Genomic DNA, 56,345 nt, shown 5'->3' with positions numbered 1-56,345 from the left:
CTGTTCCCCCACCGCACCGCCCTGGAGAACGTCATCGAAGGGCCGGTGATCGTCAAGAAGACCCCACGCAACCAGGCCCTGGAACTGGGTCGCAAGCTGCTCGCCAAGGTCGGCCTGGCCGGCAAGGAAGACGCCTATCCACGGCGCCTGTCCGGCGGCCAGCAGCAGCGCGTGGCCATCGCCCGCGCCCTGGCGATGGAACCCGAGGTGATCCTGTTCGACGAACCGACCTCGGCGCTCGACCCCGAGCTGGTCGGCGAAGTGCTGGCGACCATCCGCGGCCTGGCCGAGGAGAAGCGCACCATGATCATCGTCACCCACGAAATGAGCTTTGCACGTGATGTGGCGAACCGGGTGATCTTCTTCGACAAGGGCGTGATCGTCGAACAGGGCGAGGCCAAGGCGCTGTTCGCCGCGCCGAAGGAGGAACGCACCCGGCAGTTCCTGCGCAAGTTCCTGGGGACGACTGCTTCGCAGGATTGAACCCCGCCGGTACAGGCTTCGCGGGCAGACACGCTCCGGCATGGGGCGGATCTACCCGCGAGCAGGCCACACACCCCTAACGACTCCCTCCTTCTATTCATATTCCAAAGAGTTAGTTCATAAACTTTTTATAAGCACATAAGGTATATAAACCGGACCACCGGACCCGCACACATCCGTCGCGATCAGCTGTAGCGACGCATTCACTACGTGAGGTTCAGGAATGGTCAGGAACACAATCACCCCAGTGCGCAACGCCAGGGCATTGAGTGCAGCCAAGGAGCGGCACTGATGTCCAGCCAAGCCAATACCCTCTTGCACAGCGATACCGACAGTTCGCCCCTGCTGCTGCCGGCCAAGGTGCTGCGCAACGACGCCGAGGCCCTGCAAGCCGCCCGTGAGCTGGCCGAAGTGGCACGTCAGCAGGCTTCTCGCCGCGACCAGCAACGCAAGCTGCCGTGGGCCGAGATCGAGCAGTTCACCCGCTCGGGGCTGGGCAGCATCAGCGTGCCCAAGGCCCATGGCGGCCCGGACGTGTCATTCGCGACCATCGCCGAAGTCTTTCGCCTGATCAGTGCCGCCGACCCGGCGCTGGGGCAGATCCCTCAGAATCAGTTCGGCCTGCTGCAACTGCTGCGCCTGACCGCCAGCGAGGCGCAGCAGGCGCTGATCTTCCGCTCGGTGCTGGACGGCTGGCGCATCGGCAACGCCGGCCCCGAGCGCGGCACCAAGGATACCTTGACCCTAAAGGCTCGCATCACCCGCGACGGCGACACCTACCGCATCAGTGGCGAGAAGTTCTACTCCACCGGCGCCCTGTTCGCCCACTGGGTAGCGGTCAAGGCCCTGGACGACGAAGGTCGCCAGCGCCTGGCCTTCGTCCGCCGTGGCAGCCCGGGGCTGCGCATCGTCGACGACTGGTCCGGTTTCGGCCAGCGCACCACTGCCAGCGGCACGGTACTGCTCGACCAGGTGCCGGTAGACGCAGACCTGGTGATCGACAACTGGCGCCAGGCCGACCAGCCGAATATCCAGGGTGCGGCCTCGCAACTGATCCAGGCTGCCATCGACGCAGGTATCGCCGAAGCGGCCATCGACGACGCCATCGCCTTCGTGCGCGACAAGTCGCGCCCTTGGATCGATGCCAAGGTCGAGCGAGCCAGCGATGATCCCTACGTGATCGCCGACGTCGGTCGCCTCAAGCTCGAACTGCATGCCGCCGAGGCGCTGCTGCGCAAGGCTGCGCAGGTGCTGGACGAGGTCAATGCCGCGCCGCTCGATGCCGAGGCGGCAGCACGCGCCTCGATTGCCGTGGCCGAAGCCAAGGCGCTGACCACCGAGATTGCGCTGCAGGCCGGCGAGAAGCTGCTCGAGCTGGCCGGCAGCCGCGCCACCCTCGCCGAATTCAACCTCGACCGCCACTGGCGCAACGCCCGCGTGCACACCCTGCACGACCCGGTGCGCTGGAAGTACCACGCGGTCGGCGCCTACTACCTCAACGGCACGCTGCCTGCGCGGCATTCCTGGATCTGAATTTTTTGTCGGGGGCTGCCATGCAGCCCCGGAGAACACCATGACAATATCCGTGATCACCAGCGACGCCCAGGCCCTGGCCGTCGCCGAAGACCTCGCCCGGCAACTGCAGCGCGACAGCGCCCTGCGCGACCGTGAACGGCGCCTGCCGCATGCCGAACTGGAGCTGTTCACCCGCTCCGGGCTGTGGGCCATCAGCGTACCCAAGGCCTTCGGTGGCGCCGAAGTCTCGAACGTCACCCTGGCCAAGGTCATCGCCCGCATCGCCCAGGCCGACGCCTCGCTGGGGCAAATTCCGCAAAACCACTTCTACGCCCTCGAAGTGCTGCGGGTGAACGGCAGTCCCGAACAACAGCAGCGGCTCTACGCCGAGGTGCTGGCCGGCAAGCGCTTCGGCAATGCCCTGGCCGAACTGGGCACCAAGACCTCCAGCGACCGCACCACCCGCCTGACCCGCGACGGCGGCGGCTATCGCATCAACGGCCGCAAGTTCTACGCCACCGGGGCGATCTACGCCCAGCGCATCCCCACCTCGGTGGTCGATGACGAGGGCGTGCAGCAACTGGCATTCGTGCCCGCCGACAGCCCCGGTGTGCAGGTGATCGACGACTGGAGCGGCTTCGGCCAGCGCACCACCGGCAGCGGCTCGGTGCTGTTCGACAATGTCCGCATCGAGGCCAGCGACCTGGTGCCCTTCCAGACAGCCTTCGAGCGCCCGACCACGGTCGGCCCGCTGGCGCAGATTCTTCACGCCGCCATCGACACCGGCATCGCCCGCGCCGCCCTTGAGGACGCCCTGCACTTCGTGCGCAGCCACAGCCGCCCCTGGATCGACGCAGGTGTCGAGCAGGCCTCGGCCGACCCACTGACACTCAACAGCTTCGGCCGCCTGAGCATTCGCCTGCACGCCGCCGAGGCACTGCTCGAACGCGCAGGCGAGACACTCGACCGTGCCCAGCGCGACAGCAACGCCTGCAGCGTGGCCGCCGCCTCCATTGCCGTTGCCGAAGCCCGGGCGATCAGCACCGACATCTCCCTGGCCGCCGGCAGCACCCTGTTCGAGCTGGCCGGCAGCCGCGCCACCCTGGCCGAACACAACCTCGACCGGCACTGGCGCAATGCCCGGGTACACACCCTGCACGACCCGGTGCGCTGGAAATACCACGCCATCGGCAACTACTACCTGAACGGCGAAAATCCACCGCTGCGGGGGACCATCTGATGGCCAGGCAGATCCTGCTCAACGCTTTCAACATGAACTGCATCGGCCATATCAACCATGGCCTGTGGACACATCCGCGCGACACCTCGACCCGCTACAAGGATATCGAGTACTGGACCGAACTCGCGCGCCTGCTGGAGCGCGGGCTGTTCGACGGCCTGTTCATCGCCGACATCGTCGGCACCTACGACATCTACGGCGATTCGGTCGATGTCACGCTCAAGGAGTCGATCCAATTGCCGGTCAACGACCCGCTGCTGCTGGTCTCGGCCATGGCCGCGGTGACCCGCCACCTGGGCTTCGGCCTGACCGCCAACCTCACCTACGAGCCGCCCTATCTGTTCGCCCGCAGGCTCTCGACCCTCGACCACCTGAGCAAGGGCCGCGTGGGCTGGAACATCGTCACCGGCTACCTCGACAGCGCGGCCCGGGCCATGGGCCTGGAGCAGCAGCCCGAGCACGACCGGCGCTACGACCAGGCCGACGAATACCTGCAGGTGCTGTACAAGCTGCTCGAGGGCAGCTGGGCCGACGATGCCGTGGTCGAGGATCGCAAGCAGCGCGTCTATGCCCGACCCGACAGGGTGCGCAAGGTCGAGCACCGTGGCGAGTTCTACAAAGTCGAGGGCTATCACCTGTGCGAGCCCTCGCCGCAGCGTACCCCGGTACTGTTCCAGGCCGGCAGCTCAGCACGTGGACTGGCGTTCGCCGGTAACCACGCCGAGTGCGTGTTCATCGGTGGCCAAACCCACGCCGGCACCCGCGCCCAGGTCGACAAGGTACGCGCCGCCGCCCTCGCTGCCGGCCGCGATCCGCAGGGCATCAAGGTGTTCATGGGCATCACGGTGATCGTCGCGCCCACCGAGGAGCAGGCCCGCGCCAAGCACGCCGAGTACCTGCGCCACGCCAGTGCCGAGGCCGGGGTCGCGCATTTCGCTGCCTCCACCGGCATCGACTTCGCCGCCTTCGACCTCGACGAGCCGATCAACGCCGGCCAGGGCAATGCGATCCAGTCCGCCACCAAGCTCCTGCAGGACAGCGCCTGGACCCGCCGCCGCCTGCTGGAACAACACGCCCTGGGCGGGCGCTACGTGACCCTGGTCGGCTCGCCGGCACAGGTGGCCGAGCAACTGATCGGCTGGATCGACGAAACCGGCCTGGACGGCTTCAACCTGGCCCGCACCGTCACCCCCGAAAGCTACGAAGATTTCATCGACCTGGTGGTGCCCGAGCTGCAGAGCCGTGGTCGCTACAAGACCGCCTACGCCGACGGCAGCCTGCGCCAGAAGCTGTTCGCCAGCTCCAGCGCCCACCTGCCCGTCGACCATCCCGGCAGCACCCATCGCACGTCCATCAACGCCCCGACCGGAGCCGCGCACCATGCTTGAGAAACTCTACCGACCCGTTGCCGCCGCCCTGCTGTCGCTGGGCCTTGCCGGCGCCGCGCTGGCCGCTGAACCCCTGAAGATCGGCACCACCGCCGCCTTCGCCATTCCCCTGGAGGCCGCGGTGGAGGAGGCGCACAAGCAAGGCCTGGAGGTGAAGCTGATCGAGTTCAGCGACTGGATCGCGCCCAACGTCAGCCTCAACAGCGGCGACATCGACGTGAACTACTTCCAGCACATCCCCTTCCTGGAAAACGCCAAGGCCGCAGCGGGCTTCAACCTGGTGCCCTACGCACCGGGGATCATCAACAACGTCGGCCTGTATTCGAAAAAATACAAAAGCTTCGCCGAACTGCCCGAAGGCGCCAGCGTGGCCATCGCCAACGACCCGATCAACAGCGGGCGTGGCCTGCAGCTGCTGGCCAAGGCCGGGTTGATCACCCTCAAGCCTGGCGTGGGTTACAAGGCCACCGAAGATGACATCGTCGACAACCCGAAGAAACTCAGGATTCTTCAGGTCGAGGCCGTGCAACTGGTGCGTGCCTACGACGATGCCGACCTGGTGCAGGGCTACCCGGCCTACATCCGCCTGGCCAACAGCTTCGATGCCACCTCGGCGTTGCTGTTCGACGGCCTGGAGAACAAGGAGTACGTGATCCAGTTCGTGATCCGCCCGCAAAGCAAGGGCGACCCGCGCCTGGCGAAGTTCGTCGATATCTACCAGCACTCGCCGGCCGTGCGCGAGGCCCTGAACAAGGCCCACGGCAGCCTGTACCAGGCCGGCTGGGAGGGCTGAGATGAGCAGCGCCAGCGCCCTCAGGGCGCCCATCCCCCAGACTTCGCCAGCCCCGGCGCGCGAGCAGGTGCTGCGCCCGGAAGTGAACGAGGCCCATGTGCGTTTCATCGGCCTGGGCAAGACCTACCCCGGGCAGACGCAGCCGGCCCTGCAGGGCATCGACCTGAACATCCGCCGCGGCGAGATCTTCGGCATCATCGGCCGCAGCGGCGCAGGCAAGTCGTCGCTGCTGCGCACCATCAACCGCCTGGAGCAGCCCAGCGAAGGTCGCGTGCTGATCGACCAGGTCGATATCGCGCCGTTCGACGAGGACCGCCTGGTGTCGCTGCGCCGGCGCGTCGGCATGATCTTCCAGCACTTCAACCTGATGTCGGCCAAGACCGTCTGGCAAAATGTCGAGCTACCGCTGAAGGTGGCCGGCGTGGCCAAGGCCGAGCGCCAGCGCAAGGTGCGTGAGCTGCTGGAACTGGTGGGGCTGGAACAGAAGCACCATGTCTATCCGGCGCAGCTGTCCGGCGGCCAGAAGCAGCGTGTCGGCATTGCCCGCGCGCTGGTGCATGACCCGCAGATCCTGCTGTGCGACGAGGCCACTTCGGCACTGGACCCGGAAACCACCGCCTCGATTCTCGACCTGCTGCGCGACATCAACCGGCGCCTGGGCCTGACCGTGGTGCTGATCACCCACGAGATGGCTGTGATCCGTGATGTCTGCCACCGCGTGGTGGTGCTCGAAGGTGGCCAGGTGGTCGAACAGGGTGAGGTCTGGCAGGTGTTCGGCGCGCCGCGCCACGAAGTCACCCGCACCTTGCTTGCGCCGCTGCAGGCCAGGCTGCCCGCCACCTTGCAGGCCGCGCTGCGGGCCAGCCCGGTCAACCAGGGCAGCGCCGTGGTGCTGCGCCTGCAACTGGCGGGCGAGCCCGAACTCTCGACGCTGTTCGCCGAGCTCGGCGGGCGTGTGCGCTTGCTTCAGGGCGGCATCGAAACCATCGGCGAGCACGCGCTGGGCCAGTTGATCCTGGCCGTACGGGGCTCGCCACACGCGACCCATCAACTTCTGGAACGCGCCCGCCACTGGGCCACCGATGCGCAGGTACTGGGCTATGTGGACTGAACGCCTGTTGCAAGGCCTGATCGACACCTTGCTGATGGTCGGCGTGTCGTCGCTGATCGCGCTGCTGGTGGGGATTCCCATGGCGGTGCTGCTGGTCACCAGTGGCAAGGGCGGGATCTATCAGGCGCCGCTGCTGAACCGCGCGCTCGGCGCCTTCGTCAACCTGTTCCGCTCGATCCCGTTCCTGATCCTGATGGTGGCGCTGATCCCCTTCACCCGCCTGGTCGTCGGCACCACCTATGGCGTCTGGGCGGCGGTGGTGCCATTGACCATCGCCGCCACGCCGTTCTTCGCCCGGATCGCCGAAGTCAGCCTGCGTGAAGTCGACCAGGGCCTGATCGAAGCGGCGCAGGCCATGGGCTGCCGACGCTGGCACATCATCTGGCATGTGCTGCTGCCAGAAGCGCTGCCAGGCATCGTCGGCGGTTTCACCATCACCCTGGTGACCATGATCAACTCCTCGGCCATGGCCGGGGCGATCGGTGCAGGCGGGCTGGGCGACATTGCCTACCGCTATGGCTACCAGCGCTTCGACAGCCAGATCATGCTGACGGTGATCGTCATGCTGGTGGCCCTGGTGGCGGTGATCCAGCTGGGTGGGGATCGCTTGGCCAAGGGCTTGAACAAGCGTTGACCTGAAACCGAAGCGGGCTTGTCGGGGCGCGAGCCGCCGCGCCTACGGCCAGCGCAGATCCTCGGCGGCCACCGGCCGCCCGAACCAGTAGCCCTGCCCCAGGTCGCACTGCTGTTCCAGCAGGAACCGCGCCTGCTCGGCCTGCTCGATGCCTTCGGCGTGCACCTGCATGCCCATGCTGCGCGCCAGGGCAATGATCACCCGCACGATGGCGATGTCATCCTCGTCACTGGGCAATCCGGCGACGAAACCCTGGTCGATCTTGAGCTTCTGCACCGGCAGGCGCTTGAGCCGCAGCAACGACGAATACCCCGTGCCGAAGTCATCGATGGCCAGGCGCAGTCCCAGTTCGCGCAGGCGGTGCAACTGTTCCAGCGCCACCTCGGGGTCTTCCATCACCGCACTTTCGGTCACCTCCAGCTCCAGCAGCGCCGGGTCCAGGCCGGTGTCGTGCAGCACCTCGGCCACCTGGCGGTACAACGCGCGCTGGCCGAACAGGCGGCTCGACAGGTTCACCGCAACGAAGGTCAGCCCGCGCCCCTGGGCCTGCCACTGCACCATCTGCCGGCAGGCCTGGCGCAATACCCAGGCGTCGATATCGGCAATCAGCCCGGTGCGCTCGGCAATCGGAATGAACTCGCCCGGCGGCACCAGACCGCGTTCAGGGTGCTGCCAGCGCACCAATGCCTCGACCCCGACCAGTGCCCCGGTGAACAGGTCGTGCACCGGCTGGTAGAACACCCGCAGTTCTGCCTGGGCCAGGGCGCGACGCAACTCGCCGGCAGTCTCGACCCGGTGCTGGGCGTGGGCCGTCAGCTCTTCGGTGTACAGCGCGTAGCAGGCGCGGCCATTGCCCTTGGCCTTGAACAACGCCGAGTCGGCGTTGCGCAACAATTGCTCGGCACTCAGGGCGTCACTGGGGAACAGGCTGATACCGATGCTGGCGCTGATGAACAGGCGCTGGCCTTCGACGACGAAGGGCTCGCGCAGGCGCTCGATGATGCCCTGCGCCGTGGTTGCGGCCTGCGCCACCTGTTCGCAGCCTTCGAGCAACACGGCGAACTCGTCGCCGCCCAGGCGCGCGAGGGTCACGCCGCTGCCCAGCTGTTCACCCAAGCGCTCGCCCACGCGCTTGAGCAACTGGTCGCCGATGGTGTGTCCCAGGCTGTCGTTGATGCCCTGGAAATGGTCGAGGTCGAGCAGCAGCAAGGCGCAACCGCGCTTGTTCGACTGCGCGCCCGCCAGCGCCTGCTCGGCCCGGTCGCTGAACAGCAGGCGGTTGGGCAGGCCGGTCAACGGATCGTGGTGGGCCAGGTAGGCCAGCTCCTGCTCGGAATGCTTGATTGCGCTGATGTCGCTGAATACCGCGACGTAGTGGCTGAGCTCGCCGGCATCGTCACGGATGGCGCAGATCGTCTGCCACTGCGGGTAGATCTCGCCGCTTTTGCGCCGATTCCAGATCTCCCCGCTCCACTCGCCCTTCTCGGCGAGGGTGGCGTAGATCTGCTGGTAGAACGGCGCAGCGTGGCGACCGGACTTGAACTTGCTCGGGCGCTGGCCCAGCACCTCGTCCTGCTGGTAGCCGGTGATGCGCATGAAGGCGCGGTTCACATGCACGATCACACCGCTGCGGTCGGTCACCAGCACCCCTTCGAGGGTGCTGTCGAACACCGCGGCGGCCATGCGCAGGCGCTCGCGGTCCTCGCTGCGCAGGCGTGCGCCGACACCGATGAAATCGAGCAGCCGCGCCCGCGAAAAGAAGATCAGCAAGGCGCTGAGCAGCACCCAGACCACCACGTTGATCTGGCGACCCACGATCAGCGCCAGGTCGTTGTCGGTCATGCCGCGCAACACCAGCTCCGACAGCACCAGCCAGAGGAACGACAACACAACGTAGAGCGCGGCCATGCGCAAGGCGTCGCGAACGGAAACAGACATGTCGGGTGCATCGGTCCATGAAAAAAGAAGCGCGCAGTATAAAGGCTGAAACATGCCGTGACTTTAATTCCGGACTCATCAAAACGTCGTGGTGCCTGCCCTCCTGCGCCCGCCCGGCCTGCCTCCGCAACCGGCACACACGTCGGCAGGTGACGAGCGGGCAGGCCCCAGGCAAACGCCCGGCTGGCTTTATTTCCCTGCCAAGGGATAATGCGCCCGTTGTTTCCCCTGTTTTCCCGAGGGTCTTTTCAAATATGTGGCACAACGGTCTGCTCGATCTGTCGGCCTGGCAACTGGTCGGGGTCACCCTGCTGATGACCCACCTGACCATCGTCAGCGTCACGATCTACCTGCATCGCTATTCGGCGCACCGCTCCCTGGAGCTCAACGCCGGGCTCAAGCACGTCTTCCGTTTCTGGCTGTGGCTGACCACGGCGCAGAACACCCGCGAATGGACGGCGATCCACCGCAAGCACCACGCCAAGTGCGAAACCCCCGACGATCCGCACAGCCCGGTGTACAAAGGCTTGGGCACGGTCCTGCGCAAGGGTGCGGAGCTGTATCGCGAAGAGGCCCGCAACGAGGAAACCCTGCGCATCTACGGCAAGAACTGCCCGGACGACTGGATCGAGCGCAACCTCTACACGCGCTACAAGCTCGGCGGCATCGCCCTGATGGCCGTCCTCGACCTGCTGCTGTTCGGCACCATCGGCATCACCATCTGGGCGATCCAGATGATGTGGATTCCGTTCTGGGCCGCCGGCGTGGTCAACGGCCTGGGGCACGCGGTCGGCTACCGCAACTTCGAATGCCGCGACGCCGCCACCAACCTGGTGCCCTGGGGCATCATCATCGGCGGCGAGGAGCTGCACAACAACCATCACACCTATCCCAACTCGGCCAAACTGTCGGTGCGCCGCTGGGAGTTCGACATGGGCTGGATGTGGATTCGCCTGCTGTGCCTGCTGCGCCTGGCCAAGGTGCAACGCGTCGCGCCGATTGCCCATCGGGTCGAAGGCAAGGCGTCGCTGGACATGGACACCGCGATGGCGATCCTCAACAACCGCTTCCAGATCATGGCCCAGTACCGCAAGCTGGTGATCGGTCCGCTGGTCAAGCAGGAACTGGACAAGGTCGACACCTCGGTGCGCCACCATTTCCGCCGCGCCAAGCGCCTGCTGTCCCGCGAGACCAGCCTGCTGCAGGACCGCCACCACGTGCGTATCGAATCGATGCTGACCCACAGCCAGACGCTCAAGACCATCTACGAGAAGCGCCTGGCGCTGCAGCAGATCTGGGCGCGCACCAGCGCCAACGGCCACGACATGCTCGCCGCCATGAAAGACTGGGTACACGAGGCCGAAGCCAGCGGCATCCAGTCGCTGCGTGACTTCGCCGGGCAGCTCAAGACCTACTCCCTGCGCCCGACCGGCGCCTGAACGCCGTTGATCGGCACGCCCTGAGCCGGGGCGTGCCACCCGGAACTTCACCCCCTCACCCGACTCAAAACCGGTATATCGCCCGCGTGGCGGGCCGGCTCGTGGCCGCACGCACATCCGTCGAGAACCGATCCGTGCTCATGGCCAAAGAACTTCCCCCGATCCAGACCGGTCCACCCCGTCCCGAAGCTGCCCAGACCCTGCTCGCCCTGTTGCACGCCCAAGGGGAAGTCGCCCGCCTGAGCGAGCGCGAGCAGCTCTACAGCTCGCTGCTCGACAGCGTCAACGCCGTGCTCTGGGCCTTCGACTGGGAAACCCGCCAGGTGCTGTACGTCAGCCCCGCCTACGAACGCATCTTCGGCCGCCCCGCCAGCCTGGTGATGGCCGACTACAACGAGTGGCGCGATGCGATTCACCCGGACGATCTCGACTACGCCGAGCGCAGCCTCGCCCAGGTACTGCTGCAAGGCACCGTCGAAGATCGCGAGTACCGCATCATCAATGGTGCCGGTGAAGTGCGCTGGCTCAGCGACAAGTGCTACATCAACCAGCAGCGTGAAGGGGAGCGGGTAATCATCGTCGGTATCGCCGAAGACATCACCGAGAAGAAGCAGCTCGAGGGTGAGCTGCAGCGCCTGGCCACCACCGACGTGCTGACCCAGAGCAGCAATCGCCGGCACTTCTTCGAGTGCGCCCAGCAGGCCTTCGACCGCGCCCGCGAAGCCGACACGCCAATGGCTTTCCTGCTGCTGGATATCGACGACTTCAAGCACATCAACGACAGCTACGGGCATCCGGAAGGTGACCAGGTGCTGCAGCGCATCGCCGACAGCGGCAAGGCGGTGCTGCGCCGCGGCGATCTGTTCGGGCGTATTGGCGGCGAGGAGTTCGCCGCGGTGTTCCCCGGCTGCACGGCACAGGTCGCCGAGCAGATCGCCGAGCGCCTGCAGCGCGAGATCCAGCGCTTGAGCTTTACTTGCGGCCAGCAGACCTACGGTGTGACCGTCAGCCAGGGGCTGACCGAACTGACCGAACACGACGCCGATCTGGACAGCCTGTTCGGCCGCGCCGACGCGGCGATGTACCAGGCCAAGCGCGAGGGCAAGAACCGCATCGTCCGCGGTTAGCCTGCCCGTTGCAACCAATGGGTGTCAGGCGTTCGGTTCGCCGTCGTCGGCGGCCGCAGCCGATGCCTGCGGCCCAGGCGTCGCCACTGGCTCGACATCCTCTGCAGCCTTCACCTCGAGATCCGGCGTTTCCACCACGGCAGGCGGGGGTGGCGGCTTGCGCAGGCGGTTGAGCTCCGGCAGACCGATCTTCAGCAGGCGCGCAGTCTTGTTGCCGGCGATCTTTTCGTTGCCCTGGCTCGGCAGGGCCTGCGACAGCTGGCCGGCCAGGTTCATCGCCAGGATTTCCCGGGAATACACGCCACCACCCAGTTGATAGATCGCCGCGATCAACTCGCGCAGGTTCAACGGCAAGCGCCAGCGGGTGCGCAGGGCCGAGCCGAACGGCGCACCGAACTCATTGAGCGACAACTGCACCTGGTCCTCGTCCAGCTCGCCACCGGCCAGGCGCCACTCCTGCAGGGTACGCAGCACCGCCAGGTCGCCCAGGCAATGCAGCAGGCCGGCGCAATAGCAGAGTTCCTGGTCGAGCTTGAGCTGGCCCGCCAGTTCACGGGCAAAATTGGCGGTGTGCAGCGACAGGTCCCAGAAATGCGCGGCATGCTGCGCCAGCAGCGGATCGCTGAGGCGCGCGCTGCGCTTGAGGGTGAGGCCCTGGATCAGGTTCATGCTCTGGGTGCTGCCCAGCTTGTTCAAGGCCTGCATCAAGGTCTGCGCCGGGGCGTCACTGTGCAGCGCGGCGCTGTTGGCCGCCGCGATCAGCACGGCGACGATCTGCGGGTCGTTGCGCACGTCTTCTTCCAGCACGCGCAGGTCCAGGCCCTGGGCGTTCAGCGCACGCTTGACCGCTGCCTGCACATCGGCGAACAGCGGGCCGCCATCAGCGGTGGCGCGGCGCTGCTCGAGATAGGCCGGCAGGCTCGCGCCGGGCTGAAGCGGCGGTACGGGACACACGATCTGCTCGCCGACTTCCAGCAGCAGTTTCTCCAGACGCTTGCGCAGGTTGTCGAGGTTCAGTGGCTTGCTCAGGTAGGCGGTGGGCTGCAACGGCAGCGCCTCGCGCACACTGGCGCTGTCGCTGCGCTCGCTCATGAGGATGAACGGCAAGCCGGTTTTTTCGCTCTTGGCGCGCACCTTGCGCAGCAGTTCAAGACCGTCGAGGCCGCCCAACTCACGGGCGGCAATGATCAGATCGGGCTTTTTCGACAGCGCCGTCAGGGCCTGTTGGCCATCGGCACACTCCTCGAGGCGGGCATCGCAACGCACGCTGAGCAGCGTCTGGCGAAGCATTCCGCGCACCCAGGGATCGCTTTCGGCGATCAGCACGCGGGGCGGGAGGGGGTCTGCAGCACTCATGGGCAACTCCTGGTAATCCTTGACATGCGGCCTGAGGGCCTTCCAAGGCAAGTCCTGTCACAACGATAGCGCCCCATGCCTGGCTTGGGCATAAAAAAACCCGCCGTGGCGGGTTTTTTTCTGAAGCGCGTCACACTTTATCAGGCAAGTTCAGCGAAGCACTCTTCGATGATGGCCAGGCCTTTGTCCAGCAGGGCGTCTTCGGCGGTCAGCGGAACCAGGATCCGCAGGACGTTGCCGTAGGTGCCGCAGGACAGCAGGATCAGACCCTTGTCACGTGCCTTGGCGACCACTTGGGCGACGGCGGCAGCGTTCGGGGTGTGGGTGCCCTTCTCGAACACTTCCACAGCGATCATCGAGCCCAGGCCACGGACATCACCGATGATCGAGTGCTTCTTCTGGATCTCGCGCAGGCCGGCGGTCAGGCGCTCGCCAACGGCCTTGCTGCGGTCCAGCAGTTTCTCTTCCTCGAACACCTGGATGACGGCCAGGGCCGCGGCGCAGGCGATCGGCGAACCGGCGTAGGTGCCGCCCAGGCCGCCCGGGGCGATGGCGTCCATGTACTCGGCCTTGCCGCACACGCCGGCCAGCGGGAAACCGCCAGCGATGGACTTGGCGAAGGTGGTCAGGTCAGGCGCGACGCCCATCTGCTCCATGGCGAAGAAGGTGCCGGTACGGCCAGCGCCAGTCTGCACTTCGTCGGCGATCAGCAGGATGCCGTGCTGGTCGCACAGGGCGCGCAGACGCTGCATCAGCTCTTTCGGCGCGGGCAGGAAGCCGCCTTCGCCTTGTACGGGCTCGAGGATGATCGCAGCGATGTCGCGCGGCTCGGCGTCGTTCTTGAAGATGCGCTCGACCGACGCAATGGCGTCATCGACGCTCACGCCGTGCAGTTCGCTCGGGAACAGGGCGCGGAACACGCCGCCTGGCATCAGGCCCATGCCTGCGGAGTACGGCACGACCTTGCCGGTCAGACCCAGGGTCATCATGGTACGGCCGTGGTAGCCGCCGGTGAAGGCGATCACGCCGGCACGGCCGGTGGCGGCACGGGCGATCTTCACGGCGTTTTCAACGGCTTCGGAGCCGGTGGAAACCAGCAGGGTCTTCTTGTCGAAGTCGCCCGGGACCAGCTTGTTGATCTTCTCGCACAGCTCTACATAGGGCTCGTAGGCCAGCACCTGGAAGCAGGTGTGGCTGACCTTGGTCAGCTGCTCCTGAACGGCGGCGACCACTTTCGGGTGCAGGTGGCCGGTGTTCAGTACTGCGATGCCGCCGGCGAAGTCGATCAGTTCGCGGCCTTCAACGTCGATCACCGTGGAGTTCTTCGCCGACTCGACGAAGATCGGGTGGATCTGGCCGACGCCACGTGGGACGGCGGCGACACGGCGTTGCATCAAGGATTCGTTGGTCTTGCTCATAATGCCCTCATTCGCGCCGACTCTGACGGCGCTGTTATTCGGGGGTGGCTGGGTGTGCCTGCGAACAGTATTCGTTGATCGACTGTCACCGGCGCCCTGGCCACCAGGTACTGCATGTCAAAAAAACCAGCGAGACGTCGCTCTCGCGCCCCGCTGGCAGAGGTAAAGCCCTCAGCGCATCAGACGCTGATGCACAGGTATTTGATTTCGAGGTAGTCCTCGATGCCGTACTTGGAGCCCTCGCGGCCCAGGCCGGAGGCCTTGATACCGCCGAACGGCGCGACTTCGTTGGAGATCAGGCCGGTGTTGATACCGACCATGCCGTACTCCAGGGCCTCGGCGACGCGGAACACGCGGCTCATGTCGCGGGCATAGAAGTACGAGGCCAAGCCGAACTCGGTGTCATTGGACATGGCGATGACTTCGGCCTCATCCTTGAAGCGGAACAGCGGCGCCAGCGGGCCGAAGGTCTCTTCCTTGGCGACGGCGGCCGACTTCGGTACGTCGACCAGGATGGTCGGCTCGAAGAAGTTGCCTTCGATCAGCTTGCCACCGGACAGCACCTTGGCGCCCTTGGAGACGGCGTCCTCGATGTGCTCCTGGACCTTGGCGACCGCCTTGTTGTCGATCAGCGGGCCAGTGGTGGTGCCTTCTTCCAGACCGTTGCCGATCTTCAGCTTGCCGACCGCAGCCTTGAGCTTCTCGGCGAACGCGTCGTAGACGCCGTCCTGCACGTAGATACGGTTGGCGCAGACGCAGGTCTGGCCGTTGTTGCGGTACTTGGAGATGATCGCGCCCTCGACCGCCTTGTCCAGGTCGGCGTCGTCGAACACGATGAACGGTGCGTTGCCGCCCAGCTCCAGGGACACTTTCTTGATGTCCTTGGCGCATTCTTCCATCAGCTGGCGACCGATTTCGGTCGAACCGGTGAACGACAGCTTTCGCACCAGGGAGTTGCCGGTCAGCTCGCCGCCGACTTCACCGGCGCTGCCGGTCACGACGCTGAGCACGCCAGCCGGGATGCCGGCGCGGGTGGCCAGCTCGACCAGGGCCAGGGCCGAATACGGCGTCTGCGAAGCAGGCTTGAGCACCATGGTGCAGCCAGCGGCCAGGGCCGGGCCGGCTTTACGGGTGATCATCGCTGCCGGGAAGTTCCACGGGGTGATGGCCGCGGTGACGCCGATCGGCTGCTTGATGACGATCAGGCGCTTGTCCGGCTGATGACCCGGAATGGTGTCGCCGTAGACGCGCTTGGCTTCTTCGGCGAACCACTCGATGAACGACGCGGCGTAGGCGATCTCGCCCTTGGCTTCGGCCAGCGGCTTGCCTTGCTCGGTGGTCATCAGGCGAGCCAGGTCGTCCTGGTTCTCGATCATCAGCTCGAACCAGCGACGCAGCTTGTTCGAACGCTCCTTGGCGGTCAGTGCGCGCCAGGCCGGCAGGGCCTTGTCGGCGGCTTCGATGGCGCGGCGGGTTTCCGCAGCCCCCATCTTCGGCACGGTACCGATGACTTCGCCGGTGGCCGGGTTGGTCACCTTGATGGTCTGACCGCTGTCCGCATCCAGCCATTCACCGTTGATGAAGGCTTGCTGGCGGAACAACTGAGCGTCTTTGAGCTGCATGTCGGCTTCCCTTGACCGCACCGCGCTGGCACGGAGCGTATTGTCGATTATTGAAAGGCGCCTCTGGTGAGGCTGCCGTCAGGAATTCTGGCACCCAATCGAGCGAAGTGTTCAATATGGGCATCGAGCGTTTGAAATCTCAAACGAATGCTAAGCGTGTGCTGGGGGGTTGGACAATAGGCTGTTCGAAAAAAAGAACGAATGGTCTTTGGAAACGGTGCTGGCCTCTTCGCGGGCAAGCCCGCTCCCACAGGTTTCTTCTTACCTGTAGGAGCGGGCTTGCCCGCGAAGAGGCCAGCAAAGATTAGACGATCGAGCTGACGAAAATGTGATGCCGCTCTATCAGAAGGCCTTGTCCAGCTCGATCACCAGAGCCCGATACCCCACGCTTCCCGGCTGGCGGCTGTGCACCTTCAACTCCACCAGCACCTCCTGGGTGCCGCGGCGCACCTCGTTGAGCACCGTGGTGGTGAGCTTCTCCGGCGTCAGGTAGCCCACGGAGGCGGAATAGATGAACTGGGTGTCGGTCTCCGGCCGATACGCCACCACCGAGGTGATCGGGCTGTACCACTCGTCGCCTCGCGCCTTGCCGTATTCCCACACCTGCTCGACCGTGCCCTTGGTCTCGTCGATGCGGTACTCCACTGCCCGGCTGTAGTTGCCGCTGAGCCTGGTCGGGGCGAAGTCGCGGCCCCAGCCGTTGTCGAACACGGTCAGCGTGCCCTTGCCGGTGAGCCAGGCGGTGTGCTGCGTCCAGGACCAATCGAAGCCATCGCCGCCAGCCGGCGTCAGCACCTTGGCCTTTAGCCGTGCTGGCCAGCCCTGGGGCGAGGCGAGGATCCACTTCACCTGCTTGTCACGCCCGATCTTCACCACCCCCTGGTGACGCGCTGAAACGATGATGCTGTCGTCATCGGCGTCGTAGTCGATGGCATTGACGTGCGCCCAGTTGCGCCCGGTGCCGACCCCGGGCGTGTCGCCGAACGGCAGATCGCCTTCGGCCAGCTCGTTGGCCAGGCGCTCGTCCTGCTTCTGCACGCCTGCAGGCAACTGGATCGCCGCCTTGCCGAGGGTTTCCAGCAGGTCGCCGCGATACGGGTCGAGAATCTGGTTCAGGTCCCAGAAGTCCAGGACATCCCCCGCCTCGTCGACCTCGATGATGTGGTCGCGGATCGAGCGCACGCGCTTGCCGTCCGGGCGCCGGTAGTCGCTGGTGCCGACCCGCAGCAGGTAGGTGCCCTGGGCGGTCTCGCGGATCTCGTGGGAGAAGTCGGCGAACTTGTCCGGCAGGTTGCGCTGCCAGATGCGCCGGCCCAGCAGGTCGAACTTGGAGTAGGTCTGGCCCTGGCCCCAGATCAGCTTGCCGTCGCGGGTCTGCTGGAAACCCATGGTCCCGCCCAGGCCGTCGCGGCGATTGGAGTCGTGGATCTGCTCGATGTCCAGGTACCAGCGCACATCGCCATTGCTGTCGGCGATCCAGTTGTTGCCGACCTGGTCCCACTCGGCAGCACCGCCCAGGCCGTTCCACTTGAACGCACGGCCACCGGGAATTTCGCCCAGCAGGTGGTTGAACAGGTAAAGCCGCTTCTCGAAGCCCGGCGCCACCTTGATCGGCTCGACCAGCGGCAGCGCAGCCGTCTGCCTGGCCACCACCGGCAGGCGCACGGCCGGGGCGTAGATTTCATAACGCTCGCGAATGCGTTCGCCGTCGAGCTTGTAGCTGACTTCGACCTGGTTGACGTGATCCGGATAGAGCCCGAACACCGGGATGCCGCCGTAGGTCCACAGCGAGCGGTCCGAGACATCGTAGGCGATGTCCACCCCCCGCTCGCCACGGCCCAGCACGCGCACATGGGCGGCACTCAGGCTGCGCCCGCCGTCGCGGATGATCGCGGTCAGCGGCGCCAGGCGGTAAGGGTTGACGACGATATCACCGAGCAGGGCCTGGTCGTCGGCGGGCACCTTGGCGGTGATGCAGGCGCCTTCGGGCAGTGCGGGGGTTTCGGTCTTGGCGTTCATGGCAAAGCTCCTTGTCCTCAGAAGTCGTAGCGGGCGGTTGCGCCCACGGTGCGCGGGGTGCCGAGCACACCGGCATAGCCGCCGTTGGCGGAGTTCCACAGGCTGGTGAAATAGGTCTTGTCGCCGGCGTTCTTCACCCACAGCGACAGGTCGAGCACGCCGTCGCCCTGGTCCAGGCGCACGCCGGTCGAAAGGTTGACGATGGCGTAGCTGGGAATCTGGCCGTAGTCCGAGTCATCGATGGTGCCCACCGCATGCGAGCGGAAGGCGTAGCTGGCGGTGACATAAGGTTCGATGCGCTCGGCCAGCTGCCACTTGTACTGGGCGTTGAGGTTGGCGATGTACTTGGAGGCGCCGACCACCTGGTGACCAGACAGGTCGCAGGTGGCAGCGGCATTGACCAGGCTGACTTCCGGCGCGCACGGGGCGTCGTCGTACTCGGTGTAGCGCACGTCGTTCCACGAGCCGTTGAGGTTCAGGGTCAGGCCGCGCAATGGCACCGCGGTGGCCTCGAATTCGAAACCGCGCGAACGCACGCTGCCGGCGTTAGCCAGGTACTGCACGCGGTTGACCTGGTCGTAGACGTTCGCCTGATAGCCGTGCACCTCGGCCCAGAACAGGTTGGCATTGAGCTGCAGGCGGTTGTCGAGCAGCGTGCTCTTGACCCCGAGCTCGGCGTTGTTCACCCGTTCGGTACCGACCTGCAACGAGTCGGTGCCCAGGCGCGGTGCCGCGCCGACGGTCAGGTTCACTCCGCCGGACTTCTCGCCGTGCGACAGGCTGGCGTAGCCGAGCACCTCGTCGCTGAAGCGGTAGCTCAGGCTCAGCAGGCCCGACGGCGCAAAGCTGTACTGGCTGAGGTCGCCCGAATCGTAGGCACCCACGCGGCCCTGTCGCGCCGTCGCGGCCGCCCCGCTCACCGCGACACCGCCGAACGGATCGTCGCGGGTCACCCACGCGCTCTTCTCTTCATAGGTGCCGCGTACCCCTGCGGTGAAGTCCAGGCGCTCGGTCAGGTGCCAGGTGCCCTGGGCGAACAGCGCGTAGCTGTCGGTATCGATGTGCCCATTGCCCAGGGTGGTGACGTTGGCCAGCGCGCCGGCCGGAGTGGCGTTCCAGATATCCGCCTGTGGGCCGTAATAGGTGAACGACTTGTTGTCCAGGTCCTGCTTGAAGTAGTAGGCGCCCAGCACATAGTCGAAGAAGCCGCCGGTGGGCGAAGCCAGGCGCAGCTCCTGCGAGTACTGCTTGTCGCGCACCGATACGCCGGCGTTGTAGGCAGCGGGTACGTTGAGGCCGTCGTCGTTACGCGGAGTGAAATCCCACCAGCGGTAGGCGGTGATCGAAGTCAGGGTGAAGTCGTTGGGCAGGGTCCAGTTGGCCTCCACCGAGGAGCCGCCCTGGAACACCTTGACCATCTGGTCGGCGTCGAAGTTGACCTTGCGCTTCTTGCCCGACACCAGGGTGGCGCCGGCCTGGCTGGCCAGGCTCTCGTAGCGGTTGACGCCGTTGATGGTCGGGCCGGTGCTGTAGAGGCTGAGGATGCCGTTGTTGGAGTCCTCTTCGTTGTACTCGCCGATCCAGCGCAGGTTGAAGGTTTCGCTGGGCTTGAACAGCAGCTGGGTGCGAAAACCCTGGCGCTTGCCGCCGTTGAGGTCGTCGCCGTTGTAGAGGTTCTTCACATAACCGTCGTCCTCGGTGCGGTAGGCGCTGATGCGCCCGGCGAGGGTGTCGGTGATCGGGCCGGAGAAGCTGCCCTGGGTTTGCCAGTAGCCGTCCTCGCCCAGCGACGACTGCACGCTGCCCTCGCGCTGGAAGGTCGGCTTGCGCGTGGTGATGTTGAGCACCCCGGCCGTGGTGTTCTTGCCGAACAGCGTGCCCTGCGGGCCGCGCAGCACTTCCAGCTGGTCGACGTCGAGCAGGTCGAACACGGCCATGCCGGGGCGGCCGAGGTAGACGTTGTCCAGGTACACCCCCACGCTACCCTCCAGGCCATCGCTGGCCGGGTTGTTGCCCAGGCCGCGGATCGAGATGCTCGACTGACGGGCATGCACGTAGGCGACGTTGGTGCTGGGCACCAGTTGCTGCAGGTCCTGCACCCGGTAGATGCGCTGGGTTTCCAGGGTTTCGCTGCCCAGCACGCTGATCGGCGTGGGTACGCTCTGCGAGGTTTCCTCGCGGCGCCGGGCATTGACCGTGACGGTGCCGAGCTTGGCGTCCTGTTCGACGGCGGGCGTGGCGCCAGCAGGTGCAGGCTCGGCGAGGACATGACCGGCGGTCGCCAACAGCACACCAGCGGCCAGGGGTTGCAGGGTGAACAGCGACGCACGCGTCGGCCAACGGAAAACTCGCGACATGCAGATGCTCCTTAGGCGTGGGCCCTGGCGAGCATTTCCGTTGGCGGAATCGAATCGCGGTGAGAGGGCTTATATTCTTTTAAGAGATATAAATATTTTCATTTCATATTTTGTGGAATAAGTAACTGCCTTTATAAGGTTCACAACCCCTGTCAGCAATTGCATTTCACCGAAAGTTTCCATGTAGAAAATGCATATAGATCTCCGTCAGCTCCGTCACTTCATCGCACTGGTCGAGCACCGCAGCTTCGTCGCTGCGGCAGCCGCCGTGAATCTGTCGCAATCGGCCTTCAGCCGCAGCATCCAGACGCTGGAGCACAACATCGGCTGCCGCCTGATCGACCGGGCGAGCAAGGAGCTGGCGCCCACCCGCCAGGGCCAGTTGGTGCTGGAGCATTCGCGACGCCTGGTGCATGGCGCGCACAACCTGGTCAACGAGATCAACCAGTTCAATGGTGCAACCACCGGCATGGTGCGCTTCGGTTCGGGGCCAGCGCCGGCGGGCGGCCTGGTGCCGCGTGCCGTGGCGCGTTTCGTCAGCGAGTTTCCGGCGGCACGCACCTGCTTCCAGGTGGATAACTGGCAGGCGCTGAACCGTCGGTTGATGGCCGAGGAGATCGAGTTCTTCGTCGCCGACACCCGCCAGTTCGAAGCCGACCCGGACTACCGGGTGCACAAGCTCACACCGCAGCGCTGGTACTTCTGCTGCCGTGCCGGGCACCCGCTGACCGAGCGCCGCGAAGTGCGCGCACGCGACCTGTTCGACTACCCGATGGCCACCACCCTGCGTCCGCCGAACATCCGCAAGGTGCTCAGCGAGATGAGCGGCCGCCAGGACTTCCTGCCCAGCGTGGAGTGCGAGCATGGTTATGCACTGCTCAACGTGGTGATGCAGTCGGACACCATCGGCATCGCCTGTCGCGCCAATCTGCAGCCTTATCAGGACGAACAACGGCTGGTGGCGCTGGAACTGGTGGACCTGACGGCAGAGCAGGAGGAGGCCTGCCATACCCGCTACGGCATCGTCAGCCGGGTGGGGTATGGGTTGTCGCCGTTGGCGCAGGGCCTGGTGCGGCAGTTGATTGCGTGTGATGGGGAAGGATAGGGATTGATGGTGGCCTTTTCGCGGGCAAGTCGCAGCGGCGGTTCGCCGCTTGTACAGGCAACGCTGTAGCCCTTGTGGGAGCGGCGGTTCGGCGCTCCGACCTGCCCGCGAAAAAGCCGACACACCCGCTGCAGGATCAGCCCTTGCGCGTAGTCCGGCTCAACTGCCCATCCACCCCCACCGGCACTTCGCCGGCCAGGGTCACGCGCCGCACTATCCGTGGCTGGGTGCCGTAGTCGTCCACCGCATAGTGCTGCGTCGCACGGTTGTCCCAGATCGCCACGTCTCCCGCCTGCCATCGCCAGCGCACGGTGTTCTCCAGGCGTGTGACATGCCCCTGCAGGAGGCTGAACAGGTGGTTCGAATCGGCCTGTGAATACCCCTTGATGCGCTTGACGAAGTGCCCCAGTTGCAGCACCCGCTCACCGCTGATCGGGTGCACGCGCACCAGCGGATGCTCGGTCTCGTACACCGTCGAGGTGAACACCTTGCGGTAGCGCTCCAGCCGCTCGGGGTCCACGTCCGGCTTGGCACCGGCATAGTCGTACTCGTTGCTGTGCACGGCCCAGAGCTTGTCGGCCAGTTCACGCAGCGGCTCGGGCAGCTCCTGGTAGGCGCTGGCGGTGTTGGCCCAGACCGTGTCGCCACCCGATGCCGGGGCGACCACGCTGCGCAGGATGGAGGCCTTGGGGTAGGCATCGACGAACGTGACGTCGGTATGCCAGGAGTTGGCACGCTGGCCTTCGGCGCCATCGAGCTGCAGCAGGTAGTGGGTGCCATCGACCACCGGCACGGTGGGATGGGCGATGGGCTCGCCGAGCAGCTTGGCAAAGGCTTCCTGGCCCTGGTCGTCGAGGTGCGCCTGGTTACGGAAGAAGATCACCTTGTGCTGCACCAATGCCGCCTGGATGGCATCGACGGTAGCAGCATCCAGATCGGCAGACAGCTTGAGGTTGCGGATCTCGGCACCAATGCGGCCGGCGACCGGGTGGATGTCGAGTTCGAGGGCGTGCGGCGCGGTGGCCAGTGCGGCATTGCTCATATCGTGGTCCTCACGGTTTGAATCAGCGGGCGGCCTGGGTGGCCTGTTCCTGTTGCAGGGCGGTATCGATGAAGCGTGGGTCGATCCAGTCGGACACCTGGAAACTGCGGCGAATCAGGCGCTCCTTGGCGGCCAGGTCGACGCCCTGTTGCAGCAGGCCGACGAATTCACCATCCAGGCGCGGATCGAAGTAATGGGCGAGGTTTTCCTTGGCCAGGTCGTCGCTGAGCACGCTGCGCGGCCAGTTGGCGGTGCTCGACACCAGGTCCAGGTAGGCCTCGCGATTGTCCTCGTTGCGCAGCCAGTTCACCGCCTGCTGCTGGGTGGTCACCAGGCGCTGGACCAGGTCCGGGTACTTGCGGATGAAGTCGCCGGTGCCCAGCAGCACCGACTGGGTGCTGCCGGCTCCCTTGAGGTCGCGGGAGTTCACCGGTAGCTCGACCAGCCCGCGTTCACGCAACGACAGCAGGCTCGACAGGCCCCAGGTGGCGTCGATCTGCCTGGCGGCAAGCGCCGCATTGGACGCGTTGAAATCCAGGTTGATGACCTTCAGGTCGCGCTCCGACAAGCCCTGGCTGGCCAGGGCACTGGCGAACGACAACTGGTTGGCGGTGCCGCGGAACACTGCCACGCGCTTGCCCTTGAGGTCTTCCAGGCGGTGGATGCCAGAGCCCGGCACCACGCCCAGGTAGCTTTTCACCCCCCGCACACCCGCCGCCAGCACATGAGTGTCGAGGCCGCTGGACTTGCCGATGATCGCGGCCAGGTCGCCCAGGTAGGCAAAATCCGCCTGGCCGTTGGCCAGGGCCTCATTGACCGCAGGCCCTGCACCCTTGAAAAACCGCCAGTCGATACGAATACCGTCCTGGGCGAAAGCCTTCTCCAGCAACTGCTGGTCACGCAGCACATCGACCACACCGCCAGCGCTGGGCTTGCTGCCGGCGCTCAGGTCAGGCACGGCGATACGGATGACTTCAGGCCTGGCGCTGTCGGCGGCCTGGGCAGCCAGCGGCAGGGCGCCCAGCAGTGCGGCGAGCACAGGGGTGAACAGGTGGCGAAACGGGGTTTTCATGGCAAGGCTCCTTGGCAGGCTGCCAGCGGCGAGGGCCGGCGCTGTGGCCAGAAGCTAGGCCGGCTCGCTTGTAACCAACAAAGACCAATAGCTCATTTTCAAGTAACCAAAAGCTATAAACGAGCAAGCATGCGGTCCTGCGCGCCGCTTGCACGGGACGCATGGAAAATATGAGCAAAACGCAACGCCCTGGGGCTTCCCGATGCAAAGGATGCATGCTCTTATTTCTTGAATATCGCTATAAGCTATTTTTTATTCCTTTAGCGAATAACCTTGAAACGCTTCGGAGAGGGATCGATGAGCCAGAGCACGACAGCGTTGGGCCAGAACCGCTGGCACGGGCTATTCGCCGCACCACGCAACAGCTATGTGGAGGGCGCCCTACCCTGGGTGATCCCGATCGCATTGGCATTGCTGTGGTGGGTGGCCAGCCAGCGCCACTGGATGAGCGAGCAGATCCTGCCCGCCCCGTCATTGGTCTGGCAGACGGCGCTGGAATATGGCTCGGGCGAGCTCTGGGGGCACCTGTGGATAAGTCTGCAGCGTCTGTTCTGGGGGTTGCTCGCAGGCATCAGCAGCGGCCTGCTGCTGGGCACCTGGCTTGGTGGCTCGCGCCGAGCTCAAACCCTGGTGCTGCCGACCTTCATCGCCCTGGCGCAGATTCCGACCCTGGCCTGGATCCCGCTGTTCATGCTGTTCTTCGGCATCGGCGAATGGCTCAAGCTGGTGGTGCTGATCAAGGCTGTGGTGGTGCCGGTCACCCTGCACACACTGGTCGGTGTCCGCGACGCCCAGCCCCGGCTGCGCGAAGCCGCAGCGGTGCTGCGCCTGCCACCCCACCTGCTGTTCCTGCGTCTTTTGCTGCCGGCCGCCCTGCCCGCGTTCCTGGCTGGCGTACGCCTGGCCCTGGCCACCGGCTGGACCTCTTTGCTGGCGGTGGAGCTGCTCGCCTCCAGCGAAGGCATCGGCTACCTGATGGTCTGGGGTCGCCAGTTGTTCATGCTCGACCTGGTGTTTCTCTGCATCCTGCTGATCGGCGTGGTCGGTGCCGGCATGGAGCGCGGTTTCACGCACCTGGAGCGCCGGCTGCTGTACTGGCCGCAGCCGGCTACCGGCGAACAGCGGCGCAGTGACGTGCCACGCGGCTGGCAGGGCCTGCTGCTGCCACTGGGGCTGCTCACGCTATGGCAGGCCAGCAACAGCTTTGGCTGGGTCGACAGCAACATTCTCACCTCGCCTCTGCAGGTGCTCGACAGTCTGGTCGGCGGCGTGCTCGACGGCTCGCTGCCCGAAGCCATGGCGCGCAGCCTGCAACGCACCTTGCTCGGGCTGTTGCTCGGCGGTGGTGCCGGGTTCGTGGTCGGGCTGCTGCTGGGGCTCTCGCGCGCCAGCGAGCGGCTGTTCGGGCCAAGCCTGTCGGCATTGCGCCAGGTCGCGCTGTTCGCCTGGGTGCCGCTGCTCACCGCCTGGTTCGGCCTGGGCGAAGGCTCGAAGCTGGTGTTCGTCGGCCTGGCGGCCTTCTTCCCGCTGCTGATCGCCACCCAGCGCGGCATCGCCAGCCTGTCGCCGCAGCTGGCAGAAGCCGCCCGCACATTGCGTCTGAGCCTGGTGCAGCGCTTGATTTTGCTGGTACTGCCCGGCGCCGCCCCGGCCATCTTCGCCGGCCTGCGCCTGTCGCTGATCTACGCCTGGCTGGGCACCATCGGTGCCGAATACTTCATGCCCTCCGATGGCGGTATCGCCAGCCTCATGCTCGGCGCCCAGCAGCTGTTTCGCATGGACCAGGTGATGGCCGCCATGGTGCTGATCGGCCTGGTCGGCGCCCTGCTCGGCAACCTTGGACAACGCCTCGAATCGCGCGCCACGCGCTGGAGAACTGCATGAACGCCTTCAACACCTCGGCCCTGCACGCGGCCAACCAAGCCGATGCCACCCCTCCGTTGGTCAGCTTCGACAACGTCGGCAAGGTCTTCAGCGTCGACGGCCAGCCGTTCGAGGCCATCCGTGGTTTCGACCTGTCGATCAACGAGGGCGAATTCATCGCCATCGTCGGCGCCTCGGGCTGCGGCAAATCCACGCTGCTGCGCCTGCTGGTGGGGCTGGACAGCGACTTCAGCGGCAGCATCCGCATCGATGGCCAGCCGCTGACCGGCATCGGCGGCGAGCGCGGCATCGTCTTCCAGGAACACCGTCTGTTCCCCTGGCTGAGCGTCGAGCAGAACATCGCCCTGGGCCTGGTCAACGAAGCGCTGAGCCAGGGTGAACGGGCGCGCAAGGTGCATGAGTTCGTGCAGTTGGTGGGGCTGGTGGGGTTCGAGTCGGCTTACCCGCACCAGCTTTCCGGTGGCATGGCCCAGCGCGTGGCAATCGCCCGCGGGTTGGTGGCGAACCCGCGCATCCTGTTGCTGGACGAACCATTCGGCGCACTGGACGCGCTGACCCGCCAGCAACTGCAGGATGAACTGCTGGCGATCCGAGCGCGATCGGGGGTGACCGTGCTGCTGGTCACCCACGATGCCGAGGAAGCCACCTACCTGGCAGACCGGGTCGTGATCCTCGAACCGCGCCCCGGGCGGATCAAGGCGGTGGTCGAGGTCGGGCTGCCGCACCCGCGGCTGCGTAGCGGCGTAGCGCTGCACGCCTTGCGCGAGAAGGTGCTGCAGCAGATCACCGGCCTCGACCAGGCGCCCAGGCCGCAGGCGCAAAGGGTCGAAGGCCTGCGACCGGAGCTCATTGCCCTGTAGCCCATTGCGCGGCCGGGAAGAAGCGCTCGACCAGCGGCTCGTGTCCGACCCGTTCGAGATAGGCCTCACGATCGAAGGCAAGGCCGGTGCGCAGGTCGTGCACCGGCTCGTTCCCGGGCTTTTCCACCTCGCGCAGGCGCACCTTGACGAAGTGATAGCGCTCGCCACGCACCTGGCGAACGCTTTCTATCCGGAAGAAATGCCCCGGTGGATAGACTACCTCGGCTTCCGACGGCTGCAGCGACATGGGTGCGATCGGCTTGCCGCTGCGCATGCCCTTGCCGACCAGTTCGTAGACCACCGAGGTTTCGTTGAACACCGACTCGATACTGTCTTCTGCGGTGGTCATGGCCGGTGCGACGAAGGTGCGTAGCACATAAGGATTTTCGGTGAACGAGGTGATGTCGGTGCTGACCAGCACGTCGCCTGGGTTGAGGTCGCCATTGCGGTAGTGCACCCCGCCTGTCAGGCGGTAGTTGCTGCCGCCGCGCCACAGTCGCACGGCATCGCTCGACGGCAGTTCCTCGAGGCTGTCGAACAGCCGTTGCAGATAGCCGAGGGTGTCGCCGTCGCCTTCACCGATGCTGCCGCTGAGGCCATGTCGGAAGAGGTTGTTGACCTGGGACATTTCGCTGCTGTAGATGCGCAGCAGCTGGCTGGAATATTCGTCACCTTCACGCCAGGTGTAGTGCCGCCTGCCATCGCGCTCGATGCATTCGTAGCCCAGCTCGTCATGCTGCAGCGGTGCCCCCGGCTCGATGCTCGGCAGCTCGGCCATGGCGAGGGTCGCCCGCTGCGTTTCGAGCAGGGTCTGCGACATCTCCCATGACAACTGCAGGTTGTCGCGCATGTAGACATCCCAGAACCCGGACGCCAACTGCTCCATGCCGTCGGTCAGGACCCCGGATGGCTGAGGCACGTCGAACAGTTGCCAGCTGCCTTCCTCGGCCAGCCGCACAGGGTAGGTCGGCAGGAAAGCAAAGGGGTCGTCGTCGTCCACCGCCAGCCAGCCGTCGGTCTCAGGGCTGTAGCGCACACGCAGGGTCTGGTCCTGCAATTCGATCCAGGTAGCGCCCTGCTCGTCGAGGTTGACGTTGCGCAGCAGACCCTCGGTCTCGCCGGGCTCATCGAGGATGCGGTTGTCGTCCAGGTCCTCCAGCTCGTCGGCCATGCCCTCGACCGGCATCCAGGTCGAGGGTTGCGCCAGGCGCTCGTGGGGCGGAGCACGGAAGGTCAGCGAGCGCGCGCCGAGCCCGACATCGATGATGGAGAACACCACCACTACCGCATCGGCGATCACCGAGAGGATCGTGCCTTGTCGCTCCTGCGTCGTATGGGCACTGGCCAGGGCCTGGGCGTCCAGCACCAGCCGCGCCACTCCAGCCGCGAGCACTGCGAGCCCCAGCGGCCAGGCCGCTGGGGCTACCGGCGTCACGACCTGCAGGAACGCGCCCAGGTAGCCGCGCCAGAGCGCTTTGCGCAGGTCATGATTACTGATGAGGGCCTGCTGGCTGACCTCGAGATCGGCCCTGGCCCAGGCCTGCAGTTCGGCAAACAGGTCACCCTGCAGCAACGTGCCGGAACCGAAGGGCCAACGTGGCGAATCCGCCTGGCCACTGCGTTCGCGCAACCTGAGCAGCGCCTCGCGACGTTCGGCAGCGGTGGAGCGCTCGTCGACCCGGTACAACGCCTGCAGCCAGTCCTGTGCAAGCGGCGCTGCCAGTTGCTCATGCACCCAGGCCACCAGTGCCGCGCGGCTGTCGAATGCCCGTGGCGGCCAGTGCGTCGCCGGGCAGTAGAGCACCACCCGTCCGTCGGCGGCGGTGAGCGTGAGCAGGTGTCCGCCACCCTCGACGAGGTAGTGGCGAACGACAAAGGCGGCGCTGTCCAAGGGTTTGAGCAGATCGGCCATAGTCACCGGGGCTTCACTGCGCAAGCCCAGGTAGGCGCGCAGGCGTCGTCGGTCGATCGCCTGCAACGCGCCCTCGGTGGCGGCGGTTTCGATGGCGGCCAGCAGACGCACACGCGCCAGCAGCGGGAAGTCACGCCCCTGTTCCAGCCAGAACTGCGCGCTGCGCTGCCTGACCAGCGCGGCAAAATCCATCGCCCACAGGTCGTCCATGACTTTTTGCGCGTCGAGTTGCACCTCGTTGTGCGCGCCGTACTGTGACACCCCTGCCCCGCGGGTGTAGAACCCGCCGTAGAGTGGCAGGACATCCGGCGCCTGCTGGAAACCGCCGTCGAAGCGCTGGATCAGCAGGTCGGTGAAACGCACCGATTGCCGCGGTGGCCCGGAATGACGCCAGCCGGTGAAGGTCGGCGCACCGACTGCGGTGTCGAAGACATTCCACCATACCCGGTCGGGATCGAGCGCCCTGCCGGTATGGCGCCGCAGGTAATCGGCGGCAGTGCGCCGGGCCAGGGTGTAGAGGTCGGGCCAGTGTTCCAGGTAGGCACGGGCTTTTTCGGTAACGGCGCGTGCATCCTTGAGCACGGCCAGGCTGGACGCATAGTGTTGCCTGTCGATCGGCATGCTGAAGCTCCTGATGGTCGGAGCGACAATGGGATGCCTTGCTGCCCATCGGCAGGTGGTAACAACGTCTGCCTCGCTGTCAGGGCGACAACGTCTTCAAATAGGACCAGGGGAACACTCCCCGGTCGTGCCCATCGCTGAACACCAGTTGCACGCCGTAGCCCTGCAGTTCGATGCGCTCGATGCGCACGTCCTGGGCGACCACGCTGATCTGCCCGCGTATGCGCGCAGCGCGGCACCGCGAGCAGGGGCAGGCACCGCGCAACCGGGCATGGCTGAGCACCTGGTGGCCATCGGGCCAGTCCAGCCTCAGCTCGCCCTGCTCGCGGGCGTTGACCACTGCGCGCGGCACCGACATCAGCGCGCCTCCTGCAGCTGCACCAGGGCGATGCGCACGGCCTTGCGCACTTCCGGGTCGGCGTCTGTCTCGGCAGTGCGCAGGCTGGGCAGCGCGCGGGCATCCCCCAGCTCACCCAGCGCCAGCGCCGCCTCCTTGCGCAGGTTGGCTATCGGGTGCCCGAGCAAGGCCGCCAGGCCTTCCAGCGCCGGGCGGTAGCGCAGGCGACCAAGCGCGCGGGCGGCACGCAGGCGTACCTGCCAGTAGGTATCGTCGAGCGCGGCGACCAGTGCATCGCCGGCACCGATCTGGCCCACTTTGCCCAAGGTGGTGGCGGCCTCTTCGCGGACCTGCCAGGCCCGGTCAGCCAGCGCCTCGACCAGCGCAGGCAACACCCGGTCGTCGCGCGCCAGCCCCAAGGCACCAATCGCAGCTCGCCGCACCTCGGTGTCAGGCTCATCCCCCGCCAGCTGCGCCAGCTTCGGCAGGGCCGGCTCATGCCTGAGCCAGCCAAGAATACCCACGGCCTCGCGACGCACCGCCGCCTCGGGATCCTGCAGCGCCAGCAAGGCAGGCGCTGCGGCCTCTTCCAGGCGCAGCTCGCGCAAGGCCCTCAGGGCACTGGCACGCACGAAGGGCTCGGCGTGGTGGGCCCAGGGCAGGATCAACAGCCCGGCTTCGTGGGTCTTCAGCTCACTCAAGCTCTGCGCCGCCGCCAGGCGCACCGGTTCGGCGGCATCGGCCAGCGCCGCGCACAGGGCCTGCACCACTTCGGGCGCTTCCCAGGCTTCCAGCAAGCGCGCAGCTTCTGCGCGCACCTCGGGGCTGCCGTCGACCAGCAACGCATCGGTGAGCCACGGCAGGCCGTCAGGGTCTTCGAGGTCAGCCAGTTCGATCAGGGCGATACGGCGCACCGCCTCATCGCCGTCAGCCAGGCGCGGCAGCAGGTCGTGAATGTCGGGGTTGTCGGTGGTTCGGTCGGTCATAGGGCGATCCGTAGCGGTGGGTGGTCATTGTCGGGCAGGCCGAGGGGAGTCAGGCGCGGCAGTTCGCGGCCTTCCTCGTGGCGCAGCAGGGCCAGGCAGTGACGCTTGAGGTGGGTGAACGCCGGGCTGGTCAACAGGCTGGCGCGGCGTGGACGCGGGAATTCCAGGCGCAGGTCTTCGATGAAGCGCCCGGGGCGGGGGCTCATCACCAACACGCGGTCGGCGAGGAACAGTGCCTCGTCGATGTCGTGGGTGACGAACACCACGGTGGTGCGGATGCGCGTCCAGATGTCCAGCAGCAGCTCCTGCATGCGCGCGCGGGTCTGCGCGTCGAGGGCGCCGAAGGGTTCGTCCATCAGCAACAGGCGCGGGCGGTTGATCAGCACCCGGGCGATTTCCGCGCGTTGCTGCATGCCGCCCGACAACTGGCTTGGCCAGCGCTCGGCGAAGTCGGCCAGCCCCACCAGGTGCAGCAGTTCGTAGGCCCGGCGGTGGCGCTCGGGCTTGCCCTGGCCCTGCATCTTCAGGCCGAAGGCGACGTTGTCGAGCACGCTGCGCCAGGGCAGCAGGGTGTGGTGCTGGAACACCATGCCGCGCTCCGGCGATGGCCCGTCCATGACCTGGCCGTCCACCCGCAATTGGCCGCTGGCGGGCGTCAGGTGTCCGGCCAGGGCGCCGAGCAAGGTCGACTTGCCGCAGCCCGAGGGGCCAAGAATGCAGACGAACTCGCCCGGGGCGATGGCCAGGTCCAGCGCCTGCACCGCCTCGAAGGCTTCGCGCCCCTGACCCAGGCGGATCGACAGCCCCTGCGCCTCGACGCGCCCTGGCTCCGGCGCCTGTCGATAACTGCTCATCATGCAGCCCTCCGGGCGCGGTACCAGGGCGTGGCCAGCGCACCGAGACGCTTGACCAAGGCACTGCTGCCCATGCCGAGCACGCCGATCAGCAGCATGCCGACGATGATGTCCGGGTAGTTCTGCAAGGTGTAGGACTCCCAGGTGTAATAGCCGATGCCGAACTGCCCGGAGATCATCTCGGCGGTGACCAGGCAGAACCACGAGGTGCCCATGCCGATGGCCAGGCCCGTAACGATGCTCGGCAACGCACCGGGCAGCACCACCTCACGCAGGATCGCCCGGCGCCCGGCACCGAGGCTGCGCGCCGAGGCGACCAGCCGTGGGTCGACCGCCTCGACGCCGTGCACGGTGTTGAGCAGGATCGGGAACAGTGCGCCGGTGAAGGTGATGAACACCATCGACAGCTCCGACGATGGAAACATCAGGATCGCCAGGGGAATCCACGCCACCGCCGGAATCGGCCGCAGCACCTCCAGCGGCGGCAGCAGGGTGTCTTCGGCCCACCTGGAGCGGCCGATCAGCAACCCCAGCAGTACCCCCAGGACGGCGGCAGCCAGGTAGCCCGCGAACACCCGCGAAAGGCTGCTGACCAGGTGCGCCAGCAGCGCGTTGGAGGCCAGCAGCTGCCAGGCCGCATCGAGCACCGCGCCGGGCGTCGGCACGTAGGTGAAGGTGAACAGGCCGAAGTTCAGCTTGTGGCTGGCCGCCACCTGCCAGAACAGCAGGCAGGCCAGCAGCGAAGCCAGGCGCAGCGGCCAGCGCGCGAGGGAACGGCTCATGTGGATTCTCCCGGCCCGTCACTCAGCGCTGGGCGACCAGCTTGCGATTGGCGTCACCAAAGTCCAGCGCTTCACCGCCATGGGCCTTGGCGTACTGTTCGGCCTGGTCCTTGAGCAGGAAGGCCGACAGCTCACCCTTGGCGTTGCGCACGAACCAGGCCTGGTTGGCCAGCAGCTTGATACCGCTGTCGGCGGCCTGGGCGTAGATCGCGCGGATATCCTTGCCTTCCTGCTCCAGCTGGGCCAGGGCACTGAGCGCCGCCTCCGGCGAAGCGTAGTGACGCACCTTGTCCTCGCCGCGCACCCAGATCTGCGCCAGGCGGCTGAAGTCGGTGATCGGCTTGCCGGTCAGGGCGTCGTTGGCATTGAGCGGCGACGGGGCGTAGTTCTTGAGTGCCTTGTCGTAGTCCAGGCCGGCCTGCTTGAAGGCGGCGCGGATGTACTGGTCGTCGATGAAGCGGTCGGTGTCCAGGCCGCGATCGGTCTTCTTCAACAGCTTGAGGGTGTCGATCGAGGTGGCGATGGCCTGGCGGTACTCGGGTTTCCAGGTCAGGTCGCGGGTCTGCAGGCCGAGCGGGCCGTGGAACAGGTAATTGACCTCGGCCTCGATGCCGGTGACCTTCTCGATCAGCTCGCTGTACTTCTCCGGTTCGGCCGCGATCAGGCGATCGGCTTCAAGGCTGGCGCGCAGGTAGGCGGTGACCACCTCCGGGTATTTCTTCGCGTAGTCGGCATCGACCAGCGCACCGTGGAAGGTCGGCGCGTTGGCCTGGGAGCCGTCGTAGATCTTGCGGGCGAAGCCACGGTTGGGGAACAACTCGGCGAAGGGCACGAAATCGGCGTGGGCTTCGATGCGGTTGCTGCGCAGGGCGGAACCGGCGATTTCCGGGGCCTGGGCGATGATCCGCACATCCTTCTGCGGGTCCCAGCCCTGGGCGGCGATGGCACGCAGCAGCATACCGTGGGCAGTGGAGGCGAAGGGCACGGAGATGGTCTGGCCCTTCAGCTCGGCCAGCGACTGCACGCTGGAGGCAGCGGGCACCACAATGCCGTTGCCGCTGCCGTGCACGCTGCCCGACAGTACGCTGATGAACAGGCTGCGCTTGCCGGCGTCGAGGTGGGCAACGCCGTTGAACGAACCGGGGAAGTCGGCCATGGCGCCGAAGTCGAGCTTGCCGGCGACCATCTCGTTGGTCAGCGGCGCGCCGCTGGTGAAGTTCTTCCATTCGACCTGGTAGGTCGCGTCCTTGTACTTGCCGTCATGCGGCAGGTATTTCTCCAACAGGCCCAGCTCACGGATCAGCAGACCGCCGGTGGCGCAGTTGATGGTGGTGTCCTGGGTGCCGATGGCCACACGGATGGTTTCGGCGCTGGCGTTCAGGCCAGTGATCGCCAGCGCGAGGCCGGCCACGGTTGCTGCAAGGCGCATGGGTGTTTCCCCTCGAATCGTCTAGGTATTGGAATCGTCTCCGCCGCCCTGTCTGGGTGGTGGGAAACGAGGGGCATCGCAAAGGGGCGTCCGGTGGTTCGCCGGATGGCGGGGTTTCTTTCAGCGCAGCAGGTAGGGGATATCCACCTTCACGGCGCCGGTGGGGCAATCTTTTTCGCAGGGCATGCAGTACCAGCACTCGTCGAAGGCCATGTAGGCCTTCTGCGTGGCCGGGTTGATGGCCAGCAGGTCCATCGGGCAGACCTCGACGCAGACGGTGCAGCCTTTTTCGGCGATGCACTTGTCTTCGTCGATGGTGACCGGAGCGCTGCTGCGAAAGAAGATTTCCTGGGGTTGGTAGGCCATTTCACGGGGTCCTCGGGGCCTTGGGCCCTCTATCTCTGTAACGGTGTCCACGCCCCCCTGTAGGAGCGGGGCTTGCCCGCGAAGAAGTCACTGGGGTGTATGGCCAGGGCTTCGCCCTGGTTCGCGGGCAAGCCCGCTCCTACAGGGTTTGCGGCGCTCTAAGCGGCGTCGGCTTTTACCCGCAGTCGGTCGTAGGCGCTCTGTTCGTCGGCATCCAGCGCAATCAGGTACGGCTCCACCGGTTTCTTGAAGCTGGTCATCTCGCCGTCCTCGCCCTTCTTCAGATGGCAGTGGCAGAACCACTCGGCATCGTTGCGCTCGGGGAAATCGACCCGGTGGTGGTACAGCCCCCAGCGGCTCTCCTTGCGGAACAACGAGGCCCGCGCCGCCATCTCGGCGCAGTCGCGGATCACGCTCACTTCCATGGCACGCATCAGTTCATGCGGGTTGCTGGCCTTCATCTGCGCAAGGTCACGCTCGATCTCGGCGAAACGGGTCAGGCCGATCTCCATTTTCCTGGTCACTTTCGGCGGCTGCAGGTAGTCGTTGACCATGCGCCGCAGCTTGTACTCAACCTGCGCCGGCGGCAGGCCGTGCTCGCGGTGCAGCGGAGCGAACACCCGCGCCTGCTCGCGCTCGACCTGGGCCAGGTCGACCTCGGCCAACTCGCGGTCGGCTACGTAACGGGCCGCATTGATCCCGGCGAACCAGCCATAGGTGAAGGCACCCAGCATGTAGTTGTGCGGCACCGCGGCCATGTCACCGGCGGCATACAGGCCCTTGACGCTGGTCTCGGCCTTCTCGTTGACCCATACCCCCGAGGCCGAATGCCCGGAGCAGAAACCGATCTCGGAGATGTGCATCTCGACCATGTGCTGGCGGTAGTCGGTGCCACGCCCGGCGTGGAACTGGCCACGGCTGGGGCGCTCGTTGCTGTGCAGGATTTCTTCGATGTTCTGGATGGTTTCCTCGGCCAGGTGGTCGAGCTTGAGGAACACCGGGCCATTGCCGCCCTCGAGCTCCTGGTGGAACTCCCACATCATCTGCCCGCTCCAGTAGTCGCACTCGATGAAGCGCTCGCCCTTGCTGTTGGCGGTGTAACCGCCCAGGGGGCCGGTGACGTAAGCGCAGGCCGGGCCGTTGTAGTCCTTGATCAGCGGGTTGATCTGGAAGCACTCCAGGTTCGCCAGCTCGGCACCTGCGTGATAGGCCATGGCGTAGCCGTCACCGGCGTTGGTCGGGTTCTCGTAGGTGCCCATCAGGTAGCCCGACGAAGGCAACCCAAGGCGCCCCGCCGCGCCGCAGGCGAGAATCACCGCCTTGGCCCGCACCACACGGAATTCGCCGGTGCGGCAGTCGAAACCCAGCACGCCGGCAGCGGCGCCTTCGCCGTCGAGCAGCACCCGGGTGCAGACCATGCGGTTGCTGATCTCGACCCGCGCGCGCTTGAGCTGGCGGTACAGCACCTTCTTGATGTCGTGGCCCTCGGGCATCGGCAGCACGTAGGCGCCCATGTGGTGGACCTTCTTCACCGCGTAGTCGCCGGTCTCGTCCTTCTCGAACTTCACGCCCCAGCGGTCGAGCTGCTCGATGGTCTCGAAGCTCTTGGTGGCGTAGGCGTGCACGGCGGCCTGGTTGACGATGCCGTCGTTGGCGACGGTGATTTCCTTGGTGTACTGCTCGGGGGTGGCGTGGCCGGGAATGATCGCGTTGTTCAGGCCATCCATGCCCATGCTGATGGCACCGCTGCGCTTGACGTTGGCCTTGTCGAGCAGCAGCACGCGCAGGGTCTTGTCGTGCTCCTTGGCCTTGATCGCCGCCATCGGCCCGGCGGTGCCGCCACCGATGACGATGATGTCGTAGTCCTGGGTCTGGATGCTCATGCCTTGCCCCCTTTCTGGCGGTCGATGCGCAGGCGGTACTGGAAGGCATCGCCGCGGTAGTAGAGGTGTTCGAAGTCCAGCGGCGTGCCGTCGGCGGCGTGGGTCAGGCGCTCGATGCGCATGATCGGCGAACCTTCTTCCACTTCCAGCGCCTGGGTCAGGTCGCTGTCGGCCAATACCGCGTCGATGGCAAGGTCCGCATGACCCAGGGCGATGCCGCAGTCGTTTTCCAGCAGCAGGAAGATGTCACGGGTGACCAGGTCGGCTTTTTCCAGCTTCTCGCCGACGTGCTTGGGCAGCCAGGTCAGCTCCAGCGAAACCGGCTCGCGGTTGATCAGCCGCACCCGGCGAATCTCGGTGACCAGGCTGCCCTCCTCGACCTGCAGCCGCGCCGCCACCAGCGCAGTGGCCGGCACATGGCGAAAGCTGCGCAGGCGGTTGAGCACTTCGTAGCCCATCTGCGTCATCGACTCGGCCAGGCCCTGCAGGGTGCTGACGTTCTGGAACGCCTTGGGCTTGGCGACGAAGGTGCCCTTGCCATGGATCTTGAAGATCAGCCCCTCTTTCTGCAGATCGCCCAGCGCCTGGCGCACGGTGATGCGACTGACCCCGAAGGCCTTGCCCAGCTCGCTTTCCGACGGCATGCGGCTGTGCGGCGGGTAGGTGCCATCGAGGATGCGCTCGCGCAGCAACTCCTTGAGCTGGGTGTAGAGCGGTACCGGGGACAGGGGAAGCAGTTCGGCCATGGGTCTCTTCGCTAGTTGGCTGACTTGTTATAACAAGTTATGACCAGATCATAGAGGGCATAAGTGGGGTGGGGGAAATATCGATATGGCATATGGATAGTTGGGATCGTGATGTGCTGGAAAGGCGGCCAATCCCACATCATCTAGCCAAGCCATCGTCTACTCCCTTGGAACTCGAGGGCGTTTCAGCACTTTAAAAGACTTACGAAAATTTCTACCCCAGAAACGAAAAAACCGGCTCGAGGCCGGTTTTTTCACCTCAACGGCCAGCGAACTGAATCGCTGCGTACGAGGCTGAGTAGTACTGCGATAATCGGCCATCCGAGAAGGAATTTCGAGCTTTCTTTTGCATTTTTCGACAATGAAGCCTGGACCCGGGCAAGTCCTACATCAGATTTTCCCCATTGCGCGTAGTCCATTTCCCAAAGACACTTTTGCCGCACTCAAGCCATTGCGAGCGAACTGCGACGGGCTCTAGGCTCGCCCGATCGTTGCCAAATCAACGATCGGGTTTAGCCACTCGGATCAAAGACGTTCGCACCTCGCCTTCACATTCCAGAGCATTTCTCTGGTGCGTCATGGCGGCTGTGCGTGGGGCACCCTTGGGTGCGCCGGGTGCCGTCTTCCCGGTTGGCTAACCCGCGTACAGCTGCCACCTATTCGTTTAGCCACGGATCTGCGGCAGCTCTAACAAGACGGAGCTGTAGCCATGAAAAAACACGTCCCCGATCCACCGCGCCTCACCCTCATCAGCAACCCTGCCTTCTCCATCCACACCGACATGATCCCCCCCGACGCCCTGGCCCACTCCAGCGCACTGCTGCTCGGCGTTGCCGAAACCATCGACCAACACTGCCGCGCTTGCGCCGGAGCGCCCGGCCTGAACATGCTGGCCAACGCAGCCCAAAGCGCCGAAACCGCGCGGGCACTGGTTGAACATGCCTTGAACCGGCTCTGAGGGGATGACCATGGACGATCAATCGAACCACTACACCACTGCCGGCATCGCCACATTCCTGGACATGTTCAAGGTGCAGCCCGGCGTACCTCTGGAGCGGGTGCTGGAGGAAGTCTCGGTCGTGCTCGGCTGCATCCGTGACCTGAGCGACCAGGAAGAAGCGCGCCCTGCCGTAGTAACGGCGCTGCACTACCTCAGCGCCCTGGCCAAGGGGTTGATGAATGACCTGGAGATTGCGCGCAACAGCGTGCATTGAGCCATTCAGTACGCTAGTGACCTCTTCGCGGGCAAGCCCGCTCCCACAGACTTGCCCGCGAAGAGGTCACTACAAGGCCAAAACCCAGGGAAAAACATCCACGGATCAAGGCGATGGACGCCACCGACGCAGATGGGTATCATTGCGCCGCGTTGCACTCGTAGCTCAGCTGGATAGAGTACTGCCCTCCGAAGGCAGGGGTCGTGGGTTCGAATCCCGCCGAGTGCGCCATCTCCGAAAGCCCTGGGAAATTTCCCGGGGCTTTTTCGTTTGTGCGCCAGGTCGCGTCCCGCCCCTCCCCCTGCAGCACCCAATGGTGTTAGCGTGGGAATGTTTCCTACCAATGGACATCCCCTTTAAACCCTTCGCGAAGGAATGCGTTTACCCATGCCCTTGCCCAAGCTTTCTGCCGTCTCCCTGATGCTCGCCAGCCTTGCGCTGTTCGCCCTGCCCGCCCACGCCAACCTCAGCCCGCAACAGTCCGCCGCCATCCTCAAGGCCTACGACGGCACCGACCCGGCCGACTTCAAGCAATTCCTCGGCAAACTGGCCAATAGCGAACTGGCCAAGGCCGACAAGCTCGACGACACCCTCAAGGCCTACCTGGCCGGGAAACCGCTCGCCGCCGAGCAGCAGAACGAAATCAACCGCCTGCTGGGCCTGTACACCCGCATCAAGTACGGCAAGGCTGCCACCGAGACGCTGCGTGAACTGGTGGAAATCCCGACCTTCCAGGTCGAGGGCCTGCCACAGCACGAGAACCCCGAATTCCACAAGATCGCCGACAAGATCAAGGCCTTGGCCGAAGGCTTCGGCCTCGAGTTCCGCAACATCGACAACCGCGTCTACGAGATCACCCTCGGCGAAGGCAAGGAAGTGATCGGCATCCACGCCCACGCCGACGTGGTGCCGGTCAATCCGGACAACTGGAAGCTCGAAGATGGCACGCGCCTGGACCCGTTCAAGGTCACCCTGGTGGGTGATCGCATGTACGGCCGCGGCACCGAGGACGACAAGAACGGCATCGTCGTCGCACTCTACGCCCTGAAGGTCGCCAAGGACGAGAAGCTGCCACTGGCGCGCCAGTTCAAGCTGCTGGTGGACACCACCGAGGAAACCTCCGGCGACGCCATTCCCTACTACTTCGCCCGCAACGCCACGCCGGACTACAACCTGGCGCTGGACGGCGGCTACCCGGTGGTGATCGCCGAGAAAGGCTACGGCACGGTCATGGCCAGCTTCAGCAAGCGCGCCGGTGAAGGCAAGGGCGCCGAGGTGATCAACCTCACCGGCGGCCTGGCCACCAACCAGATCCCCACCACCTCGGTGGCGACGCTGATCGGTGACCATCCGGTCGATCTGGCCCGGCGCCTGAAAAAGGCTGGCAACGAGTACCGCAAGGCCAACGGCAAGGACTTCAAGATCGACACCGTGGTCTCTGGCAAGCAGGTGATCCTGACCGTGACCGGCGTCTCCGCGCACTCTTCCTCGCCACAATCGGGGGTCAACCCGGTGGCGCGCATGCTCGACTTCCTCAACGGCCTGGGCGATCGCGTGCCGCTCAAGCACAACCACATCACTGACGCCGCCCGCTACGCCGCCGACAACTGGGGCCTGGACTACCTGGGCAACAAGCTTGGCGTGGGCTTCAAGGATGACTTCATGGGGCCGCTGACCGCCTCGCTGACCTACGTCGGCCTGGACCAGAAAGCCCTGAAACTGGCGGTGAACCTGCGCATCCCGAAAGGCAAGCCGATCGACACGATCAAGGACGAGCTGGGTGACAAGCTCGGTGAGTGGGCGCGCACCAGCCACACCTCGGTAGCCTTCGAGTACACCCTGGACGAGCCGATGTACCGCAACCCCGAAGGCGAGTGGGTCAAGGCGCTGCTGGATGTGGCCACCGAGAACCTCGGCCTGCCCCACGAGTTCGGCACCTCTGCCGGCGCCACCTCGGTGCACGACCTGCCCAACGGCGTGCAGTTCGGCCTGTCGATGCCCGGCGTGAAGTACACCGGCCACAACGACAACGAGTTCAAGACCGTCGAGCAGTTCATGCTGGACCTGCAGGTGATCAGCGAGATGGTCGCGCGCATCGGGCAGATGCGCAAGCTCTGAGCGAATGCCGGCGAGGGCCGTCCACCGGTCCTCGTGCGCTTCGACCAATGACGTTTTTCAATCGCCTCGATGCCGTTTCCGGCATTGCCGTGCAGAGCGCGGTCCCGGATGCTTTATTTAATCCAGGACAGCGCTTTTCCCACCCCGAGGCCCCCATGAAGAACGTCGAGCAGATCCTCAAGACCAAGTCCCAGCACCAGACCGTCTACACCATCGGGCCAGACGACTCGGTGCTCGATGCCCTGAAGTTGCTGGCGGAAAAGAACATCGGTGCGCTGCCGGTGATCGAGGGCGACCAGGTGGTGGGCATCGTCAGCGAACGTGACTACGCGCGCAAGCTGGTGCTCAAGGGCCGCTCGTCGGCAGCCACGCCGGTGCGCGAGATCATGAGCGCGCCGGTGGTTACCGTGGAGCCGAAGCAGAACCTCGAGTACTGCATGAACCTGATGACCAACCGTCACCTGCGCCACCTGCCGGTGGTCGACAATGGCCAACTGCTGGGCCTGCTGTCGATCGGCGACCTGGTCAAGGAAACCATCGCCGAGCAGGCCAACCTGATCGCGCAACTGGAGCAGTACATCCGCGGCGAATGAGCCCGATCAGTGGTAGACGCGCTCCAGCTCGTCCAGTTGATGGTCGAAGCTGCGCAGGCGCGCCGACCAGGTGTACACCAGCACTTCCAGGTCGCGGTTGAGCACGGCGGTATTGCCGCCGTCACGTCCCTGCGGATCGCCAAGGTCCAGTTGATAGCGTTCGCGTGCCATGGCCGTGGCCACGCTCGACAGGTCGCGGGCGTTGGCCAGCCAGTGGTGATGGTGATCGTGGACCTCGCGGTCCAGCTCGCGGCACTGGCGCTTCAGGGCATCCAGGCACTGCTCCAGCGGCGTACCCTTGAGCTCGCCCATGACCTCTTCGAAGGTACGCCCCGAATGCCAGTAGCTGCCCCAGAAATAGCGGTCGAACACGGTCTCGACCCGACGCAGGGCAACCTTGGTATTCCAGATGGCCACCAGCGTTCGGCCCTGGGTCACCTCGCGCTTGTTCAGGTGCAACTGCTGCCAGGCGATCCACGCCAGGCCGCAGAGCGCCACCGCCGCGGTAACGGCGGCAGCGGCATAGAGGAACTGCACAGCCTGGTTCATCTGGTGGGTGTGCCGGATACCGTAGAAGTAGCCGGCAGTCAGGGTGCCCAGGATCGTCACGGTGCACCAGAAGCCTGGTGCGTAGGGATCTTTCATCACACTATCCCCTTTTGTTTTCCTGAGCATAGCAACGCTGCAATCACCCATCAGGTGCCGCTCGGCGCTTTATTGCTTGCGTGGGTGCAGCGCCTCGTTCAGTTGATCGATCATGACTATCCAATCGGAATCGGCGATGTAGTTTTCCTTCAGGAACGCGCGCTGGGAATCGTTCCAGAACGGCGCATCCACCAGCTTCACGCCATCGTCCAGCGGCGAGTGGGTAGTGATGAAGCGGTCGATCTCGACCGGATCGTCATCAAGGCCCAGTTGCTTGAAGATTTCAGAGAACGGATGAATCGGTGCGTCCATGGTGCATGCCTCCGGCTTGGCCTGGGTTGATTGCCTACAACTAGACAGCGTAGACCCCACCCTGACTCGATCGAATGCGCTGCACTGTCTAGTCCTGAAATAGGTTTACACCTGTTCAGGTAGGCCGACAGGCCTCAAAACGCCCGATGCACCGCATCGGGCGTTTTGTTTTTTAGGGCCATATGGGGCCGTTCTGTGTTGTAGATCTGCACTGCCTCATCAACCATCTTCCTCGCCTGCTCAAGATCTTCAGGGCTCCTCAACAGCAGCTCCGTCTTGAGGATTCCGTTGATGCGCTCCGCCAGCGCGTTCTGATAGCAGTCATACCCATCAGTCATGGAGCACTGAACGTCGTGCCGTTGGTGCAGTGACTGGTACAGCGTCGAGCAGTATTGGATGCCTCGATCCGAATGGTGGACCAATGGCTGGCGACGACGTCGCTTTCGTAAGGCCTGCTTGAAGGCTTGCGCCACTGACTCGGCATGCAGGCTTTCATGGACGTGGTGGCCAACAATTTTCCTGGAGTACGCATCCGTTACCAGGCTCAGATACAGCGGGCCGTTGCGTGCGGGCAGATAGGTAATGTCGGCAACCCAGACGTGCTCTAGCCTTGTCGGTACGACTTGGCTTGGGCCGGGCTTAAGTAAGTTGGGATGACGGTAGAAGCGATGAAAGCTCTGCGTTGTCTTGTGATACGCCCGCTTAGGCAACACTAGCAAGCGGCGCTCACCCAAGACCTGAAAAAGCCTGTCTCGGCCGACCTGGACACGTCTGTCAGGTTGGCAATGCAGCAGATAGTGCAGCTTGCGTGTACCCAGACGAGGCTGGCGCATCCGGATTTGCTGTACAAACTCAACCACTCGATCCGCTTGGCGCTCTTTGTCATCAGCGGCTTGGTTGCGCTTGTAGTAAGCCTGTCGACTGATGCCTAGAAACTGACAAGCCCTGGCAATGCTCAGTCCTGCGACTTGACCTTGCGTGAGGACTTGCCGGATCGCTTTTTTACGACCGATACACCGTAGTCATTTTTCAGAACATCCACGACCGTTTCAAAGAATTGAGCCTTTTGGCTCATCAGCTCAAGCTGTTGCTCAAGCTCTTTGATCCGCTGCTCTGGAGTGAGCGTTTTGGGGTCAGACATCGCGTAGCTCCTCTCGTCGCGGATCGAGGCCCCCTGGCTCCAATCCTGCCGACCGTGCTTACGCAACCATACCAGAACCGTAGATTTTCCTTGGATGCCGTACCGCTCCCGGGCCTGGGTGCAGGTCAGCTCGCCTTTTTCGACCTGATCGACCACTGCCAATTTAAAAGACAGCGAGTAATCACGCTGTGTGCGCTTTACACCTTGATCCATCTGACTCTCCGGAAATTCGGGATGGGAGGTGTAAACCTTATTTAGGACGGGACACACCACGAAAAAAGGGGCCGCTGTGGCCCCCTTCATGGCATGGCCGGACGATCAGATCGGCGCGCGGCGCAAGGTGGCGAGGAAGGTCGCAGCGCCGATGAACAGCCCGGCGAAGGTGCGATTCAGGCGCTTCTGCTGCCGGGGGGTGCGCAGCAGGCGCAGTACGCGGGAGGCAAGGCCGGTGTAGCCAGCCATCACCAGCATGTCGACGCTGATCATGGTGGCGGTGATCATCAGGTACTGGTGCAGCAACGGCGCATGCGGATCGATGAACTGCGGCAGCACCGCGAGCATGAACACCAGGGCCTTGGGGTTGCTGACGTTGACCAGGAAGCCACGGAACACCAAGCTCAACGGTTTGCCGATCGGGCGCACGGCGGATTCGTCGGTCATGTCCATCGGCAGCGCCCGCCACTGACGGTAGGCGAGGTAGACCAGGTAGCCGACGCCGAACCACTTGATGATCTGGAAGGCGGTGGCCGAGGCGGCAAGGATGGCACCGACACCGGCCGCGATGATGGCGATCTGTACGATCAGGCCCAGTTGCAGACCCAGCGCATTCCAGTAGCCGCGCCAGAAACCGTATTGCAGGCCGCTGGACATCGAGGCAATCGCCCCGGCCCCCGGCGACAGGCTGATCACCCAGCACGCGGCAAAGAACGCCAACCACGTTTCCATCGACATCGCACACCTCACTCGAGCAAATGTTGCAAAACATTAAGCTACGGTTTTGGTGAAAAAATGACCAGCGGTTTTTGGGCAAGTCGGCAGATATTTATCGCCTGCGTCAGGACAGCGCCTCGAGTTCGGCCTGCATGCTTTCCAGAGTTTCCAAAGCCTCCATCCAGGCTTCTTCGAGCTCGCCTTCGCGCTGCTTGAGCTTGGTCTGGCGCGCCAGCAGGTCGCGCAGTTGATCCTTGCGTGCAGCCTCGTAGAGGCCACTGTCGCCCAGCGCGGTCTCGATCTCGGCCAGTTGCGTGTGCACCTGGCCCAGTTCGGTCTCCAGCTTGTCGGCGGCCTTCTTGTGCGGTGCCAGTTGCTGACGCAGGGCGGCGGCGGCCTGACGCTGGGCCTTCTTGTCGGTCTTGTCCGGGTTGACCGGTGCGCTGCTGACCGGCGCCGTACGCTGGCGATAGTCGATCAGCCAGCGGCTGTAGTCGTCCAGGTCGCCATCGAAGGTGTCGACCTTGCCGTCGGCCACCAACAGGAAGTCGTTGGTGGTGCTCTTGAGCAGATGACGGTCGTGGGAGACCACCACCACGGCACCGGCAAACTCCTGCAAGGCCATGGTCAGCGCCAGGCGCATTTCCAGGTCGAGGTGGTTGGTCGGTTCGTCGAGCAGCAGCAGGTTCGGCCGCTCCCAGGCGATCAGGGCCAGGGCCAGGCGGGCCTTCTCGCCACCGGAGAAGTTGAGCACCGGCTCGTCGATACGATCGCCGCGGAAGTCGAAACCACCGAGGAAGTCGCGCAGAGTCTGCTCGCGCTCGGTCGGGGCCAGGCGCTGCAGGTGCAGCAGCGGGCTGGCCTTGTCGTCCAGCGAGTCGAGCTGATGCTGGGCGAAGTAGCCGACCGCGAGGTTCTCGCCGCGCGCCAGGCGACCGGCCAGCGGCTCGAGCTCACCGGCAAGGTTCTTGATCAGGGTGGACTTGCCCGCACCGTTCGGGCCGAGCAGGCCGATGCGCGCACCGGGGGTGAGCTGCAGCTTGACCTTCTCGAGGATGGTCTTGTCGCCATAGCCCAGGCGCCCTTCGGAAAGGTCGAGCAGCGGGCTGGAGATCTTGTGGGCTTCGCGGAAGACGAAATCGAACGGCGAATCGACGTGCGCCGCCGACAGCTCTTCCATGCGCTCCAGGGCCTTGATCCGGCTCTGCGCCTGACGGGCCTTGGTGGCCTGGGCCTTGAAGCGGGCGATGTACTTCTCCATGTGCGCACGTTGCGCCTGCTGCTTCTCGTAGGCCTGCTGCTGTTGCGCCAGGCGCTCGGCGCGGGTGCGCTCGAAGGCGCTGTAGCCGCCCTTGTAGAGATTGAGCTTGCGCTGCTCGACGTGCAGCACGTGGTCGACCACGGCATCGAGGAAGTCGCGGTCGTGGGAAATCAGCAGCAGCGTGCCCGGGTAGCCCTTGAGCCAGTCTTCGAGCCAGAGGATGGCGTCGAGGTCCAGGTGGTTGGTGGGCTCGTCGAGCAGCAGCAGGTCGGACGGGCACATCAGCGCCTGGGCCAGGTTCAGGCGCATCCGCCAGCCACCGGAGAAGTCGCCGACGCGGCGGTCCATCTGCTCGCTGGTGAAGCCCAGCCCGGCCAGCAGCTTGCGCGCACGGGCATCGGCGGTGTAGCCGTCGGCGCTGTCCAGCTCACTGTGCAGGCGCGCCAACGCGGTGCCGTCGTGGGCCTGCTCTGCGGCGGCCAGCTCGGCCTGGACCTTGCGCAGGCGCAGGTCGCCATCGAGCACATAGTCCACTGCCAGGCGCTCGAGCGTGTCGACCTCCTGGCGCATGTGGGCGATGCGCCAGTCGGCGGGGATCTGGCAGTCGCCGGCATCGGGCGACAGCTCACCGCGCAGCAGGGCGAACAGGCTGGATTTGCCGGCACCGTTGGCGCCGATGAGGCCGGCCTTGTGACCGGTGTGCAGGGTCATCTCGGCGCCTTCTAGCAAGCGCTGAGGGCCACGCTGTAAAGTGAGGTTGGATAGTCTGATCATGATGGTCGCGGAGTCTATCAGCTTCCGGGTGGCCCACACAGGGCACTCGATCATTGGCGCGAGTCGAACCATGCACACCGATCTCTGGAACCACGCCTTGGCCTTGTACGGCCGGCCGGGCGTCGAGGATGCCTGCCTCACCCTGCAGGCGCACGGCGGCGATGTCTGCCTGCTGCTGTGCGGCACCTGGCTGCAGGCACGCAGGGTCGTGCCCGATGCGCATCGGGTGGATGAGCTGCAGCAGATTGCCCAGGCCTGGCAACGGAATGTGGTGTCAGCGCTGCGCGCGCTTCGTCGGCAATGGCGCACCCAGGCGCAGCACGACCCGCAACTGACAGCGTTGCGCGAGCAGGTTAAGGGGCTGGAGCTGGAGGCTGAACGGGTCTTGCTGGAGCGCCTGCAGGCATGCGCCCGAGGGTGGCCGACGGGTCCGCACGGACCCATCGACGATTGGCTGGAACGGCTGGCGCCGGACCCGCTCCGTGACCACAGCGCGCTGCATCAGTTGCGCGCTGCGGCCATCGGGCTTCAGGACGCCGAAGGCGCCTGAGCCGGGGTGCTGGCTGGAGCCGACGGCGCTGCGGCAGGGGCTGCCGAGTTGGTCGCTGGCTTGGTTTCAGCAGGCTTGGCCGGGGCCTTGGCAACAGCTGGCTTGGCGGCCGGTTTAGCTGCGGCTGGCTTGGCAGCTGGTTTGGCTGCTGCAGGTTTCGCAGCAGCGGGTTTGGCGGCAGCGGGTTTCGCTGCAGGCTTAGCCGCGGCTGGCTTGGCAGCAGCTGGCTTCGCTGCAGGTTTGGCGGCGGTTGGCTTGGCAGCAGCCGTTTTCGCTGCAGGCTTGGCAGTGGCCGGTTTGGCAGCAGCCGTTTTCGCCGCAGGCTTGGCAGCGGCTGGTCTGGCAGCGGCGGTTTTCGCCGCAGGCTTGGCAGCGGCTGGTCTGGCAGCGGCGGTTTTCGCCGCAGGCTTGGCAGCGGCCGGTTTGGCAGCAGCGGTTTTCGCCGCAGGCTTGGCAGCGGCTGGTTTGGCAGCAGCGGTTTTCGCCGCAGGCTTGGCGGCGGCTGGTTTGGCAGCAGCGGTTTTCGCCGCAGGCTTGGCGGCGGCAGGCTTGGCAGCAGCTTTGGCTACCGGCTTGGCGGCAGCCTTGCTGGCGGGTTTCGCAGCCGGTTTCACGGCAGCCTTGGCAGCGGGCTTGGCCGCGGCGCGCTGGCCGAGTGCCTTGCCAGCGGCTTCACGCACCTTGCCGACACCCTGGGCCAGTTTCAGGCTTTCCTGGGCATCACGCTTGAGTTGCTGGATATAGGTGCGGGTCTGGGTCTGGCGATCTTTCAGCGAATCGAGCAATTTCTCGAGTTCACCAACGGCACCCTGGGCCTTGCCTTGCGCCTTGGCTTTGCCAGCCTTGGCAGCGTCCTGCAACTTCAGGCGGGCATTGTGCAGTTTCTCCTGCGCCTTGCCGCGTTGTTTTTCCAACTTGGCGAGCAGTTTTTCTGCATCCGTCAGCGCTTGCGAGCAAGCCTCTTCCAGATGTTCGAGCAAGCTACCGGAAAGTTGCTGGAGCAGGTGCAACGGCGTACTGACGGGCTTCTTTTTGGCCGACATGGCTTACCTCCTGGCTGACGAGATTGCGGCTCATACTATGCTTCTGCTGCTACCGCCGCTAGGGCATGTTGACAGTAATGTTTGCGCCGCGTTGCATGCCTGGGCAAAGTTGTTATCTTGCAGCTCGGTGCAAGTGTAGTAGTCGATTAAATGATTGCCGACTTTCTACACAGTTGCCGACAACGAAGGCGAGCCTACTTTGCCTTCATCGCCGCAGGAGTTGCTCGTGCCTCGTTATCTGATTCTCGGCCTCGGCCTGTTGGCGGCCTCTGCACTGGCCGCCCCTGAAACGCCTCCCGCCACTGACCAGGACCTGGCCTACAGCCTGGGCGCAAGCCTCGGTGAACGCCTGCGTCAGGAAATGCCCGACCTGCAGCTCGACGCACTGGTCGAAGGCCTGCGCCAGGCCTACCAGGGCCAGCCACCGCGTATCGACAAGACGCGCATGCAGGCCATTCTCCAGCAGCATGACGAGCAGGCCAACGCCGCCGCACAGCAGGCGCAGATCGACACGCTGATGGCTGCGGAAAAACGCTTCATGGCCAATGAACGGGCACGGAGCGGCACGCACGAGCTGCCTGAAGGTGTGCTCTACAGCGAGCTCGCCAGCGGCAACGGCGCTCAACCCAAGGCAGGGGGCAAGGTACAGGTCAGGTACGTCGGCAAGCTGCCGGACGGTTCGGTCTTCGACCAGAGCCAGCAACCGCAATGGTTCAGCCTGGGCTCGGTGATAGAAGGCTGGCAGGTGGCATTGCCCCACATGAAGACGGGGGCCAGGTGGCGGCTGGTGATTCCATCGGCACAGGCCTACGGCGCCGATGGGGCGGGCGACCTGATCGCGCCCTATACCCCACTGGTGTTCGAGATCGAGCTGCTGGCTGTCGGCGGCTGAGGCAAGCCGTCAGGCCGGCACCGCGCCCTCTTCCTTGTGCGCGTTGTGCAGCACTTCGATCAGGCAGTCTTCAAGCTCGAAGCGTTCATGCAGCAGGCCGCCCAGCTTGCCGAGCTTGTCGGCGAAGCGCTCGGTATCGGTGCACTCGCCCTTCGCGCAGTGGTCGTTGAACGCCAGCGCGATCTGGGTAATGTCATTGATCCTGGGGCTTATTTCCTCGGCCAGCTTGAGCGCCTTCTCGTCGCCGAAAGCCTTGGCTTCGGTGACCAGCTGCTCGCTGACTTCGAAGTGCCACGCCGACACATAGTCGACCAGGACTGCACAGAAGTCGCGGTTCTTGTCCTTGTCGGCGAAGGCTGGCCTGGCGTCGCGCAGGGTGCGAAAAGCCTGCACCAGTTCCTCACGCTCCTCCAGCCAGCGGTCGATCAGTTTGTTAACCCCGCCCCATCGTTCCTGGGCGTTCTGGCAACTATCGAGCATGGCAGTCTCATCCCTAGCTGGGCAGATGCCGCTGCACCTCGCACCGCTATCGCGCGACACAAAGGTGACATCAGCAGAACGGCATCGAACCGTGTGTTTTCAGTGTGCGTGCAGGGGAGATTATTCCCGCACGTGCTGACCATCAAGGTACGCAGTGGACTAAGTTCATACAAGCGTTTGATGCAGCCGCACGGGACCGCTGGTCGCGGGATTGACCTGGATCACTCGTCGTCAGCGGTGCGGAAACGATACGCCAGCAGGCAGTACAAGGGCAGCGCAGCCAGCAGCAGAAAGGCCATGAGGCTCCATTCGGGGAGCGTGAGATCGAGAACGCTCCAACCGATCGAGATGCACTCCGAGCTGCCCATCAGCAGGCGTTCGAGCGCCTGCGGCCAGGAGCGCTGCAGCGTTTGCGTGAAGGGCTCGGGGGTGAACGCCAGCCATTCGCCCTGCAGCCACACATGTCGAGACGCCAAGGCCACACCCAGCAGGGCGCAGCCAGTTGCCACCCACGCATAGCGCCGCGTACCGACGACACCCGGCTTGTGCACCATGGCGCCCAGGCAGCTCAGCGCATAAAGCCCCAGCAAGGCTCGCTGGCTGAGACAAAGAGGGCATGGCACCAGCCCGAGCCAGCTCTCGAGCACGAACGCCCCGCCAAACGCCACGATCGAGACGAGGAAAGCTGAGAGGAACAAGGGGCGCGAGCGGGCCAGCGGCATGAGTGACGAAAATCCCGGAAAGGTCGTAGTGGTTTGAAACGGTAGAGGAAAGGGGGCCGCTGTTTCAAGTTGCTACAGGGAGGACAAATCGCTCATTGAAAGAGAAAGTTTTCTGATCTTGGTAGGACTGATCCTAAGCTTTGCTGGCTGCACCTTTATTGTCCTACCAGCATCGAGGAAAACAGCGCCCCTCGCTGCACGAGGCCACTCCCAGAGGGGGCACGGCCTGGCGCAGCAAGGGGACCGGGAGGGGGTTGAGGGCTAGGCGTGCACCCCTTCAGGCAACGGCAACGCCAGAAGACGCTCATCGAGCAGGCCGAGCCCTTCCTGGAACAGTTGGTTGCTGCGTTCGGTCTCGCCCAGCCCGGCCAGCAACCGCGCCAGCTCGGCGCAGGTTTCCGGATTGCGCTCCATGCGCAGGCTGCTCTCGAAGTAATCGCGGGCCTTGCCCCACAGCCGGTTCTGCAGGCTCAGGCGCCCGAGCGTGAGCAGCAAGCCCGGATCCTGTGGATGGTCCTTGAGCCAGCCCTCGGCGGTCTGCAACTGGCGTGCAGGATCATCCCCGCGCACCAGCCCATACAGCCGCGCCAGATGAGTTTCGTACTGACGCTTGAGCGCCGCGCGCAGCACTTGCTCGGCTTCATTCTGGGCGCCGACCTGGCGCAATTGCTCGGCATAGGCCAGCACCAGTTGCGGCTCCTGACGCTGGGCCGAAGTCAGTTGCTGCCACGAGCGCTCCAGCGACTGACGTGCAGCCTGCGAGTCTTCGCCACGGGTGGCGGCCAGGCTCAGGTTCTGGCCCCAGGCACGTTGCTCCAGCTCGGCCAGCTCCTGAACCGGCAGCACCTTGCCTTTGCGCAGGTCGGGCAACAGGCGGATCAGCGCCGGCCAGTCGCCACGCTCGCGATGCAAGCGCTGCAGCAGGCGCAGGACCTGGGCGTTGTGTGGATGGCGCTCCTGCATGGCCAGCAGGGTTTCCAGGGCTCCGTCGCTGTCGCCACGGTCCATCTGCAACTGCGCGTGGGTCAGGGCAATCGCCAGCTCCGCCTGGGGCTGGCGCTCGAGGGCACGCTCGAGCAGGTTGTCGCTGTCTTCGGTGCGCCCCTGCTCGTTCGCTGCGCGGGCGGCGCCGAGGTAGTACAGCAGCGGCTGGCGCTCGGCCTCCGCAGCCCGGTGCAGGTGGCGCTGGGCGCTGGCCCAGCGGCCTTCGGCGAGGTCCAGCTGCCCCTGCTCGATGGCGATCCGCACCCGACGGCTGCGGTTGCGCCGCGACCAGGGATTGACCACGCCACTGGACGTCAGCACCAGGCCAACCAGATAACGCAGCAGCAACAGCGCCAGCACCACGACGACAAGAGCCGCCAGCGCCGCCCACAGCCCCGACTGGTAGCGGAAGCCGCCATAGGCGATCAGTACATAGCCGCTGTGCTTGGCGATGGCCACGCCCAGCGCCGCGGCGATGACGATCGCCAGCACGGCCAGCAGGTAGACGCGCTTCATGGCTTGCCCTCCCCACCCTCGGCCGGCAGGTGACGGCGCTGGATGTAGGCCTGCACAGCGGCAAGGCTCTCGGCCAGGTCAGGCACCACTACGGAAACCGGCTGCTCGGCCAGCGCATTGAGGCTGTCGAGCATGGCCTTGCTCTGCGGGTTGTCCGGGTTGAAGTTTGCCAGCAGTACGCTGCGTGCATCGTCCAGGGCCTGGGTGTAGACCTTGGCCTGGCCGTTGAGCGCCGCCCACTGCGCCTGCTCGATGGTCAGGCTCAGCGCCAGGCGCAGCTGGTTGAGCGACTGCCCGGCCAGCAGCGGGCGCACGTTCTGGTCGGCGTCGAAGTCGATCTGGAAGTATTTGGAAATCTCCGCCCACCACTGCGACAGGCGGCTGGCGCCGTCACCGTCGGCGGTCAGCGCCCCAAGGGCGTCGGCATCGCTGTTGAACTCCGGCGACTGCGCGCTCAACTGCTGCACCTGCTCGCGCTGGGCTGCAAGCTTGAGGAACAAGCCGGTGCGGTCCGGTTGCTGGGTGCTGTTGAGCGTCGCCAGGCTGCGAGCCAGCTGTTCGCGTGCGGCGAAGGCGCCCGGATCGCTCTGCTCGCGCAGGATCTCGTCGGCGCCTTCGACCAGCGCCTTGGCGCTGGCGATGTCCTGCAGCGCCGAAAGGCGCAGCGTGGCCAGGCGCAGCAGGTGCTCGGCCTCGGCCAGGCGCCATTCCTTGCGGCTCTCGCCCAGCACGGTTTCCAGGCGCTGGCTCAGGCGCTGCTGATCGCCCTGCAACTGCGCCACCAGGCGGCGACGGTCTTCGAGTTCGCTGGCCGCCGGCAGGCTCGCCAGCTGCGAGCCGAACTGCTGCTGGCGTTGCTGCAAGGCTTCGGCACGCTGGTTCAGCGCCTCGATATGCTCGCCCTGGCCCAGCTCGCTGCCTTGCAGCTGGCGCACCTGCCACGCCCCCCAGCCACCGACCGCAACGCCGGCTGCGCCGATCAGCAAGGCCAGCAGCGCCAGGCCGTTGCCGGCACGCTTGGCCGGTTGTTCGACAGGGGTTTGCGGCGCTTCGGTCGCCGAGGGTTGTTCGTTGTTGGACAAGACAGTCTCGCTCACGTATCCATCCTTTGCATGGGGGCGTCACCGCACTTGGCGTGACGCCTTAGGAAGCAGGTGCAGCGCTGCGCTGCACGGCTGCCAGCAAGGCCGCGGCACTGGCGCCACGGCAATCCACAACCTGTCGGGCGCCTGCCGCCCTGGCCTGTTCGGCGACCCGCGGGCTCGGCACGAACAGCGCCGTCTGCGCAAGACGCGGCCAATCCGCCGCGGCCAGGCGCTGCAAGTGTTCGAAACCCTGCCCACTGCTGACCACCAGGCCGTTCAGGCGTTCCGCTTCGATGCGGCGCATCAGGCTGCCCGGGGGGTAATCCGGCAGTCGACGTTCGTACAGTTCCAGATAATCGACACTAGCACCTTGCTCACCAAGACGCTCGGCCAGCAGTTCGCGACCTCCACGTCCACGGACAATCAGGACGCGCGCCGTAGGAATCGCGATAGCCTCTCGCAAGAAAGATACTTCGAGCAAGGCCTCGCTATCATCACCTTCTGTAGGGAAAGTCACCTGCAGATGGGCGGTCTGCAGGACGCGGGCCGTGGCTTCGCCCACCGTGAACCAACCAGTGGGCGGCACTGCGATGCCCGCCTCGGCAAGCCGCTCGAGCAACAGGCGCGCCGCCGGCTTGCTGACCACGATGATCGCCTGGTACTGCCCGATCGCGGCCAGGCGTGCTTGCGCCGCCGCATCCAGGGCCAAGGGGTCGATCGCCAGCAATGGCAGGCTGCTGCTGGCGATTCCAGCTGCGGCGAGCTGCTGCGCCAATGCCGCGCACTCCTCCTCAGGCCGGGTCAGCAGCAGGCGCCAGCCACTCACGGATGACCGGCCTCGCCGTAGACTTCCTTGAGGATCGCCTCGGCGCCCTGGCCCAGCAGGTCCTCGGCCACCTGCACGCCCAGGCTTTCGGCCTGGCTGCGCGGGGCACGGGCATCGGCCACCAGCAAGGTGCCGCCACTGGGCTGGCCCACCAGGCCGCGCAGCCACAGCTGATCGTCTTCAAGCACCGCATAGCAGGCGATCGGTACCTGGCAGCCGCCGTTCAGGTACTTGTTCATCGCCCGTTCGGCTTTCACCCGGTCGGCGGTATCGGCATGGTTGAGCGGTGCCAGCAACGCCTGGATCTCGCTGTCGGCGCTGCGGCACTCGATGCCGACGGCACCCTGGCCGCCGGCCGGCAGGCTGTCGTCGACGCTGATGCTGGAGCTGATGCGATCCTCGAAGCCCAGGCGGATCAGGCCCGCGGCAGCGAGGATGATCGCGTCGTACTCACCTGCATCGAGCTTGGCCAGGCGCGTGTTGACGTTGCCACGCAGGAACTGGATCTTCAGGTCAGGACGACGCGCCAGCAGCTGGGCCTGGCGCCGCAAACTGGAGGTGCCGACGACGCTGCCGGCCGGCAGCGCCTCGAGGCTGGCGTAGGTATTGGAAACGAAGGCGTCGCGCGGGTCTTCGCGCTCGCAGATGCAGTACAGGCCCAGGCCTTCGGGGAAGTCCATGGGCACGTCTTTCATCGAGTGCACGGCGATGTCGGCTTCGTTCTCGAGCAGGGCGGTTTCCAGTTCCTTGACGAACAGTCCCTTGCCGCCGATTTTCGCCAGCGGCGAATCGAGCAGCTTGTCGCCACGGCTGACCATCGGCACCAGGGTCACGACCAGGCCGGGATGGGCCTGCTCGAGGCGAGCTTTGACATAGTCGGCCTGCCACAGGGCCAAGGCACTTTTACGGGTGGCAATGCGGATTTCGCGAGTGGACATCTAACGCCCCGGAGCAGAGAAATGCCGCCGATGATAACAGCTCCGCTGGCATCGCTAGCAGATCCAGGTCATCACCTGGCCCGGCCATCCCTGGCTGGGGGCAGCAGCCGCTTCGCTCAGAGCGTCTGCATCATCTTGCGCACACCGGCCACATGCCGGCGGCTGACGGTCAGGGCATCGCCGTCGAGGCCTTTGAGAAACAGCTGGAAATGGCCCAGCGGCGTACGCTGCAGGCGCTCGATGCGCTCGCGGGCGACCAGGGCGTTGCGGTGGATGCGCACGAAGCGCTCGCCGAATTCGTCTTCCAGCGACTTCAGCGGCTCGTCCAGCAGAACCTCGCCGGATTCGTGGCGCAGGGTCACGTACTTGTGATCGGCAATGAAGTAGATCACCTGGGGCAGGGGAATCAGCTCGATCCCCTTGCGCGTTCGTGCGCTGATATGGCTGCGCGGGCCACCGCCAGCCTCGTTGGCGGGACGGGTCAGGGCGGCGAGCTGGGTGCGGTTGGGTTTTTCCGCCTTGCGCAGGGCATCACGCAGGGCCTGGGGTTGGCTCGCCCTGCCGACATGGCTGAGCGTGCTGTGGCTGAACGCCTCGCGCTCATCGTCGTCGAGGCAGAACACCACCGCTGGCGGCGCCTCGCGTTCACACAGCCGGGCTGCGACCTGCAAGCCATCGAGGCCGGGCATGCGGGTGTCGAGCAGGACGACGTCGGGCTTGAGGCTGTCGATCAGCGCCAGGGCCTCCTCGCCATTGGTGGCGCTGGGCTCGAGCACCGTATAGCCCTCGAGTTCTCCGAGCAGGCGGCTCAGGCGCTCGCGGGCCTGGGGTTCATCATCAACGATCAGGACATTCATAATTGCGCTGGATTCCTGAGTGAGTCTCGCATTGGGTACAAGCGTAGACAGGAGTCGGTCGACCGTGTCGCGGTCACGCTACAGACCCATGCGAAGGCCAAAGATTCACTGGTCTGGCAGAATCGCTGCCAGTCCTCTGTCCAACTGTAGACGGTCCGTGGAACACTGCCGTTCAATCATTGAATATCCTGTAGCGCCCCGCACCTGCCACATACCGGCAATTTCACGCGACCGGTGTCCTGTGGAGGGAAGCGCAACCCTGCTATGATCGGCGCCACTTTTTTCATTCACGCCTTCTATGAGTGGATCCATGAGCACCGACAAGACCAACCAGTCCTGGGGCGGCCGCTTCAGTGAGCCCGTCGACGCCTTCGTCGCCCGTTTCACCGCCTCGGTCGATTTCGACAAGCGCCTGTACCGTCACGACATCATGGGTTCGATCGCCCACGCCACCATGCTGGCGCAGGTCGGCGTGCTGTCCGACGCCGAGCGCGACACCATCATCGATGGCCTGAAGACCATCCAGGGCGAGATCGAGGCCGGCCAGTTCGACTGGCGCGTCGACCTGGAAGACGTGCACATGAACATCGAGGCACGCCTGACCGACCGCATCGGCATCACCGGCAAGAAGCTGCACACCGGCCGTAGCCGCAACGACCAGGTGGCCACCGACATCCGCCTGTGGCTGCGCGACGAGATCGACCTGATCCTGGGCGAGATCACTCGTCTGCAGCAAGGCCTGCTGGAGCAGGCCGAGCGCGAAGCCGAGACCATCATGCCGGGCTTCACCCACCTGCAGACCGCCCAACCGGTCACCTTCGGCCACCACCTGCTGGCCTGGTTCGAAATGCTCAGCCGCGACTACGAGCGCCTGGTCGACTGCCGCAAGCGCGCCAACCGCATGCCCCTGGGCAGCGCTGCGCTGGCCGGCACCACCTACCCGATCGACCGTGAACTGACCTGCAAGCTGCTGGGCTTCGAGGCCGTGGGCGGCAACTCGCTGGACGGCGTCTCGGACCGCGACTTCGCCATCGAATTCTGCGCCGCCGCCAGCGTGGCGATGATGCACCTGTCGCGCTTCTCCGAAGAGCTGGTGCTGTGGACCAGTGCCCAGTTCCAGTTCATCGACCTGCCCGATCGCTTCTGCACCGGCAGCTCGATCATGCCGCAGAAGAAGAACCCGGACGTCCCGGAGCTGGTGCGTGGCAAGACCGGCCGCGTGTTCGGCGCCCTGACCGGCCTGCTCACGCTCATGAAGGGCCAGCCGCTGGCCTACAACAAGGATAACCAGGAAGACAAGGAACCGCTGTTCGACGCCGCCGACACCCTGCGCGACTCGCTGCGGGCCTTCGCCGACATGATCCCTGCGATCAAGCCCAAGCACGCGATCATGCGTGAGGCGGCGCTGCGTGGTTTCTCCACCGCCACCGACCTGGCCGACTACCTGGTGCGCCGCGGCCTGCCGTTCCGTGACTGCCACGAGATCGTCGGCCACGCGGTGAAGTACGGGGTCGACACCGGCAAGGACCTGGCCGAGATGAGCCTGGAAGAACTGCGCCAATTCAGCGACCAGATCGAGCAGGATGTGTTTGCCGTGCTGACCCTGGAAGGTTCGGTCAATGCGCGCAACCACATCGGTGGCACCGCGCCGGCGCAAGTGCGTGCGGCGGTGGCACGCGGCAAGGCGCTGCTGGCTGCCCGCTAGACACATGCCGAGGGCTTCGCCCTCGAATCGCGGCACGAGGCCGCTCCCACAGGAATTGGACTGACCTGGATTTTGAGCAAGACAGTTGCTCTCTCAGGGTTCCAGGTACCCTGTGGGAGCGGCCTCGTGCCGCGATGGGCCGCGCAGCGGCCCCTCTTCCCATCACCGCTTGCTGCGCACCATCTCCATGAACTTCGGCATCGCCGCCTCCTTGTCCGCCACGATCTGCGCCATGTGCGGATGCCCGCGCAGTTTCTCCAGCAGCGCCGCCGCCTGCGGGAAGTCTGCCAGGAAGTCGATCCCCAGCACCTTCTTGCCCACCGCGCACGCCAGGTCGACCGAGAAGCAGAACATCATGTCTGCCAGGGTCAGCTGTTCACCGGCGACATAAGGCGCGAACCTGCCATTGCGCTTGAGCGTGGCGAAGCCTGCCAGCAGCT

At 65.2% G+C, this 56,345-nt stretch carries 50 protein-coding genes and 1 tRNA gene (2 of these 51 only partly in view); 20 read left to right on the top strand and 31 right to left on the bottom strand.

From position 1 onward, the window contains the following. The 7 genes from tcyN to AC1TXO_RS01310 form a co-directional block, all read left to right on the top strand. Positions 1–483: the 3' portion of an L-cystine ABC transporter ATP-binding protein TcyN gene (tcyN, locus tag AC1TXO_RS01340; RefSeq protein WP_486404720.1), read on the top strand. Its footprint begins 279 nt before the window's first position; 483 of the gene's 762 nt are visible here — the last part of the coding sequence; the start codon falls outside the window, past its left edge; the stop codon is at positions 481–483. Between the two features lie 291 nt (positions 484–774). After that, positions 775–2,016, top strand: a complete 1,242-nt coding sequence (locus AC1TXO_RS01335) for an SfnB family sulfur acquisition oxidoreductase (RefSeq protein ID WP_486404719.1) — start codon at positions 775–777, stop codon at positions 2,014–2,016. Between the two features lie 40 nt (positions 2,017–2,056). Further along, positions 2,057–3,238 (top strand): SfnB family sulfur acquisition oxidoreductase, encoded by a 1,182-nt coding sequence (locus tag AC1TXO_RS01330; protein WP_486404718.1) that lies wholly within the window; start codon positions 2,057–2,059, stop codon positions 3,236–3,238. Further along, on the top strand, positions 3,238–4,626 hold the full coding sequence (locus AC1TXO_RS01325; RefSeq protein ID WP_486404717.1) for an LLM class flavin-dependent oxidoreductase: 1,389 nt from the start codon (positions 3,238–3,240) through the stop codon (positions 4,624–4,626). The genes AC1TXO_RS01330 and AC1TXO_RS01325 overlap by 1 nt, the downstream gene beginning before the upstream one ends. Continuing rightward, positions 4,619–5,419, top strand: a complete 801-nt coding sequence (locus tag AC1TXO_RS01320) for a MetQ/NlpA family ABC transporter substrate-binding protein (RefSeq protein WP_486404716.1) — start codon at positions 4,619–4,621, stop codon at positions 5,417–5,419. Before AC1TXO_RS01325 ends, AC1TXO_RS01320 begins: the two co-directional genes overlap by 8 nt. A 1-nt stretch (position 5,420) precedes the next feature. After that, positions 5,421–6,530 (top strand): methionine ABC transporter ATP-binding protein, encoded by a 1,110-nt coding sequence (locus AC1TXO_RS01315; protein WP_486404715.1) that lies wholly within the window; start codon positions 5,421–5,423, stop codon positions 6,528–6,530. Next, a complete protein-coding gene (locus tag AC1TXO_RS01310) occupies positions 6,520–7,164 on the top strand; it encodes a methionine ABC transporter permease (RefSeq protein WP_486404714.1) in 645 nt (214 codons plus the stop codon). The genes AC1TXO_RS01315 and AC1TXO_RS01310 overlap by 11 nt, the downstream gene beginning before the upstream one ends. A 42-nt stretch (positions 7,165–7,206) precedes the next feature. Here the strand turns inward: AC1TXO_RS01310 and dibA are convergent, their stop codons facing one another. Further along, on the bottom strand, positions 7,207–9,102 hold the full coding sequence (dibA, locus tag AC1TXO_RS01305; protein ID WP_486404713.1) for a phosphodiesterase DibA: 1,896 nt from the start codon (positions 9,100–9,102) through the stop codon (positions 7,207–7,209). 254 nt (positions 9,103–9,356) lie between these two features. On the opposite strand from dibA, the gene desA reads away from it, so the two are divergent. Continuing rightward, a complete protein-coding gene (gene desA, locus AC1TXO_RS01300) occupies positions 9,357–10,541 on the top strand; it encodes a delta-9 fatty acid desaturase DesA (protein ID WP_486404712.1) in 1,185 nt (394 codons plus the stop codon). 140 nt (positions 10,542–10,681) lie between these two features. Further along, a complete protein-coding gene (locus AC1TXO_RS01295) occupies positions 10,682–11,668 on the top strand; it encodes a GGDEF domain-containing protein (RefSeq protein ID WP_486404711.1) in 987 nt (328 codons plus the stop codon). A 24-nt stretch (positions 11,669–11,692) separates the two neighbouring features. On the opposite strand, the gene AC1TXO_RS01290 is transcribed toward AC1TXO_RS01295, so the two are convergent. The 5 genes from AC1TXO_RS01290 to AC1TXO_RS01270 form a co-directional block, all read right to left on the bottom strand. Then, positions 11,693–13,024, bottom strand: coding sequence for an HDOD domain-containing protein (locus AC1TXO_RS01290; protein ID WP_486404710.1), 1,332 nt, complete (start codon positions 13,022–13,024; stop codon positions 11,693–11,695). A 140-nt stretch (positions 13,025–13,164) separates the two neighbouring features. Next, complete coding sequence (gabT, locus tag AC1TXO_RS01285; protein ID WP_054891644.1) at positions 13,165–14,442, bottom strand: 4-aminobutyrate--2-oxoglutarate transaminase; 1,278 nt, start codon at positions 14,440–14,442, stop codon at positions 13,165–13,167. Positions 14,443–14,621: 179 nt separating this feature from the next. Next, positions 14,622–16,064 (bottom strand): NADP-dependent succinate-semialdehyde dehydrogenase, encoded by a 1,443-nt coding sequence (gene gabD, locus AC1TXO_RS01280; protein WP_402759506.1) that lies wholly within the window; start codon positions 16,062–16,064, stop codon positions 14,622–14,624. 342 nt (positions 16,065–16,406) lie between these two features. Further along, positions 16,407–18,083, bottom strand: a complete 1,677-nt coding sequence (locus tag AC1TXO_RS01275) for an aryl-sulfate sulfotransferase (protein WP_486404709.1) — start codon at positions 18,081–18,083, stop codon at positions 16,407–16,409. Positions 18,084–18,100: 17 nt separating this feature from the next. Beyond that, positions 18,101–20,440, bottom strand: a complete 2,340-nt coding sequence (locus AC1TXO_RS01270; RefSeq protein ID WP_486404708.1) for a TonB-dependent receptor — start codon at positions 20,438–20,440, stop codon at positions 18,101–18,103. Positions 20,441–20,630: 190 nt separating this feature from the next. Here AC1TXO_RS01270 and AC1TXO_RS01265 point away from each other — a divergent pair, with 190 nt between their 5' ends. Then, positions 20,631–21,545, top strand: coding sequence for a LysR family transcriptional regulator (locus tag AC1TXO_RS01265; protein ID WP_486404707.1), 915 nt, complete (start codon positions 20,631–20,633; stop codon positions 21,543–21,545). A gap of 136 nt (positions 21,546–21,681) precedes the next feature. Here the strand turns inward: AC1TXO_RS01265 and AC1TXO_RS01260 are convergent, their stop codons facing one another. Both AC1TXO_RS01260 and AC1TXO_RS01255 read right to left on the bottom strand, forming a co-directional pair. Further along, positions 21,682–22,587, bottom strand: coding sequence for a TauD/TfdA dioxygenase family protein (locus tag AC1TXO_RS01260; RefSeq protein WP_486404706.1), 906 nt, complete (start codon positions 22,585–22,587; stop codon positions 21,682–21,684). Positions 22,588–22,609: 22 nt separating this feature from the next. Continuing rightward, positions 22,610–23,659: an ABC transporter substrate-binding protein gene (locus tag AC1TXO_RS01255; RefSeq protein ID WP_486404705.1), complete on the bottom strand. Its 1,050-nt coding sequence runs from the start codon at positions 23,657–23,659 to the stop codon at positions 22,610–22,612. 297 nt (positions 23,660–23,956) lie between these two features. Between AC1TXO_RS01255 and AC1TXO_RS01250 the strand changes: the two genes are divergently transcribed. Both AC1TXO_RS01250 and AC1TXO_RS01245 read left to right on the top strand, forming a co-directional pair. Next, positions 23,957–25,543 (top strand): ABC transporter permease, encoded by a 1,587-nt coding sequence (locus AC1TXO_RS01250; protein ID WP_486404704.1) that lies wholly within the window; start codon positions 23,957–23,959, stop codon positions 25,541–25,543. After that, positions 25,540–26,403, top strand: a complete 864-nt coding sequence (locus tag AC1TXO_RS01245) for an ABC transporter ATP-binding protein (RefSeq protein ID WP_486404703.1) — start codon at positions 25,540–25,542, stop codon at positions 26,401–26,403. Before AC1TXO_RS01250 ends, AC1TXO_RS01245 begins: the two co-directional genes overlap by 4 nt. Here AC1TXO_RS01245 and AC1TXO_RS01240 read toward each other — a convergent pair. The 9 genes from AC1TXO_RS01240 to AC1TXO_RS01200 form a co-directional block, all read right to left on the bottom strand. Then, positions 26,390–28,936, bottom strand: coding sequence for a dermonecrotic toxin domain-containing protein (locus AC1TXO_RS01240; protein WP_486404702.1), 2,547 nt, complete (start codon positions 28,934–28,936; stop codon positions 26,390–26,392). The two genes, AC1TXO_RS01245 and AC1TXO_RS01240, sit on opposite strands and share 14 nt — an antisense overlap. A gap of 79 nt (positions 28,937–29,015) precedes the next feature. After that, positions 29,016–29,294 (bottom strand): gamma-butyrobetaine hydroxylase-like domain-containing protein, encoded by a 279-nt coding sequence (locus AC1TXO_RS01235; protein ID WP_486404701.1) that lies wholly within the window; start codon positions 29,292–29,294, stop codon positions 29,016–29,018. Then, positions 29,294–30,259, bottom strand: a complete 966-nt coding sequence (locus tag AC1TXO_RS01230; protein ID WP_486404700.1) for a HEAT repeat domain-containing protein — start codon at positions 30,257–30,259, stop codon at positions 29,294–29,296. Before AC1TXO_RS01230 ends, AC1TXO_RS01235 begins: the two co-directional genes overlap by 1 nt. Beyond that, positions 30,256–31,113, bottom strand: a complete 858-nt coding sequence (locus AC1TXO_RS01225) for an ABC transporter ATP-binding protein (RefSeq protein WP_486406772.1) — start codon at positions 31,111–31,113, stop codon at positions 30,256–30,258. Before AC1TXO_RS01225 ends, AC1TXO_RS01230 begins: the two co-directional genes overlap by 4 nt. Continuing rightward, positions 31,113–31,895, bottom strand: a complete 783-nt coding sequence (locus tag AC1TXO_RS01220) for an ABC transporter permease (protein WP_486404699.1) — start codon at positions 31,893–31,895, stop codon at positions 31,113–31,115. The genes AC1TXO_RS01225 and AC1TXO_RS01220 overlap by 1 nt, the downstream gene beginning before the upstream one ends. A gap of 22 nt (positions 31,896–31,917) precedes the next feature. Then, complete coding sequence (locus tag AC1TXO_RS01215) at positions 31,918–33,324, bottom strand: ABC transporter substrate-binding protein (RefSeq protein WP_486404698.1); 1,407 nt, start codon at positions 33,322–33,324, stop codon at positions 31,918–31,920. A gap of 120 nt (positions 33,325–33,444) precedes the next feature. Continuing rightward, entirely contained in the window at positions 33,445–33,690 is a 246-nt protein-coding gene (locus AC1TXO_RS01210; protein ID WP_008096634.1) for a 4Fe-4S dicluster domain-containing protein, read from the bottom strand. A gap of 158 nt (positions 33,691–33,848) precedes the next feature. Continuing rightward, positions 33,849–35,573, bottom strand: a complete 1,725-nt coding sequence (locus AC1TXO_RS01205; protein WP_486404697.1) for a fumarate reductase/succinate dehydrogenase flavoprotein subunit — start codon at positions 35,571–35,573, stop codon at positions 33,849–33,851. Further along, entirely contained in the window at positions 35,570–36,319 is a 750-nt protein-coding gene (locus AC1TXO_RS01200; RefSeq protein WP_402759532.1) for a GntR family transcriptional regulator, read from the bottom strand. The genes AC1TXO_RS01205 and AC1TXO_RS01200 overlap by 4 nt, the downstream gene beginning before the upstream one ends. A gap of 709 nt (positions 36,320–37,028) precedes the next feature. Between AC1TXO_RS01200 and AC1TXO_RS01195 the strand changes: the two genes are divergently transcribed. The 5 genes from AC1TXO_RS01195 to AC1TXO_RS01175 all read left to right on the top strand — a co-directional run bounded on the left by AC1TXO_RS01195 (position 37,029) and on the right by AC1TXO_RS01175 (position 40,244). Further along, a complete protein-coding gene (locus AC1TXO_RS01195; protein WP_486404696.1) occupies positions 37,029–37,277 on the top strand; it encodes a hypothetical protein in 249 nt (82 codons plus the stop codon). Between the two features lie 10 nt (positions 37,278–37,287). Further along, positions 37,288–37,533, top strand: coding sequence for a DUF3077 domain-containing protein (locus AC1TXO_RS01190; protein ID WP_486404695.1), 246 nt, complete (start codon positions 37,288–37,290; stop codon positions 37,531–37,533). 154 nt (positions 37,534–37,687) lie between these two features. Further along, positions 37,688–37,764: transfer RNA gene (locus AC1TXO_RS01185), tRNA-Arg, on the top strand. Positions 37,765–37,920: 156 nt separating this feature from the next. Then, on the top strand, positions 37,921–39,651 hold the full coding sequence (locus AC1TXO_RS01180) for a dipeptidase (protein WP_486404694.1): 1,731 nt from the start codon (positions 37,921–37,923) through the stop codon (positions 39,649–39,651). A 155-nt stretch (positions 39,652–39,806) separates the two neighbouring features. Beyond that, positions 39,807–40,244, top strand: a complete 438-nt coding sequence (locus tag AC1TXO_RS01175) for a CBS domain-containing protein (protein ID WP_486404693.1) — start codon at positions 39,807–39,809, stop codon at positions 40,242–40,244. Positions 40,245–40,250: 6 nt separating this feature from the next. Here AC1TXO_RS01175 and AC1TXO_RS01170 read toward each other — a convergent pair whose 3' ends face one another. The 5 genes from AC1TXO_RS01170 to abc-f form a co-directional block, all read right to left on the bottom strand. After that, complete coding sequence (locus tag AC1TXO_RS01170; protein WP_486404692.1) at positions 40,251–40,889, bottom strand: NADH:ubiquinone oxidoreductase subunit N; 639 nt, start codon at positions 40,887–40,889, stop codon at positions 40,251–40,253. 69 nt (positions 40,890–40,958) lie between these two features. Next, entirely contained in the window at positions 40,959–41,201 is a 243-nt protein-coding gene (locus AC1TXO_RS01165; RefSeq protein ID WP_054891624.1) for a DUF2789 domain-containing protein, read from the bottom strand. 134 nt (positions 41,202–41,335) lie between these two features. Next, positions 41,336–42,555, bottom strand: a protein-coding gene (locus tag AC1TXO_RS01160; RefSeq protein WP_486404691.1) for an IS3 family transposase whose coding sequence is annotated in 2 segments (ribosomal slippage) — positions 41,336–42,207 and positions 42,207–42,555 — 1,221 coding nt in all. Because the reading frame shifts where the segments join, the coding sequence is not laid out codon by codon here. A 105-nt stretch (positions 42,556–42,660) separates the two neighbouring features. Then, positions 42,661–43,293, bottom strand: coding sequence for a LysE family transporter (locus AC1TXO_RS01155; RefSeq protein WP_486404690.1), 633 nt, complete (start codon positions 43,291–43,293; stop codon positions 42,661–42,663). A gap of 103 nt (positions 43,294–43,396) precedes the next feature. After that, the gene (abc-f, locus tag AC1TXO_RS01150) at positions 43,397–45,307 is read right to left on the bottom strand and encodes a ribosomal protection-like ABC-F family protein (RefSeq protein WP_486404689.1); all 1,911 of its coding nucleotides are present in this window, start codon (positions 45,305–45,307) and stop codon (positions 43,397–43,399) included. Positions 45,308–45,377: 70 nt separating this feature from the next. On the opposite strand from abc-f, the gene AC1TXO_RS01145 reads away from it, so the two are divergent. Then, complete coding sequence (locus tag AC1TXO_RS01145) at positions 45,378–45,857, top strand: TIGR02444 family protein (protein WP_486404688.1); 480 nt, start codon at positions 45,378–45,380, stop codon at positions 45,855–45,857. Here the strand turns inward: AC1TXO_RS01145 and AC1TXO_RS01140 are convergent. Then, positions 45,836–46,900, bottom strand: coding sequence for an AlgP family protein (locus AC1TXO_RS01140; protein ID WP_486404687.1), 1,065 nt, complete (start codon positions 46,898–46,900; stop codon positions 45,836–45,838). The two genes, AC1TXO_RS01145 and AC1TXO_RS01140, sit on opposite strands and share 22 nt — an antisense overlap. Before the next feature lie 226 nt (positions 46,901–47,126). Here AC1TXO_RS01140 and AC1TXO_RS01135 point away from each other — a divergent pair, with 226 nt between their 5' ends. Then, the gene (locus AC1TXO_RS01135) at positions 47,127–47,792 is read left to right on the top strand and encodes an FKBP-type peptidyl-prolyl cis-trans isomerase (RefSeq protein WP_486404686.1); all 666 of its coding nucleotides are present in this window, start codon (positions 47,127–47,129) and stop codon (positions 47,790–47,792) included. A gap of 9 nt (positions 47,793–47,801) precedes the next feature. Here AC1TXO_RS01135 and rsd read toward each other — a convergent pair whose 3' ends face one another. From rsd to AC1TXO_RS01100, 7 genes are all read right to left on the bottom strand, one after another. Next, positions 47,802–48,272, bottom strand: a complete 471-nt coding sequence (gene rsd / locus AC1TXO_RS01130; RefSeq protein ID WP_486404685.1) for a sigma D regulator — start codon at positions 48,270–48,272, stop codon at positions 47,802–47,804. A 221-nt stretch (positions 48,273–48,493) separates the two neighbouring features. Next, positions 48,494–48,994 (bottom strand): disulfide bond formation protein B, encoded by a 501-nt coding sequence (locus tag AC1TXO_RS01125; RefSeq protein ID WP_486404684.1) that lies wholly within the window; start codon positions 48,992–48,994, stop codon positions 48,494–48,496. Between the two features lie 261 nt (positions 48,995–49,255). Then, positions 49,256–50,494, bottom strand: coding sequence for a heme biosynthesis HemY N-terminal domain-containing protein (locus AC1TXO_RS01120; RefSeq protein WP_486404683.1), 1,239 nt, complete (start codon positions 50,492–50,494; stop codon positions 49,256–49,258). Then, a complete protein-coding gene (locus AC1TXO_RS01115) occupies positions 50,491–51,591 on the bottom strand; it encodes a uroporphyrinogen-III C-methyltransferase (RefSeq protein ID WP_486404682.1) in 1,101 nt (366 codons plus the stop codon). The genes AC1TXO_RS01120 and AC1TXO_RS01115 overlap by 4 nt, the downstream gene beginning before the upstream one ends. Positions 51,592–51,637: 46 nt before the next feature. Then, entirely contained in the window at positions 51,638–52,405 is a 768-nt protein-coding gene (locus tag AC1TXO_RS01110; RefSeq protein WP_486404681.1) for a uroporphyrinogen-III synthase, read from the bottom strand. Further along, positions 52,402–53,343 (bottom strand): hydroxymethylbilane synthase, encoded by a 942-nt coding sequence (hemC, locus tag AC1TXO_RS01105; protein ID WP_486404680.1) that lies wholly within the window; start codon positions 53,341–53,343, stop codon positions 52,402–52,404. Before hemC ends, AC1TXO_RS01110 begins: the two co-directional genes overlap by 4 nt. Before the next feature lie 116 nt (positions 53,344–53,459). Next, the gene (locus AC1TXO_RS01100) at positions 53,460–54,200 is read right to left on the bottom strand and encodes a LytR/AlgR family response regulator transcription factor (RefSeq protein ID WP_486404679.1); all 741 of its coding nucleotides are present in this window, start codon (positions 54,198–54,200) and stop codon (positions 53,460–53,462) included. A gap of 310 nt (positions 54,201–54,510) precedes the next feature. On the opposite strand from AC1TXO_RS01100, the gene argH reads away from it, so the two are divergent. Then, a complete protein-coding gene (gene argH, locus AC1TXO_RS01095; RefSeq protein ID WP_486404678.1) occupies positions 54,511–55,905 on the top strand; it encodes an argininosuccinate lyase in 1,395 nt (464 codons plus the stop codon). 162 nt (positions 55,906–56,067) lie between these two features. On the opposite strand, the gene AC1TXO_RS01090 is transcribed toward argH, so the two are convergent. After that, positions 56,068–56,345, bottom strand: partial view of a glutathione S-transferase gene (locus AC1TXO_RS01090; protein WP_486404677.1) — the 3' end only. It continues 382 nt past the right edge of the window; the window shows 278 of its 660 coding nt (coding positions 383–660); its start codon lies beyond the right edge, outside the window; its stop codon occupies positions 56,068–56,070.

The sequence above is a fragment of the Pseudomonas sp. FA117 genome, from assembly GCF_057370475.1.
This window is presented reverse-complemented; position numbering and strand designations above follow the sequence as displayed.

Bases quoted from the DNA above. Each gene is read 5' to 3' on its own strand.
- AC1TXO_RS01260 (WP_486404706.1), bottom strand. From the start codon at position 22,587: ATGAGCAATGCCGCACTGGCCACCGCGCCGCACGCCCTCGAACTCGAC.
- AC1TXO_RS01205 (WP_486404697.1), bottom strand. From the start codon at position 35,573: ATGAGCATCCAGACCCAGGACTACGACATCATCGTCATCGGTGGCGGC.
- AC1TXO_RS01235 (WP_486404701.1), bottom strand. From the start codon at position 29,294: ATGTCGGTGCCGCGCGCAGTGGTCAACGCCCGCGAGCAGGGCGAGCTG.
- AC1TXO_RS01310 (WP_486404714.1), top strand. From the start codon at position 6,520: ATGTGGACTGAACGCCTGTTGCAAGGCCTGATCGACACCTTGCTGATG.
- hemC (WP_486404680.1), bottom strand. From the start codon at position 53,343: ATGTCCACTCGCGAAATCCGCATTGCCACCCGTAAAAGTGCCTTGGCC.
- AC1TXO_RS01120 (WP_486404683.1), bottom strand. From the start codon at position 50,494: ATGAAGCGCGTCTACCTGCTGGCCGTGCTGGCGATCGTCATCGCCGCG.
- AC1TXO_RS01165 (WP_054891624.1), bottom strand. From the start codon at position 41,201: ATGGACGCACCGATTCATCCGTTCTCTGAAATCTTCAAGCAACTGGGC.
- AC1TXO_RS01210 (WP_008096634.1), bottom strand. From the start codon at position 33,690: ATGGCCTACCAACCCCAGGAAATCTTCTTTCGCAGCAGCGCTCCGGTC.
- AC1TXO_RS01140 (WP_486404687.1), bottom strand. From the start codon at position 46,900: ATGTCGGCCAAAAAGAAGCCCGTCAGTACGCCGTTGCACCTGCTCCAG.
- AC1TXO_RS01125 (WP_486404684.1), bottom strand. From the start codon at position 48,994: ATGCCGCTGGCCCGCTCGCGCCCCTTGTTCCTCTCAGCTTTCCTCGTC.
- AC1TXO_RS01240 (WP_486404702.1), bottom strand. From the start codon at position 28,936: ATGCCGATCGACAGGCAACACTATGCGTCCAGCCTGGCCGTGCTCAAG.
- AC1TXO_RS01265 (WP_486404707.1), top strand. From the start codon at position 20,631: ATGCATATAGATCTCCGTCAGCTCCGTCACTTCATCGCACTGGTCGAG.
- AC1TXO_RS01190 (WP_486404695.1), top strand. From the start codon at position 37,288: ATGGACGATCAATCGAACCACTACACCACTGCCGGCATCGCCACATTC.
- AC1TXO_RS01250 (WP_486404704.1), top strand. From the start codon at position 23,957: ATGAGCCAGAGCACGACAGCGTTGGGCCAGAACCGCTGGCACGGGCTA.
- AC1TXO_RS01215 (WP_486404698.1), bottom strand. From the start codon at position 33,324: ATGCGCCTTGCAGCAACCGTGGCCGGCCTCGCGCTGGCGATCACTGGC.
- AC1TXO_RS01230 (WP_486404700.1), bottom strand. From the start codon at position 30,259: ATGACCGACCGAACCACCGACAACCCCGACATTCACGACCTGCTGCCG.
- AC1TXO_RS01320 (WP_486404716.1), top strand. From the start codon at position 4,619: ATGCTTGAGAAACTCTACCGACCCGTTGCCGCCGCCCTGCTGTCGCTG.
- AC1TXO_RS01170 (WP_486404692.1), bottom strand. From the start codon at position 40,889: ATGAAAGATCCCTACGCACCAGGCTTCTGGTGCACCGTGACGATCCTG.
- AC1TXO_RS01290 (WP_486404710.1), bottom strand. From the start codon at position 13,024: ATGAGTGCTGCAGACCCCCTCCCGCCCCGCGTGCTGATCGCCGAAAGC.
- AC1TXO_RS01295 (WP_486404711.1), top strand. From the start codon at position 10,682: ATGGCCAAAGAACTTCCCCCGATCCAGACCGGTCCACCCCGTCCCGAA.
- AC1TXO_RS01100 (WP_486404679.1), bottom strand. From the start codon at position 54,200: ATGAATGTCCTGATCGTTGATGATGAACCCCAGGCCCGCGAGCGCCTG.
- argH (WP_486404678.1), top strand. From the start codon at position 54,511: ATGAGCACCGACAAGACCAACCAGTCCTGGGGCGGCCGCTTCAGTGAG.
- desA (WP_486404712.1), top strand. From the start codon at position 9,357: ATGTGGCACAACGGTCTGCTCGATCTGTCGGCCTGGCAACTGGTCGGG.
- rsd (WP_486404685.1), bottom strand. From the start codon at position 48,272: ATGCTCGATAGTTGCCAGAACGCCCAGGAACGATGGGGCGGGGTTAAC.
- AC1TXO_RS01200 (WP_402759532.1), bottom strand. From the start codon at position 36,319: ATGGCCGAACTGCTTCCCCTGTCCCCGGTACCGCTCTACACCCAGCTC.
- AC1TXO_RS01275 (WP_486404709.1), bottom strand. From the start codon at position 18,083: ATGAACGCCAAGACCGAAACCCCCGCACTGCCCGAAGGCGCCTGCATC.
- AC1TXO_RS01270 (WP_486404708.1), bottom strand. From the start codon at position 20,440: ATGTCGCGAGTTTTCCGTTGGCCGACGCGTGCGTCGCTGTTCACCCTG.
- AC1TXO_RS01195 (WP_486404696.1), top strand. From the start codon at position 37,029: ATGAAAAAACACGTCCCCGATCCACCGCGCCTCACCCTCATCAGCAAC.
- AC1TXO_RS01335 (WP_486404719.1), top strand. From the start codon at position 775: ATGTCCAGCCAAGCCAATACCCTCTTGCACAGCGATACCGACAGTTCG.
- AC1TXO_RS01255 (WP_486404705.1), bottom strand. From the start codon at position 23,659: ATGAAAACCCCGTTTCGCCACCTGTTCACCCCTGTGCTCGCCGCACTG.
- AC1TXO_RS01315 (WP_486404715.1), top strand. From the start codon at position 5,421: ATGAGCAGCGCCAGCGCCCTCAGGGCGCCCATCCCCCAGACTTCGCCA.
- AC1TXO_RS01330 (WP_486404718.1), top strand. From the start codon at position 2,057: ATGACAATATCCGTGATCACCAGCGACGCCCAGGCCCTGGCCGTCGCC.
- AC1TXO_RS01175 (WP_486404693.1), top strand. From the start codon at position 39,807: ATGAAGAACGTCGAGCAGATCCTCAAGACCAAGTCCCAGCACCAGACC.
- dibA (WP_486404713.1), bottom strand. From the start codon at position 9,102: ATGTCTGTTTCCGTTCGCGACGCCTTGCGCATGGCCGCGCTCTACGTT.
- AC1TXO_RS01180 (WP_486404694.1), top strand. From the start codon at position 37,921: ATGCCCTTGCCCAAGCTTTCTGCCGTCTCCCTGATGCTCGCCAGCCTT.
- AC1TXO_RS01220 (WP_486404699.1), bottom strand. From the start codon at position 31,895: ATGAGCCGTTCCCTCGCGCGCTGGCCGCTGCGCCTGGCTTCGCTGCTG.
- gabD (WP_402759506.1), bottom strand. From the start codon at position 16,064: ATGCAGCTCAAAGACGCTCAGTTGTTCCGCCAGCAAGCCTTCATCAAC.
- AC1TXO_RS01225 (WP_486406772.1), bottom strand. From the start codon at position 31,113: ATGAGCAGTTATCGACAGGCGCCGGAGCCAGGGCGCGTCGAGGCGCAG.
- AC1TXO_RS01245 (WP_486404703.1), top strand. From the start codon at position 25,540: ATGAACGCCTTCAACACCTCGGCCCTGCACGCGGCCAACCAAGCCGAT.
- AC1TXO_RS01145 (WP_486404688.1), top strand. From the start codon at position 45,378: ATGCACACCGATCTCTGGAACCACGCCTTGGCCTTGTACGGCCGGCCG.
- abc-f (WP_486404689.1), bottom strand. From the start codon at position 45,307: ATGATCAGACTATCCAACCTCACTTTACAGCGTGGCCCTCAGCGCTTG.
- gabT (WP_054891644.1), bottom strand. From the start codon at position 14,442: ATGAGCAAGACCAACGAATCCTTGATGCAACGCCGTGTCGCCGCCGTC.
- AC1TXO_RS01325 (WP_486404717.1), top strand. From the start codon at position 3,238: ATGGCCAGGCAGATCCTGCTCAACGCTTTCAACATGAACTGCATCGGC.
- AC1TXO_RS01155 (WP_486404690.1), bottom strand. From the start codon at position 43,293: ATGTCGATGGAAACGTGGTTGGCGTTCTTTGCCGCGTGCTGGGTGATC.